Here is a 57,671-nt window from a genome sequence, read left to right on the forward strand (position 1 = left end):
GGATCTTGTGCACGTAGGACTGGTGTCCGGTGTCAAAGACGATGCTGTCCCGCGGCGAATCGAAGACCCGGTGGATGCCCATGGTCAGTTCCACCACGCCCAGGTTCGGGCCCAGGTGGCCGCCGGTCTGCGCTACGTTCGTGATCAGGAACGAACGGATCTCTTCAGCAAGCCGCTTCAGCTGTGTCAGCGAAAGCCTGCTGAGGTCCCGAGGATCCCGGATTGTTTCCAGAAGTCCCAACAGGGTGCCTCCCTTGAGTCGGTATCGGCGGCACTGCATCCACCGTCGCAATGGTTAACTCTAACGCGCAGCACGTGCTGCATGGTTCCGTACCAATGCAACAGGGCCCCGGTTCCCTCCTCCGCCCCTGCGGGCGGATCGGGGAATCGGGGCCCTGATGCTGGTGCGTGTACTGCTACTTAGCGGAGATCTGCCGCAGGACGTACTGCAGGATGCCGCCGTTGCGGTAGTAGTCGGCTTCACCCGGGGTATCGATGCGCAGGACCGCATCGAAGGTGATGGCGTCGCCGTTTTCGGGGGTGGCCGTGACCTTTACGGTCTTGGGCGTGGTCCCGTTGTTCAGTTCGGTGACACCCTCAACCGAGAAGGTCTCCGTACCGGTCAGGCCCAGCGACTCGGCATTCACGCCGGCCGGGTACTGCAGCGGAAGGACGCCCATGCCGATGAGGTTGGAGCGGTGGATCCGCTCGTAGCTCTCGGCAACTACGGCCTTGACGCCCAGCAGTGCGGTGCCCTTGGCGGCCCAGTCACGGGAGGAGCCGGAGCCGTATTCCTTGCCGGCCAGGACAACCAGCGGGGTGCCGGCAGCCTGGTAGTTCATCGCGGCATCGTAAACGGCAGCCTGCGGAGCGTCGGCCTGGCTGAAGTCGCGGGTGAAACCGCCTTCAACGCCGTCGAGCAGCTGGTTCTTGATGCGGATGTTGGCGAAGGTGCCGCGGATCATGACTTCGTGGTTGCCTCGGCGCGAGCCGTAGGAGTTGAAGTCCTTGCGGGCTACACCGTGCTCCAGCAGGTACTTGCCCGCCGGAGTGTCGGACTTGAAGGAACCGGCCGGGGAGATGTGGTCGGTGGTGACCGAGTCGCCCAGCTTCAGCAGGACGCGTGCGCCCTCGATGTCGGAGACGGGCTCCGGCTGTGCCTTCATGCCCTCGAAGTACGGAGGCTTCCGGACGTACGTGGACTCAGAATCCCACTCGAAGGTTGCACCTTCGGGGGTGGGCAGGGACTTCCAACGGTCGTCGCCTTCGAAGATGGTGTCGTAGCTGTTGGTGAACATCTCCTTGTTAATGGAGGCGTCGATGATCTCCTGGACCTCGACCGGGTTCGGCCAGATGTCCTTCAGGAAGATGTCGTTGCCGGCTTCGTCCTGGCCCAGCGGGTCATTCTCGAAGTCGAAGTCCATGGTGCCGGCCAGGGCGTAGGCGACTACCAGCGGCGGGGAGGCCAGGTAGTTCATCTTCACGTCCGGGTTGATGCGGCCTTCGAAGTTCCGGTTGCCGGAGAGCACTGCAGTGACGGCGAGGTCGGCTTCCTGGATGGCCGTGGAGATTTCATCTTCCAGCGGGCCGGAGTTGCCGATGCAGGTGGCGCAGCCGTAACCGACAACGAAGAAGCCGAGCTTCTCCAGGTACGGGATCAGGCCGGACTTTTCGTAGTAGTCGGTAACTACCTTGGAACCCGGTGCGATCGAGGTCTTGACCCACGGCTGGGCGGTAAGGCCCTTTTCGACGGCGTTGCGGGCGAGCACTGCTGCTGCCATCATCACCGACGGGTTGGACGTGTTGGTGCAGGACGTGATCGAGGCGATCGACACAGCACCGTGGTCCAGCTCGAAGCTGCGGCCGTCGGCCATGGAGACCTGAACCGCGTTCGTGGAGCGTTCGGCCGGAGCGTCGGCCTTCTCCACCAGGTCATGTTCGTGGTCTTCGATCTGGGTGGCGTTCGCGTTGAACGACGGCGCGTCCGAGGCCGGGAAGGTCTCTTCCAGGGCTTCGTCAACGGTGCCGTTTTCAGCTTCCACCGTCTCGTGGACGTAGTTCTTCAGGTCGTTGCGGAACTGCGTCTTGGCGTTGGTCAGCTCCACGCGGTCCTGCGGACGCTTCGGTCCGGCGATCGAGGACACCACGGTGGACAGGTCCAGCTCGAGGTACTCGGAGTACTTGACCTCGTTGGACGGGTCGTGCCACAGGCCCTGCTCCTTGGCGTAGGCCTCTACGAGGGCTACGTTCTCCTCGGAGCGGCCGGTCAGGCGCAGGTAGTCCAGGGTCACGTCGTCGATCGGGAAGATCGCCGCGGTGGAACCGAACTCGGGGCTCATGTTGCCGATGGTGGCGCGGTTGGCCAGCGGAACGGCTCCAACGCCCTCGCCGTAGAACTCCACGAACTTGCCGACAACACCGTGCTTGCGCAGCATTTCGGTGATGGTCAGCACTACGTCGGTGGCGGTGGCGCCGGCCGGGATTTCCCCAGTCAGCTTGAAGCCGACAACGCGCGGGATGAGCATGGAGACGGGCTGGCCGAGCATGGCTGCCTCTGCCTCGATGCCGCCGACGCCCCAGCCCAGCACGCCCAGGCCGTTGACCATGGTGGTGTGGGAGTCGGTGCCGACGCAGGTGTCCGGGTAGGCGCGCAGGACGCCGTCAACTTCGCGGGTCATGACCGTGCGGGCCAGGTATTCGATATTGACCTGGTGGACAATGCCCATTCCCGGGGGAACAACCTTGAAGTCATCAAACGCAGTCTGGCCCCACCGCAGGAACTGGTACCGCTCGCCGTTGCGCTGGTACTCGATTTCCATGTTGCGCTCGAGGGCGCCGGAGTTGCCGAAGGCATCAATCTGCACGGAGTGGTCAATGACCATTTCCGCGGGTGCCAGCGGGTTCACGCGCTTGGGGTCGCCGCCGAGATCGGCTACGGCCTCGCGCATGGTCGCAAGGTCCACAATGCAGGGGACGCCGGTGAAGTCCTGCATGATCACCCGGGCGGGGGTGAACTGGATTTCGGTGCTGGGCTCTGCTTCCGCGTCCCACTGCGCCAGGGCACGTACGTGGTCAGCAGTGATGTTGGCACCGTCTTCGGTGCGCAGCAGGTTCTCCAGCAGGACCTTGAGGCTGAACGGAAGGCTCTGGGCGCCTTCGACGGAATTCAGCCGGAAAATTTCATATTCGGAACCGTTGACGTCTAGTACGCCTTTGGAACCGAAGCTGTCCACATTAGTCATAACAGGACTCCTCTCGCCACCTTGTTATCTTTGTCCAGCTCACTACTGCCCGCCAGTTAGGTTTCCCTAACCGTTGGATAAAAGGGCCGGCAAGGGAAACCGGTGGTTCATTTCCCTGCCCACAGGCCCCCTGCCGCGGAAATGTTTCCCCCACAATGCGGAAAACTTCCTTTACGGCGCAGGACTGGACAACTGCCTCCCATCCTAGCCTTTACAGGGACGCCCGCAGGAGATATACGCCACGACTCCCCGTGACGGGCTTCGCGCCGGGCCCTGCGGACCCGGCGCGATGGCCGCTCAGGCCTTTCGCAGCACGGCGAAGGACTCCATGTGGTGGGTGTGCGGGTAGAGGTCGAAAACGCGCAGCCGGTCCAGTTCCCAGCCCGCGCTGCGGAAATACCCCAAATCGCGGGAGAACGACGCCGGGTCGCAGGAGACGTAGCCGACCACCCGTGGCGCGGCGGCGTCGATCTGGCTGACAACGGTTTTTCCGGCCCCCGCGCGGGGCGGATCCAGGAGGACGACGTCGAGGTTCCCGGCATCGCGCAGCTCCTTGTCCACGCGGCCCTGGCGGATTTGCACCTGTGGTGCGGCGAAGAGGTTCTTGCGGGCGTCCCGGCTGGTGCCCGGGGAACCCTCAATGGAGAGCACGCTGCCGGCTTCCCCGGCAGCGGCAGCCAGGGGCGCCGTGAACAGCCCGGCACCGGCGTACAGGTCCGCGACTGATTCGCCGGACTGGATCTGCAGGCCGTCCAATACGGCGGTGGCCAGGGTTTCCGGCGCGGAGCGGTGGATCTGCCAGAAACCGGCACCGGTCACCCGGTAGTCGTGCCCCAGGACCGTTTCCTGCACCCAGGTGCGGCCCTTCAAGCGCGTCAGCTCATGGCTTTCCGGGTTCCACGCGGCCACGGACACGCCGTCGGGCAGGTTCTGGGCAATGCGTGCCGGCGTCCGCGGATGGGTTCCCGGTGCGGGGATCAGCAGGACCAGCGGCTGTCCGCCGGCAGCAGGAGCGGCGACTTCCACGCGGTCCATGCCCGTGAAATCCGTCTCCCACAGCTGCAGGGCATTGATGTCCGCGGTGGCCAGCGGCATGGTCTCCACCGGGATCAGCTCATCCGAGCGGTGGGCGTGCATGGCCAGCCGGCCGCTGGGCGCCACCGAGAAACTGACACGGGTACGCCAGCCCAGTCCGTCGGTGCTTTCTTCCAGGGCCGGTTCAACCTCGGGAACCAGGTCGGTGCCGCCGAGCCGGCGCAGCTGCTCGGCGAAAATGTCCGCCTTCAGCTGCCGCTGGACCCCAAGCTCGATGTGGCCGAACTCGGCGCCGCCTACGGGCAGCTTGCCGCGTGACGCAGCACGCAGCGCGTCCGCTTCCTTCCAGAAATGTTCCCTGCGGCCGGCGGCGGGCTCCAGCACCTCAACGACGTCGGCCCGCCAGAACTTGGCGTCCGGACCGGACTCCGTGAGACGCACCCGAACCCGTTCCCCCGGCAGTCCGTGCCGGACAAAAACGACGCGCCCTTCGTGCCGGGCAACAAAGTGGCCGCCGTGGGCCGGAGCACCGATGGTGAGTTCAATGGTCATGGGGGGAGGTTTACTTCCTTGCAGGGGCTAAAACCCCATCTCACCACGAGAGCGGAGCGCTGTGCTATTTGAAGCTGAGACGGGACTAAGCTTGCGTTGAATCAATTTCCGCACGTGTGCGGGCAGGTCACTGCGAACGCACGCCGGAACCACAGACCAAACCGGACCAAACCGAACAAATCCGGACCACACCGGAACCAGACTGAAACCGAGGTAGGGCAAGTTGGCCCATTACGTGATTATGGGGTGCGGGCGCGTGGGCGTCAGCCTGGCCCATACCCTGGATGAGGCCGGCCACTCGGTCGCGATCATCGACCAGGATGAGCGCGCCTTCCGCCGCCTGCGCCAAAGCTTCTCCGGCCGCAAGGTGACCGGCGTCGGCTTCGACCGTGAAACGCTGAAGGCCGCCGGCATCGAGGAGGCCTACGCCTTTGCCGCAGTATCCAGCGGCGACAACTCGAACATCCTGGCCACCCGCGTGGCGCGGGAGACCTTCCACGTGGGCCATGTAGTGGCGCGGATCTACGATCCGGGACGTGCGGAGATCTACCAGCGGCTCGGTATTCCCACGGTTGCCGCCGTGCGCTGGAGCGCGGACCAGGTGCTGCGCCGGATCCTGCCCGAACAGAGCATTAACGGCGATTTCCGGGAGTCCTCGGGCCGGTTGATCCTGGGCGAGCTGTCCCTGCACGAGGGCTGGCTGGGCCGTTCGCTGGGCAGCATCGAAGCTGCCGCCGGTGTGCGGATTGCCTACGTGACCCGGTTCGGTGAAGGGATCCTCCCCCGCCCCGACAGCAGTTACCAGCAGGGCGATGTCCTGCACGCCATGATGTCCGTGGACCGGACGGCCGAAATCAGCAAGGTCCTGTCCAAGGAACCGATCAAGGAGTCCCTGTGAAAGTTGTGATTGCCGGCGCCGGCAGCGTGGGCTCATCCATTGCCAAGGAGCTGCTCGCCCACGGCCATGAAGTACTGCTGATTGATGAGAAGCCCGAGTGCGCCGAGCGCACCGGGCTGCGCGGGGCGCAGTGGCTGATCGGTGATGCCTGCGAGCTCACCACACTGAAGGACGCCCGCCTGGAGGAAGCCGACGTCGTGGTTTCGGCCACCGGCGACGACAAGGTGAACCTGGTGGTTTCCCTGCTGGCCAAGAGCGAATTCGGGGTGGCCCGGACAGTGGGCCGCGTCAACAACCCCAAGAATGACTGGATGTTCGATGATTCCTGGGGAGTGGACGTTGCAGTGAACACACCCCGGCTGATGACCGCCCTGGTGGAAGAGGCAGTGGAGATCGGTGACTTGGTCCGGCTCCTGACCCTGCAGACCGGGGTCTCCTCCATGGTGGAGTTCACTGTCCCCACCGGGTCGCACCTGACCGGGCGCACCCTGGGCTCCATCGACTGGCCGCTGGATTCCACCGTGGTGGCCATCCTGCGCGACGACGCGCCCATCACGCCCAGCAGCGACGACGTCGTGGAACCGGGCGACGAACTTTTCTTCATTACGACCATTGCCGCGGAGGACGAACTGCGGGCCATCCTCTCCCCCGCGGCCCTGACCGGCGCGTCAGCAGCCGGTGCAGCGGACGCGGCTCAGGACTCCGGGTCGGAGGAAGACCCCGATGGGGTCTCCGGCGCGGACGCCGCGGAGTCGGCGGGCAAAATGGCCGCAGGACGGGAAACCACCCACGCCAGCCACAGCCCAAGCGCGTAGAGGGGTACGCCCATGGCCAGGCGCATGGTGCCCAGTGCGGCCACGTTGTCGGCAAGGTAGAGCGGCAGCTGGACGGCCAGCCGGAGCGCGAAGACGGACACAATGATCCAGCTGGCCCAGGTGTAGGCCTTCATCCGCACGGGGACGGACCGCCACTCGAGGTTTTCCCCGCGGATGAAGCCGAACAGCAGCCCTGCCACCGGCCACTTCACCGCGATGGATACCAGGAACGCCAGGATATAGGCGCCGTTGAGGTAGAAACCGGGTACGAAGTACGTGGCCCCCTCGCCGCTGCGCAACGCCACGAAGGCGCAGATGGCCACCCCTGCCACGCCCGTGAGTGACTGCACCAGCGGGCGGCGCTGGATCAGGTTTGCCACCGAGAACACCGCCGCGGCAGCCACGGCGGCACCGAGAGCCGCGTTCAGCGGCGCGCTCACCGTGTAGAGCAGGGTAAAAAGGAGTCCGGGCACAATAGCTTCGGCCAGGCCGCGCACCCCGCCAACCGACCTCAGCACGTCAATCTGCCCGTCACTGCGGCGCTCAACGCCGGCACGGGCGGCGTACTGGCCAGCCAACTGGTTCAGGTCCGGCTGGTTGTCGGCACGGCCCTGCTGGTTGTCGGCACGGCCCGGCTGACTGTCCGGATCGGGTGTGCTCATGCGTCGGCCTCCGGGCGTCCAATGATTTCGTATCGCGGATTAAAGATCGTGGGCCGGCCGTCGATGACCGAAACCATGCCCTCAAAAGCGAGGTAGGTTCCAGCCTCGATCCCCGGCACCCTGCGCTGCCCCAGCCAGACCAGGCTGACCTTTGGGCGCGGTCCCGCATCGGCGGCGCGGTATTCGGCCGCTAAGTCCTCCAGCACGGCGGTAAACCGCGGAGATTCCGTGGCGGGAACCACGGTGATGGCGGAAACGTAACCGCGGCAGTAGGCGCGCCCGCGTTCCGGCAGCGAGGTGATGCTGATGCAGCGGGTGGAACCGTAAGCAGTTCCCACGCTCAGCCGATCGTCGTGATTTCGGGGCCGCGCTCGGGCGCAGCGGGCTTTCCGGTTCCTGCGTCCGGACGGGGCAGCGGAGACGCATCGCGCGGCAGGCGCAGCTGCAGCAGGTCACGCGGCGGCAGCGGCTGTTCGCCGCGCACCACGACGACGTTCCGGAAGACCTCCTCCAGCGGACCGGCCGCTTCCGGGTTCATGGCGGCCGGACCGCCGAACACGCCGCGGAGGAACCAGCGGGGTCCGTCGACACCCACAAAGCGTGCCACCCGGTACCCCTTGGATCCGTCCTGGGCCTGCGCCGGTACCTTGGCCAGAAGTTCAGTGCCGAAAGTGCCGGACAGTTCATCGACCGTTCCGCCCTGCGAACCCACGGACTTGCCGATCTGGCTGCGGATGTCATCCCACAGAGTCTCGGAACGGGGTGCGGCAAAGGCTTGGAGCTGCAGGCTGGATCCCTCGAGGTCCAGTGTCACGGCAACAACGCGCTGAGTCTTTTCCTCAACCTCGAGGCGCAGCTGCAGGCCCTGGGAGGCAGCAATCCGGAGCGCACCCAAGTCGATGTACCCCTCCTCGGAGGGGCGTTCGCTCAGGTCGTAGGGCCCCGTGCCGCCCGGCTGCCCGGCGTCGCCGGTTCCGGCATCCCCGGTCCCTTCGTCGGCCGTGCCGTTGTCAGCGGCTGTCCCGGCTGGTTCTTCTGCCTTGGTTTTCCTACGGCCAAATGCCATAACCAGGTTCCTTCTCTCTTATCTGCAAGTCTCTTGGGAAATGAAGTCTTTGAAAGCGCCCGTCCGCAGGTTCACCGGCGGAAAGCCGGAGCAGCAGCCGTACGCGTAAAACACCCTGCCGGAACGCCCGCGCTGCACGGGATACGGTTCGGCGGCTGTGCGGCCGCCCGGATCAGGCCGGTACGGCCGTGAACCCGCCCGTGGAGCCGAACCCGCCGGTGCCGCGGACGGAGTCCGGAAGCTCGTCCACGGGAACAAAGCGGGCGGTTTCCACGCGCTGGATCACCAGCTGGGCAATCCTGTCGCCGCGGCTCAGGCTAACCGGACGGGCCGGGTCCAGGTTAATCAGGGTCACGGAAATCTCGCCGCGGTAGCCGGCGTCCACCGTTCCCGGTGCGTTCACGATACTGAGCCCGTGCTTGGTGGCCAGGCCGGACCGCGGATGCACAAAGGCTGCGTAGCCGAACGGCAACGCCAGCGCGACGCCGGTGGGCACGAGCAGCCGCTCCCCCGGGGCCAGCGTGAAGTCGATCCTCGAACGAAGGTCCGCGCCGGCGTCGCCCGGATGCGCGTACGACGGCGGTTCCAGCCCGTCGTCGAGCATCTTGATCTGTACTTCCAGGGGTGTCCCTGCTCCTTGCACCAGCTTCTCCGGTTTCACTTCGGCGTACGTGTTTTCTGCCATGTCTACTGGCAGGTGTTCTGGGATGTCTTTTGGGATGTCTTCTGTCTTGCTTTCCACGGCAGCGGGGGCTGCTGCACTGCATGGAGCGGGCCGCCCGGGCCAACGCACTCACTTTAGCGCGTTTTCCTGTACGAACCCCGGGCCGGAGCCACCGGCACGGCGCAGGATGAAATGCCCCGCGAAAGGTGAAAAGCTGGGGGTATGTCATCCCCCGCTGCCAAGACCCCCAACGCCGTGCTCTACTCCGAACGGCTGTTCCCCTCGATTTGGATCTGGCTTATTGCCGCCGGCCTTGCCGCGGCCTGCATCCTGGTGTTTGTCCCCATCAGCCTTTTCGCCGGAATCACCGCCGCCGTCGTCGCTGCAATCATCATGGCGGTGCTGCTCATTGTGTCCACCCCGCTGATCCGGGTAACCCCCGAGACCCTCCAGGTGGGGCGGGCGCAGATTGAGCGCCGCTACATCGGCAAGGTGGAGGCTTTCCGCGGCGAAGACGCCACCCTGCAGCGCGGGCCGGCCCTGAACGCCACCGCCTATATGTGCATCCGCGGCTGGATCTCGCCCGTGGTTCGGATGGAAATCACCGACCCGGCAGACCGGACCCCGTACTGGCTGACCTCCACCCGCCATCCCGAAAAGCTTGTTGCTGCACTCACCGGGGACCGCTGAACCGGTTCTATCCTTCGCAGTCCACGCAGTAGAACATTCCGTTTTTCTCCAAGGCAATCTGTGACCGGTGCCGGACAAGGAAGCAGGAAGCGCAGGTGAACTCGTCAGCCTGCGCAGGCATCACCCGGACCAGCAGTTCCTCACTGGACAGATCGGCGCCGGGAAGCTCGAAGCCTTCGGCTGCTTCCGTCTCATCCTCGTCCACGACGGCCGACTGCGGGTCGGTCCGCCGGGTTTTCAGCTCTTCGATCGACTCCTCGCCGGTGTCCTCTTCGGTCTTGCGCGGGGCGTCATAATCCGTCGCCATAATGTCTTATCTCACCGTCCGGTTGAGTGGTGTTTCGCCGTTGCATGAGCCCGCGCAGGACCGGCTGTCCGGACCCGTGTCAGCGACTCGGAGATATCAACGCCACGGATACCTGTTTTGTGCCCGTAAAGCAGAGATTTTTACCTAACGGGAAGCAAAAAGCGAACCGGCCCCCGCCGGATCTCCCGGCCGCTCCTGCCCGGCACCGCTGCCGGGCGGCCGGAAATGCGCCACACCCGCGCAAAGCTTAGGTTTTCGCCGCCGGGGATGGCATTGTTTCCAGAAGGAATTGCTATCGGGTGGAGGACTTTTTGATGCAGGATCTACGGCTGGTGGGTGTCCATGAAGGTGGCGAACATCTGCTGTTAAGCGGCAAGGGCGGGGAAACCTTCCGTCTCCGAATCGACGAAGCCCTCCGCGTGGCCGCCTCTCGTCCCACGCACCGTTCCGCACCGCAGCCCGATCCCTCCTCGGGATCCGGGCCCAGCATGACCCCGCGGGACATCCAGTCCAGGATCCGGTCCGGCGCCAGCGCCGAAGAAGTGGCGGCACTTTCCGGCCACGACCTGGCCCACATCCGCCGCTACGAAGGCCCGGTCCTCGCAGAACGTGAATACGTGGCCCTGCAGGCACAGGCTGTTGAGGTCGCCGCCCCCATGTCCGCCACGCACGATGGCTACCGCAGCGCCTTCGGCGAGAATCCGGTCAACCTCGGGGACATGGTCCGCCACCGGCTGCGTTCGTTCGGTGTTGATCCCGACTCCGTGGAATGGGACGCCTGGCGCCGTCCGGACGGAACCTGGGACGTGGTGGCCCGCTTTGAGCTGACCGAAAAATCGCGCGTCGCCGTCGGGGAAGAGCCTCCGGCCCGCTGGATCTTCAGTCCCCTGCGCAAGAGCGTCACGAATACCAACCGCTGGGCCCAGGTCCTGAGCGAACTGGAACCCCTGGATACTCCCGTACCCACCCGCCGGCTGGCCGCCGTCGCAGACCGAGTCTTCGATTTTGAAGCCGAGCGCAGTCCGGAGGAACCCTCCGATGACACTGACAGCATCCTCGAAGTGCTGCGTACCCGGCGCGGACAGCGGCTAGGCAGCGACGAAGACGGCGACGACGCCCTGGCGGCGCTGCTGGCCAAAGGCAGTGTTCCTGCCGCGCATCCGCGGGACGGACGCCCGGAGGACGAGGAAGACGCCGGCCGCCGGCCCCGGACCGGGCGGCTGAGCCTTGCGCCTGCCATGGACCCGGCGGACACCGACGACACGGTTGACCCCGTTACGCTTCCCGGCGGTGTCAGCCAAACACGCGAAATCAGTGTGCTGGCCCGCCCCTTCCGCCGCCGCAACGGGCGGGACGAGGACGTCCGCGAAGAAGCCGAGCCAGCTTCCCCGGAGGCTGCTGCCGCTGAAAGCGGGGCGGAGGATTCCGAGCAGGACGCGCCGGAGGAAACTGCAGCTGCCCCGGCCGCCGAGCCGGCGGCCCGCAAAAACGCCGGCCGCGACTTCCCCTGGGACCGGCTGCCCAACGGCGGGCGGGGCCAGCGGGAACCGGAAGCCGGTAAGGATGATGCCAAGGGCGAGGGCACGGAACGCCGTGCCATCAAACCCAAGCGTTCCTCCGTCCCTTCCTGGGACGAGATCGTGTTCGGCACCAAGGGCGACTAGCCCGTTCAGTATCTTCTTTGCACCGCCGGGATCCCATCCCGGCGGTGCTCCCGCTTAACTTCCCCCGCTTGCGCCTCAGGCCAGCCGGTGCCGTCCGGTTTTCAGCTCCACTGAGCACACGTCCGCCGGTGTGTCTCCGCTTTCCGTTGCCGCCGCCTGCTGCGCCGTTACGCGGCGCATATAGTGGCGCCGGCACAGGGTCTCATAGCCCACAGCGGGTTCGGCTGCGGGGGCCGCATGCTCTCCCCCGCCGGCAGCCGAAGCCGCGGCGCCCTGCGGGGAGCCGAGCAGCTCCTCGGCGTCAAACAGCGGCATATCGTCAAACAGCGGTTCGTCCTCAAACAGCGGTTCATCCAGCGGCGCGCCAGCAGCGGGCGCGGCGGCGGTGCGGGACTCGACGTCGCCCACCACCACCTGGTCCCCCTCAGTAACCATCACACCGTCCGCAGTACGGGCGTTATGGGTGGCGCGGCGCCCGCACCAGCACAGTGCCCGGACCTGCAGGACCTCCATCCGGTCCGCCAGTTCCACCAGGCGCTGGGAGCCGGGGAACAACCGGGTCCGGAAATCGGAGGTGATACCGAATGCGAACACGTCAATGTCCATTTCGTCCACGATGTAGGCCAGCTGCTCCACCTGCTCGGCGCTGTAGAACTGTGCCTCATCGCAAATGAGGTAGTCCACGTTGTGCCCGGAATCCCGGCACTGCAGGACCTCCGCCCAGAAATCGGTGCTGTCGCGCACCTCAACGGCCGGGGTCTGCAGGCCCAGCCTGCTGGAAATCATGGATTCCCCCGCCCGGTCGTTGCGGCTGAACAGTATTCCGCCGCGCCCCCGGGCACTGTGGTTGTAGTCCATCTGCAGGGCAAGCGTCGACTTGCCGCAGTCCATGGTGCCCGAGAAAAAGACCAGCTCTGCCATAACTACTTTCTACCCAAGTGCCTTCTGCGGCCGGGACTGCTTGCGGGTGGATGGTTCAGGGGCAGCCAGGATCAGCAGCGGCACTTCGCATTCTGCGCGGGTCAGGGACCCGTGCTGGCCGTTCACCTCCAGCGCCGAGGCGGCCACCCGGCGGGTGTCGTAGAGGGCGATCGGCTCGCGCGCGGCAACCATCAGGTCCCCAATGCGCGGCAGCACGGACTCGTCCACCTCGGGACCGAAATAGCCGGCTCGCACCGCCTCGTCACGCGTGAAGATCCAGGCCCGGGTACCGTACGCGTCCTGCCATGCGGTCTTGAGCCGGTCCAGGGTTCCCTCAGCGGCATCCGGCTCCAGGTAAAGGTGCACCATGCGCGGCTCACCGGCCGTATGGCGGACGCCGTCCACCAGTTCCGGCTGCGCGCTGAAGTCGAAGCGCTGGGAGACCGGGACGTCCACCATGCCGTGGTCTGCGGTCAGCACCACCAGGGTGCCGGCCGGGACGCGGGCCACCAGGCGCTTCAGGGCGCTGTCCAGTTCCTCGAGCTGGTTGCCCCATTCGGAAGACGCAGCACCGTAACGGTGCCCGGCCTTGTCCAGTTCGTTCCAGTACAGGTACATCAGCATCCGGTCGGCGCCGGCAAGGGCGTCGACCGCGGCGGACACCCGGGCATGGACGCCCGTGGCCGGAATGAACGTACCCCCGCGCAGGGCGGCACGCGTCAGCGCGGAATCGGCGAAACGCGGCAGGCTCACCGTGGCCACGGAAACATGCTCGGCGGCCTTTTCCAAAACAGTGGGATACGGCTGCCACTGCAGCGGGTCCACCCCGGCATCCCAGGAGCCGAGCATGTTGACCACTTTGTCCTGCCCGGGATCGAGGACGTCATAACCCACCAGCCCGTGCCGGCCCGGAGGCAGTCCGGTACCGAGGGAGGCGAGGGAAGCCACGGTGGTGGTGGGGAAGGATGCGCTCAGGGTCCGTGCCTTCGGCAGGAAGCCCTTCAGGAAGGGCGCATGTCCACCGCGCTTTTTCAACAGGGACAAACCCAGCCCGTCCACCATCACCACACACACGCGGCGGGCTGCCGGAAGCTTTAGCAGGTTCTCGTAGCCGGGCACTCCCAGCACTGCGGCGGCGCTGGTCAGGACGTCGCCAACCGAACGGGTTCCGTAGGCCGGTGCTGCGGGCAGGGACTCAGGGATTGTGGAAGCTGACACCGCTGGCTTACCGCTGCGGGTGGGCGCGGTTGAAGCGGCCGCCGATACCGGGCATCCGCTGCCGGGAGTCGGCGCCGTCGAACGGGCGCGGCGCGGCGGTGGTGTCGGTATTGACCTTGCGCAGGGCACGGGCGAAGGCCTTGGCGTTCTGCACCGCCTGGGCCCCGTCCGCCTCGGCGCTGACACGCAGGACAATGTCCTCCTGCGCAATGGTGCCGGTGTAGCCGTGGTCGGCCTCGCACTGCGGGTCCGCACATCCCGCAGGTCCCATATCCAGCCGCTGGCCGCCGGACCAGGCTATGGCCAGGGTCATTTCACGGACCGGGTCGGAAGGCTTGTAGTCCTGCGGCTGGGCGTACATGTAACCCAGCACCACGGACCGGATCTGGGTGACCGGTACGGACTCGGTGGAAACCTGGGCCATCATCTGCTCGCCGGCTTCATCCAGCTGCTGGTCATCCACGTGGGTGATTACCAGCATGTCCTCGGTCAGGACCAGCACGGTGATGTGGCGGTGTACCTCGGTGCGCTCAAAGTGCGTTTCCAAGTGGATGAGGTGGGACAGCGGTTCGCGGCCGTCCAGGGCGTCATGGACCACATCGGCCAGGAGCGTCGGGTAGAAACCTGCCCGTTCCATGGAAGCATCAAGGCTGCGGCGTTCAGCGGAAAGTAACGGCGACATGCTTCCAGTTTCCCCCAGACCGCCCCCCAGCGCCTAAATGGCGCGCGGACAGGGGAAAAGTCAGTCCCGCATTGCCCGCCGCGCGCTGTCGGTGCGGCGCTGCGGATTGCCCAGCCGAATGTCGGCGCTGAGCACCGTGATGCCGTCGGCGGAGACCAGCACCGGGTTGATGTCTATCAAGGCAATCTGCGGATGTTCGTCCTTCAGGACCGCCAGCCGGGCAATAAGGTCCTCCAGTGCCGGGGTGTCGGCTTCAGGCAGGCCCTGGTAACCGAAAAGCCTGACGGAGGCGCGCGGTGCACGCACCAGCTCGGCGACGTCGCGGTCCGTCAGCGGCGGCACGCCGTGCGCCCAGTCATCGAGCAGGCCCGTGGCATCCCCGGCCAGGCCGAAGGAGATGACCGGCCCCAGCAGCGGATCCTCAATGGCACGGATCCGGCACCCCTGGCCGCTGGGGGCCATAGACTGGATTTCCATCTCGAAATCCCCGTACCGCTGCAGCGCGCCGCGCATCTGCTCAATGTTGGTCCGCAGTGCCTCGGGGCTGGAAATGTTCAGCCGCACTCCCCCAAGATCCAGGCGGTGGCGCAGATGCCCTTCCCTGGTCTTGACAGCCACGGGCCAGCCCAGCCGGTCCGCGGCGGCCACGGCTTCCTCAGGGGTGGAAAAGTTGACGGACGGCAGCACGGAGATCCCGTAGAACTGCAGCAGCCGGGCGGTATGTTCCTGGTCCAGACGGGTCAGGCGGTCCCCTTCGACCCGGCCCATCAGGGAAGTGATGAAAGCTGCGGCACCCTCGGTGTCCACCCCGGCCGGCTCCACGAAGCTGCCGTGGTCGCGGTTGGCCCACTCGGTGTACCGCACCACGGCCGCCAGTGCGCTGACCGCGGCACCGGGGCTGCTGAAGCACGGCAGACCCTCACCGGGTACGTCGGTATCGGCGGCAAGGATGCCTTCCACATGCGCCCGCGGGTCAACAATTCCGGTGAACGCCGCCACCAGCGGTTTCCCGGTCTCCTGCACGCATTCGGCCAGCACGGCAGCAATGGCATCGGTGGTGAGCCCGGGGGTGGGCAGGATGGCCACAACGCCGGCGTCGACGTCATCGTCGGAAAGGACCCCTATGACGGTCCGGCGCAGCTGCGGCAGGGCCACGCTTCTGCCGGTGTCCAGGGCAAGTTCGGCTTCCAGTGCCGTGATTTCCAGGTCCAGTCCGGTGCACGCGTCGGCCAGCACCCGGCCCAGTGCCACCGAGTTGCTGAAGACGGCCATCCTGCGGCCGCGGGGCAGCGGCTGGCTGACGGCGATCTGCGCCACGTCGATCAGCTGTTCATTGGTGCTGACCCGGATGACGCCGGACTGGCGCAGCATGGCATCCAACGCGCCGGGGGGTGCCTGGGTGGTCCGCACCGCGTGGCCGGGCGGCAGCTGGAGGCCGGTGACATCGGATTTCGCCACGATCACCGGCTTGGTGCGAGCCAGCCGGCGGGCCAGGCGGGAGAACTTACGCGGGTTGCCCACCGACTCCAGGTACATCGCCACCACCTTGGTGTCGGCGTCGTCCTCCCAATACTGCATGGCATCGTTGCCGGACACATCGGCCCGGTTGCCGGCCGAGATGGTGGAGGACAGCCCCAGCGCGCGGCGCTGCGCAGTGGCGTAAAGCAGCACCCCGATGGCCGCGGATTGGCTGAACAACCCCAATCCCCCGCGCCGCGGCAGCGCCGGAGCCATGGACGCGTTCAGTGCTACCTCGGGACGGGTGTTGATCAGGCCCAGCGATGCCGGCCCCACCACCCGCATGCCGTGCGCACGGGCCCGGCGGACAAGGGCGCGCTGCCGGGCTAGGCCTTCCGGCCCCTTGGGCCCGAACCCGGCTGTGACCACAAGCAGCGCCTTGACGCCGGCAGCCGCGCACTCGTCGGCGACCTCCAGGACCTGGTCGTACGGCACTGCGATCACGGCAAGCTGAACCGTTTCCGGAACGTCTGCGATCCGGCTGTAGGAAATCATGCCGGCCAGTTCGAAGGCCTCGGGATTGATGGCATAAACGGAGCCCTTGAAGCCGCCCTCAATGATGTGCTCCAGAAGCTGGTAACCCACCGATCCCCACTCGCGGCTGGCTCCGATAACGGCAATGGACGACGGCGAGAGCAGGTCCGCGACGCTGCGCGCCTCGGCGCGGTGCTCGCGGGCCTCCATCACCGCCAGGGATTTCTCCGTGGGGTCGATGTTGAAGTCCAGGGCAATCACGCCGTCGTCGAAATGCCGGCGCACCTCGTACCCGGCGTCGGCGAAGACACCGATCATCTTGCGGTTCTCCGGCAGCACTTCGGCCGAGAACCGGCGAATGCCGTTTTCCCGCGCGGCGGCGGCAAGGTGCTCCAACAGGATGGAACCCAGGCCGCGGCCCTGGTGGCCGTCGGAGATGTTGAAGGCAACCTCGGCCTCAGTGGGGTCGTCGAGGCGGTCATAACGGCCGATGCCGATAATTTCGTCACCAATGGTGATGACGAACGCCACCCGGTTGCGGTAGTCCACGTTGGTGAAGCGCTCAAGCTCCTTTTTGGTGAGCTTGGCCTTGTAGGTGAAGAACCTAAGATAGATGGAGCTTTGCGACTGCCGCATGTGGAAGGCCTGCAGCGCGTCTGCGTCCGCGGGGGAAACCGGCCGCAGATGGCCGGTACCGCCGTCCCGCAACACGACGTCGGCTTCCCAATATTCGGGGTAATGTCCCTGCTCCACCATAGACTCAGAGTAGTCCCCAACCACCCACCTCCTGCCACCCACCTCCTACCACTGCAAGGATTCGACACAGCATGGCCCGGCGCCAACCCGTCTCCAAGTCCGCACCCGGCGAAGTGATCGCCGAGAACATCATCGATATTGATGTCACCACCGAGATGGAAGGCTCGTTCCTCGAATACGCCTACTCGGTCATCTATTCGCGCGCCCTTCCGGATGCGCGGGACGGGCTGAAGCCCGTCCAGCGCCGCATCCTGTACATGATGTCCGACATGGGGCTGCGCCCGGACCGCGGGCATGTGAAGTCCGCCCGCGTGGTGGGCGAGGTAATGGGCAAGCTGCACCCGCACGGTGACACGGCCATTTACGACGCCATGGTGCGCATGGCGCAGGACTGGGCGCTGCGCCTGCCGCTGATCGACGGGCACGGCAACTTCGGTTCGCTCGACGACGGCCCTGCCGCCGCCCGGTACACCGAGGCCCGGCTGGCGGCCCCCGCGCTGACCATGACGGACCACCTCGATGAAGACGTAGTGGACTTTGTGCCCAACTACGACAACCAGCTGGAACAGCCCGAAGTGCTGCCCGCCGCCTTCCCGAACCTGCTGGTTAACGGCGCCACGGGCATTGCCGTGGGCATGGCCACCAATATGGCCCCGCACAACCTGGGCGAAGTCATTGCCGCCACCCGTCACCTGATCGCCAATCCCGATGCCGGGCTGGATGAACTGATGCGGTTCATTCCCGGCCCCGACCTGCCCTCCGGCGGACGGATCGTGGGCTTGGAGGGCATCCGGGATGCCTACGCCACGGGCCGCGGATCCTTCAAGACCCGCGCCAAGGTCGAAGTGGAACAGCTGACCGCCCGCCGCACCGGCCTGGTGGTGACGGAACTGCCGTACATGGTGGGCCCGGAAAAGGTCATCGAAAAAATCAAGGACGCCGTCACGTCCAAGAAGCTGCAGGGCATTTCCGACATTGTGGACCTGACGGACCGCAGCCACGGGCTGCGGCTGGTGATCGAGCTGAAAAACGGGTTCAATCCCAATGCCGTGCTGGCGCAGCTGTACAAGTTCACGCCCATGGAGGATTCCTTCGGCATCAACAACGTGACCCTGGTGGACGGCCAGCCGCGCACCCTGGGCCTGGTGGAGCTGCTGCAGGTGTACGTGGCCCACCGCATCGGCGTGGTCCGCCGCCGGACCGCTTACCGGCTGGGCCGGAAGAAGGACCGGCTGCACCTGGTCGAGGGCCTGCTGATCGCCATTGTGGACATTGACGAAGTCATCCAGATCATCCGGTCCTCGGATGAGACCGCTCAGGCCCGCCAGCGGCTGATGGCCGTGTACGACCTGACGGAGATCCAGGCCAACCACATCCTGGAACTGCGGCTGCGCCAGCTGACCAAGTACTCCCGCATTGAGTTGGAGAAGGAACAGGACGAGCTGCGCAAGGCCATCGAGGAGCTGGAAGCCATCCTGGGCTCTGAAGAGCTCCTGCGTTCCCTGGTCTCGGACGAGCTGGGCGAGGTAGCGGCCAAGTACGCCACGCCGCGGCGCACCGTGCTGCTGGAATCCGAGGCTGCCTCCCCGCTGAAGGGCGCCGCCGTCGCCGCCGCTGCTGCAGGCGCCACCGGCAAGGGGGCCAAAGCCGTCCTGCCGCTGGAAATCCCGGACGACCCCTGCTGGGCCATCCTCTCCACCTCGGGCCAGGTGGCCCGCACCTCGGACCAGGACCCGCTGGCTGAAAGCGGCCAGCGGGTGCGCCACGACGTCTTCCGCTCCGTGGTGAAGACCACGGCGCGCGGCGAGATAGGCGCGCTGACCTCCAGCGGCCGGATGATCCGCGTGCAGGTGCTGGATTTGCCGGCCCTGCCCTCCACCGCCGGGCTGCCGAACCTGGCCGGCGGGGTTCCCGCGAAGGAGTTCATGACCCTGGCCAAGGGCGAGAAACTGGTTGGCCTGGTGCCGCTGAATGAAGTAGTGGCACTGGGCACCCGCAACGGCGTGGTGAAGCGCGTGAACCCGGATTACCCGTTGAACCGGGACGATTGGGAAGCCGTCACGCTCAAGCCGAAGGACGAGGTGGTAGGTGCTGCGGTGGCCGCGAACGAGACCGATGAACTGGTCTTCATCACCCGTTCGGCGCAGCTGCTGCACTTCCCGGCGTCCGCCGTCCGTGCCCAGGGCCGCACGGCCGGCGGCGTGGCCGGCATCAAGCTGGCAGCCGACGACGCCGTGGTGTACTTCGGAGTGGTGGCCGCGGATGATCCCGATGCGGTAGTGGTGACGGTGTCCACCGCCGCCGAAACCCTGCCGGGCACACCCGGCGGCTCCGTCAAGGTGACGCCGTTCGAGGAATTCCCCGCCAAGGGCCGCGCTACTGCCGGTGTCCGGGCGCACCGTTTCCTGAAGGGCGAAGACGCTCTGGTGGTGGCCTGGGCCGGGCACGGACCAGCCAAGGCAGCTGCTGCCAACGGCGTAGCCCGGGCGCTGCCCACCGAGCACGGGCGCCGGGACGGGTCCGGGGTGCCGCTGGCCAATGCAGTGGACGCCGTCGGCCCCAGCCAAGGCTAGCCCCGGCACACAAGGCACCGCCACACCAAGCACAGCCACACAAGCACCGCGCAAACCAAGCGGCAGGCATGGTCCGTTGGACCATGCCTGCCGCTTTTTTCTGTGCCGTGCAGCCTACTGGGCGTGCTGTTTGCCGAAGCTGCGCAGCCGCAGCGAGTTACCCACCACCAGCACCGAACTGGCGGCCATCGCTGCTCCGGCAATCATCGGGTTCAACAGCCCGAAAGCCGCTACCGGGATGCCCACAGCGTTATAGAAGAAGGCCCAGAACAGGTTGGTCTTGATGGTCGCCAGCGTACGCCGGGACAGCTCGATGGCGGTGGCCACCTGGCCCAGATCGCTGCCCATCACGGTCAGGTCCGCCGCTTCCATGGCAACGTCGGTGCCCGTGCCCATGGCAATGCCGAGGTCGGCCTGCGCCAGCGCCGCGGCGTCGTTCACGCCGTCGCCGGCCATGGCCACGGTACGTCCCTGGTCCTGGAACCGCCGGACTGCCTCCACCTTGCCTTCCGGGCGGACGTCCGCGAGGACGTCTTCCGCCGGAATGCCGACCTGTTCCGCCACGTGGGCCGCCACCACGGCGTTGTCACCGGTCAGCAGCACCGGACGCAGGCCCAGGCTGCGGAACCTGGCAATGGCAGCCGCCGAGCCGTCCTTCAGGGTGTCCTGCAACGAGATGATGCCGGCCGCGTGCCCGTCCACCGCCACCAGCACCGCCGTCGAACCGGCAGCCTGCTCCTGGCGCAGTGCCGCATACGCGCCGTCGGGCAGGTCGACGCCGTTCTCATCCAGCCAGGCCGGACGTCCGGCAACAACGCTGCGGCCGTCAGCGGTGCCGCGCACCCCTCCGCCGGGAGCCGAATCGAATCCGGCGACGGAGACGGTGCCCGGGCCGGAGCGGGCGGAGGCCGCGATGGCCCGGGCAATGGGATGCTCCCCGGCATCTTCCACCGAGCCGGCCAGGCGCAGCAGCCCGTCCTGCGTCAGGTCCGCCGGGGCACTGTCCAGGAGCCGGACCCGTGCCACGGACAGCTTGCCGGTGGTGATGGTTCCGGTCTTGTCCAGCACGATGGTGTCCACGGTGCGGGTGTCTTCCAGCACCTGCGGGCCCTTGATGAGGATGCCCAGCTGGGCACCCCGCCCGGTACCGGTCAGCAGGCCCACGGGTGTGGCCAGCCCCAGGGCACAGGGGCATGCAATAACGAGCACGGCAACCGCCGCCACGAACGCTGCCTGCAGGTCACCGGCGAAGAACAGCCAGAGCAGGAAGGTCAGCATCGCAATGCCCAGCACCACCGGCACAAAAACTGCACTGATCCGGTCAGCGAGCCGCGCAATGGGCGCCTTGCCGGACTGGGCATCGCTGACCAGGCGGCCCATCTGCGCCAATGTGGTTTCGCTGCCCACACGGGTGGCCCGGACCAGCAGCCGGCCCGAAGTATTAATGGTCGCCCCGGTAACGGGGCTGTCCACGTCCACTTCCACCGGCAGGGATTCGCCGGTGATCAGGGACGCATCAACGGCGGAACGGCCGTCCACCACGACACCGTCGGCCGGGATTTTCTCCCCGGGCCGGACTACGGCAATGTCGCCCACGGCAAGCTGGTCCGCCGGGATCCGGATTTCCTCTCCGCCGCGCAGCACGGTCGCGTCCTTGGCACCTAGGCTCAGGAGCGATTTCAATGCGTCCGATGCCTTGGTCTTGGCGTTGGCCTCTAGGTAGCGGCCCAGCAGCAGGAAGGTCACCACCACCGACGCCACTTCGAAGTACAGGTGCGGGTCCGCGCCCATGCCCGGGTCTGCGGTCAGCCCCGGATCGGCCAGCAGCTCGCCCACCGAGAACAGATACGAGGCCGCGACGCCGATCGCCACGAGGGTATCCATGGTGGACGCCAGGTGCCTGGCGTTGATGGCCGCGGCCCGGTGGAAGGGCCACGCGGACCACGTCACCACAGGCAGGGCCAGCAGTGCGGCCACCCAGCCCCAGTTGGGGAAGGCCAGGGCCGGAACCATGGAAATCAGCAGGATCGGCACGCTGAGGACGGCGGCGGCAATCAGCCGCGGACGCAGCTGTGCTGCGGTCCCGCCGTGGGACATATGGTCCTCGCCTGAGCCGCCGTGGGCCAGATGGTCCTCGCCTGCGTGGCTGCCCTCCGCATGCGCACCATGCGCGGCGGAATTGCCGGCCCGGGTCTTCAACCGTGCCTGGTAACCGGCAGAGTTCACGGCGTCGAGGATCTGCTGGTCCGTCACTGAAGCCGGTGCCGTTACGCGCGCGCTTTCCAGCGGCAGGTTAACCGATGCTTCCACGCCTTCGATCTTGCCGAGCTTGCGTTCCACCCGTGCCACGCAGGAGGCGCACGTCATGCCCTGGATATCGAGCTCAACGGCCCTGGCGTTGTTGTTCACCAGTTCCTGGGTGTCCATGGTTCTTCCCTTCTGTTGCTTACTGCCGGCTGTCCGGGGCCGGATCCAGCGTTGGGCCGGGCCCGGGAACGGCTCCTAGGCCGTGGTTTCGACGACCATGTAGCCCGCTTCGGCTACCGCTTCGCCCAGTTCCGCCGGTGCCATCCTCCGGGTGGAGGTGACGGTGGCGGTGGAGACCCCGCCGGCGTTCAGGTCAACGGAGACCTCGCTGACGCCGTCGAGCGCTTTCAGTTCTTCCGTGACGGAGGCTACACAGTGGCCGCAGGTCATACCGGAGATGTTCAGTGTGGTGGTTTCCATATCCGTCTTCTTTCTTGGGTATTCTTCGGCGGACCCTAGCGCAGGAGCCGGCCGATCGCGTCGGCTGCTTCCTGCACCTTGGCCTGGACGAGTTCGGGGTTGCCGGTGCGCTCTGCTTCCTGCGCGGCATCCACCACGCAATGCGACATGTGATCCTGGACCAGCCCCAGGCTGACGGCATGCAGCGCCTTATTGATGGCGGCGACCTGCGTGAGGATGTCTATGCAGTACTTGTCTTCCTCCACCATCCGGGCGATGCCGCGGACCTGGCCCTCGACCCGCTTCAGCCGGCGCAGGTACGCAGCTTTATCGGAGGTGTATCCGTGCACTGCGGCCGGCGCCGCAACGCCTGCCGCTGCCGCCCCGGGTGTGTGCACGGCATGTCCGGTTGCTTCTGTCATGGTTCTCTCCCCTCGCTTTCCCCACCAAGGTATACCCCCAAGGGGTATAGGTCAAGTACCCCCCGGGGGTATTTGAGGGCCATTTTTCAGGCAGGCCTTCCAGTAAGGTGGGACCGTGGCACCACACAGCGAACTTTCCACGGCTACCCAGGATTACCTGAAGGTCATCTGGACCGCACAGGAATGGACGGACGAACCCCTGACGGTCTCCGCGTTGTCAGTCCACATGGGGTTTTCGCCGTCGTCCGTCTCCGAAGCGGTGAAAAAGCTTACGGCCCAGGGGCTCCTCACACATGCGCGCTACGGCTCCATTGCCCTGACCGCTGCCGGCGAGACGGCGGCCGTGGGCATGGTGCGGCGGCACCGGCTGATCGAGACGTTCCTGGTGGAGTACCTGGGCTACCGGTGGGACGAAGTCCACGACGAAGCCGAGCACCTGGAGCACGCGGTTTCGGACAAAATGGTGGACGCGTTATCCGCCCGGCTCGGCCACCCCGTCCGCGACCCCCATGGAGACCCGATTCCCGCCCGCGACGGCAGTTTCCCGGTATTGGATGCCCTGCGGCTCAGCCGCTGCGAGCCCGGGACGCGTGGCGTGGTGGCACGCGTGTCAGACAACGAACCGGAACTGCTGCGCTATATCGCCGGACTGGGACTGCACCTGGATACGGTGCTGACCGTCCTGGCGCGCCAGCCCTACGCCGGAACGCTCACCATCGAAGCGTGCGGGCGTGCCATGGAACTGGGCCTCCCCGCCGCCGAGGCGATATGGATCCAGACAACCCCGAAGCACACCCCGGCCTAGAGGGCACGGCCACGTCTTAGAGCACGGGTTTGTCGAAGACCACTTCGCGGTGCGTCGGACGGTAGCCAAGGCTTTCGTACAGGTCATGGGCGCCGGAGGGGTTCTCGGTGTCCACCCCCAGTCCGGCGTTGTCCATCCCGCCGTCGCGGAACCGGCGCATGGCTTCGCCCAGCATGGCCGGTGCCAGCTTGCGTCCGCGCCAGTTCCGTCGCACCCCAAGGAGCATGGTGTAGCCCTCTTTGTAGCCGTGGATGGACTGGCTCTCCGGGTCGAAGCTGGCCAGCTGGTATGCAGCGACTTCCCCGGTGCCGGAATCGATCACCGCGAAGCTCCAGTCCGGACGGAACTCGGGATGCCCAACGGTGAACGCCCAGCGTTCCTTGTTGCGCGGCTCGCTGCCCCAGTGGTCCTTGAACGCTTCATTATGCGCCCGGCGGATGGCGTCGGAATTCGCGGCGCTGAACGTTTGGAACTCCATGCCCGCCGGCAATTCGGCGTGCGGCAGGTCCGTGTGCAGCGGCCGGCTCATCTCGGTGAAGTACCGCACCACACGGGCGCCGGCGGACTCCAGCAGGGCAATGTGCGACGCGTTGGCTTCCTCGGCATAGGTCCGCAGCACACCGTGCTTGCGGTGCTCGCTGAGCAGCCGCTGCCGCAGGCGCGCTTCCTGCCAGCCGAACAGGGCCGCGCCGATCCCGCGGCGGCGCCACTGCGGATCCACGCCGCCGAACCCGGACCCGGTTTCGGAGCCCGGGTTCAGCGCAATCCGCCCGTAGGCGCGTGCTGCCCCGTCTTTGTCCAGGCCAATCAGCGTGTCCAGCGCCGGGTCCCCGGAGGCGGTTTCCAGTGCCTGCTCCAGGTCCCGGCGGTCCTCCACCCAGCCCGGTCTGTCCGCCTCCGCCATCCGGCGGATCAGCGCATACCAGGCATCGACGTCGTCGGCTGCGATGGAGCGCCAGCGGAGACCGGTTTCCGGCCCTGGGACTGTGGGAAGGGAGGGCGTCTGCATCCACCCACCCTAGGACACCCCATAAGCGCTAGGACAGAAGCACAGCCCCTGCGCCCAGGCCGACCTCCCGTTCGCACCAGGCGGCATCTGCAGGGTTGTGGGTCACCACCACTACGGCCTTGCCCTGCAGGCCGGACTTCAGGTCCGCCATGAGCTGTTCCCCGGCCGCCGCGTCCAGGTGGGCCGTAGGCTCGTCCAGGAGCACGACGTCGGCCTCTGCAAGCAGTGCCCGCGCCACGGCGAGGCGCTGGCGCTGGCCGCCGGAGAGGAAATGTCCGCCGGCACCGATGGGCGTGTCCAGTCCTTCGGGCAGCGTCCGGAACAGCGGTCCAAGCCCGACGGCGCGCAGTGCCTCGACCATTTCGGCTTCGCTTGGCGCCAGGGCGCGGTCACGGGCCAGCAGAAGGTTTCCGCGCAGCGTGGAGTCGAAGAGGTGGGCCTCCTGCGGGCACCACGCCATGCGCCGGGCAGCGGGCGGCAGCGACTGCGCCTGCTGCCCGTTGATGGTGTATGACCCGCTTTGCGGTGTAAGGAACCCCAGCAGGACGCCCAGGAGCGTGGACTTGCCGCTGCCGGACGGGCCGGTGACAGCCACCCACTCCCCTGCCGATACCTCCAGGTCCACCCCGGCCAGGACATCGCGTGCAGCGCCCGGGTAGCGGTAACGGATGCCGTGCAGTTCCAGGTCCTGCACCGTGCCGAACCGGGCGCGCGCGGCCGCTTCGGCTTCGGTGGTGTCCTCCTCCACGTCATCGGTGCCCAGGTCCGGCAGCACCTTGTCCCCCAGCGTCCGCCAGGCGAAGAACTGCTGGATGGACCCGTTGACCGCAACAAAGGGTTCGATCAGGGCCAGCTGGACCAGGACCACCACGGCGGCCACTGTGGCCGGAGCCTCGCGGGCGGCACTGACCATGTAGAGCGCGCTCAGGGAGCAGGCGAGGGCGGTCAGGGCGTTGGCCAGCCCCTGTGCCCAGGCACTGCGCCGGACGGCTTTGGCCGCCGCCGCTTCGAGTTGTTCCTGGCGGGCCAGCACGGGTGCCGAGCTGGAGTTGGCTTCCAGGTCCCGGGCTGCGGAAAGCAGGCGGGCCATGCCGGACATGGACCGTGCCTGCAGGTTGACCGTGGCTGCCCGTGCTGCGCGGTCGGCGAGCAGTGCCAGCAGCGGAGCAACCAGCATTCCGACGACGCACAGCGCCACCTGCACCGCGAGGCCCTCAGGGACCAGCAGCCAGGTTGCCACGCAGGCTCCAGCCGCAGTGAGCAGTCCGGTCAGCGGCGCGAAGACGACCCGCGGCGCAATGTCCCGCAACTCGTCCACGTCGCCCACGAGCCGTTCCAGTGCACCGCCGCCGCGGGCCACGCGGCGCCACCCTTCGGGCCGCTGCAGCAGGCCGTTCCACAGCCGTACGCGCAGGGTGTTCGTGGCGCGGAAAACCGCGTCATGCAGGGAGAGCCGCTCCAGGTAGCGCAGCAGGGCACGGCCAATACCGAAGAACCGCACCCCCACAATCGCCATCATCAGGTACAGGATGGGCGGCTGCTCGCTGGCACGGACAATCAGCCAGGCAGACAGTGCCGTCAGGGTGACGGCGAACATGGTGGCGGCTGTGCCCAGGACCAGTGCCAGGACAAACTGCTTGCTCCACGGCCGCAGTACCAGCATGTTCTTCCACAGCGGCTGGTGGGCCGGGGCGGCTGCGTTCTCCGCTGCTGCCGTCATCGGCGCGACGGCGGTGGGTTCCGGCGACGGATCCGCCTGCAGGTCGGCGGTTCCGGTCAGCGACTTGGGCAGTTCCTCGGGCAGTGCCTCGGGCGCAGTCTCGAAGACCGTCTCGAACACCGCACCGCTGCCGGCGGGCTGCACCACGCCTGCGGGCGCATCCACGGGGATCAGGGTGTCCGCCACGGCGGCCGTTGCGGCGTCGTGCGCCACCAGGAGGACGGTAGCCCGGCCGCGCAGCCCGGCCAGCGCTGCACGGACAGCCGAAGCGCTGCGGACATCCAGGTGCGCAGTGGGTTCATCGGCCAGCAGCACCCGGACGCCGGGGACGGCGTCAATCCGGGCGAGGGCACGGGCCACGGCCACCCGGCGCTGCTCGCCGGGGCTGAGATCGGCGGTCGCGGCGTCCAGGAGGTGTCCGGCGTCGATTGCGTCCAGTGCGTCGCGGGCTGCGGCACGGGCGGGAGCGTCGGGACGGGTGGCGTCGCCGGCCGGCAGACCCGCGTACAGGGCAATTTCCCGGGCAACGGTGTCCTCCACGAGGACGGGATGCTGGGGTATCCAGGCCAGGGTGGAACGGTCAACGCCGTCAACGGATCCGCTGAGCCGGGTGTCCCCGCCGTCGCGGCGCAGCCCGGCCAGGGCCTCAAGCACCGACGTCTTGCCGGCACCGCTGGGGCCGGTCAGGCCCGCGATGGAGCCTGCGGGTACGTTGAAGCTCAGGTTCTCCACGGCCGGATGCGGGCGTCCCTCGTAACTGATGGTCAGGTTCCGGACCTGCAGGGGCGCGTGTCCGGGCACGGCGTTACCCGGGGTTCCGGCCCCGGCGCCGCTCCCGGCAGCGGAAACCAGCGGACGGGCAGCCGGTGCGCGAAGCACGGCGTTGGTGCGGTTCAGCGCTTCCAATCCGTCTTCACTGGAGTGGTGCGCGGTACCCAGGTCACGCAGCGGTTGATAGCATTCGGGGGCCAGAATCAGGGCCAGCAGCCCCACTTCCAGCGGCATGCCGCCGTGCACCAGCCGCACGCCGATAAACACGGCCACCAGCGCCACGGAGATGGTGGCAATCAGCTCAAGGGCCAGGGAAGACATAAAAGCAACGCGCAGCGTGGCCAGCGTGGTGGTGCGGTAACGGTCGGCCACGTCCCGCAGGGCCCTGGTCTGGGCCTTGGCACGGCCAAGCCCCACCAGCACCGGCAGGCCCTTGGCCAGCTCCAGCATGTTGTCCGACAGCCGGTTCAGGGCATCCACGGCCGCGGCGGTCTTGTCCTGCGTATGCATGCCGATCAGGATCATGAACACCGGAATCAGGGGCACGGTCAGCACAACGATGAGCGCGCTGACCCAGTCCGCTGACAGGATGCGGATGCCTACCAGCAGGGGAACGACGGCGCAGGTCACCAGTGCGGGCAGGTACTTGGAGTAGTAGTTGTCCAGGCCGTCGAGACCGCGCGTGAGCAGGACGCTCAAGGCGCCGCTGCCCATGCCGGGCACCGTGCCGCCGTCGGACAGCACGCGGGCGGAAAGCTGGCGGCGCAGTTCGTCCTTGACTCCGGCCGCTGCCCGCTGGGCTACGGTGTCCTGCCCCCACACCGCCAGGGAGCGGAGCACGGCACCGGCGGCACCGAGGAGCAGCATCCGGTTCCAGTCCGGGCCGCCGCCGGCCAAGCCGGCAATTCCACCGGCCACGGCGTCGGCCAGCAGGACCAGGCCGGCCGCCTTGACGGCGGCCAGCAGGCCAAGAAGATACAGCGCCCGCCGACTGGTGGCGCTGACCGGCAGGACGGGCTTCACTGCGACTTGAAGCTGTGGGCGGCCGGGATCGCTTCAGCGCTGACCCGCTTGCGGAAGACCCAGTAGGTCCAGCCCTGGTAGAGCACCACGACCGGCAGGCCGAACAGTGCCACCCAGCTCATGACCTTCAGGGCGTACGGGGATGCGGAGGCGTTCTCCACGGTCAGGTTCCAGGCGGCGTCCAGCGTGGAGGGCAGTACCACCGGGTACATGGCGGCGAAGATGGTGGCCGCACCGGCCACGAGGAAGACGCCGAGGCTGACGAAGGTCGCCCCGTCGCGGCCGCGCCGGGCAAAGATCCAGGCGAGCAGTGCACCCACCACGGCCACTACCAGCAGGGGAAGCGTCGAGGCCTTGCCGTTCATGAACTGGACAATGATCGCCCAGGCAGCCAGCGGGAGGATGCCCAGCGGCAGCCAGTGCAGGACCACCTTGCGGGAACGTTCGCGGATCTCGCCGTCGGTCTTGAGCATCAGGAACGCGCAGGCGTGAATCAGGCAGAACGCCACAACGGCCACTCCGCCCAGCACGGCGTACGGGGTCAGCCAGGCGAAGGCCCCGCCCACCCGGTCGCCGTTCTCGTTCAGCGGCAGGCCGGTGGTGGTCAGCCCAAGCGCGGCCCCCACGCCGAAGGCGGCCACGAGCGAACCCAGGGCCATCCCCCAGTCCCACCGGTTGCGCCAGCTGTCACTGTCATGCTTGCCGCGGTACTCGATGGAGACCGCCCGGAAAATCAGGCCCATCAGCACAAAGACCAGCGGGATGTACAGCGCGGAGAACAGCGAGGCGTACCACATGGGGAACGCGGCGAACGTCATCGCGCCCACGGTGATCAGCCACACCTCGTTGCCGTCCCACACCGGGCCGATGGTGTTCAGCAGCACGCGGCGTTCCTTCTCGTCGCGGGCCATCAGCTTCATGAGCATGCCCACGCCCAGGTCGAAGCCTTCGAGGAAGAGGTAGCCGACCCACAGGAAGGCAATCACGATAAACCAGAACAACGGTAGCGACATTACAACAGAGCTCCAGGGATGCCGGCGGCCGGCAGGGTTGAAAGGAAGCCGGACAGGGTCGGGGTGGATCCGGTCCCGCAGGTGCGGGACCGGATCCGGCCGGTCCGGAAGGTCTTAGTAGGCAAAGTCGAGGACATCGGACTTCGCCTTTCCGGGCGTGCCGTCCGGGTCCATGCCCGGGGAGTTGAGGCCGCCGGTGTCGCCGTCGTCGTTGCCCAGCAGGTCCGGCATGGCAGCCGGGACGCCGCCGCGGACGAACTTGAACAGCAGCCGGACCTCAACCACCAGCAGTGCCAGGTAGACCACGGTGAACGCGATGACGGAGAAGAGCAGTTCGCCCATACTTACGCCCGGTGAGACGGCAGCCGCGGTGAACATAAAGACGCCGTCGGTGCCGGTGGGATTCGGTGCCACCACAAACGGCTGGCGTCCCATCTCGGTGAAGATCCAGCCGGCGCTGTTGGCGCCGAACGGCGCCAGGATGCCGAACACGGCCAGGCGCATCAGCCACTTCGACTCGGGCACGGTGCCCTTGCGGACCACCCAGAGGGCGAAGGCCGCAGCGACTGCTGCGATGCCGCCGAAGCCGATCATGATGCGGAATCCCCAGTAGGTGACGGCGAAGTTCGGTGTGTAGTCGATTTCCGCGCCCGAGTTGGAGCCGTAGATTTCGTTGTCCGGCAGGTGGGTGCCGTAGTCGTCCTGGTACTGGTCCAGGAGGGTGTTCACGCCCCGGATCTCGGTGTCGAAGTCGCCGTTGGCCAGGAAGGAGAGCATGCCGGGGATCTCGAGGAGCGTGTCCACGTCCTCGCAGTTTGCAGCGCCGGGGTCTCCGACGGAGAGGACGGAGAAGCCGGTACCGTCGTGGCAGGCAGCTTCAGCCGCAGCCATCTTCATGGGCTGCTGCGCGAACATGAGCTTGCCCTGCAGGTCGCCGCTGACGGCCACGCCGGCGAAGGCGACGACGGCGACGGCGGCGCCCACGCGCAGCGAGCGGAGCCAGACGGCGTGGTCGGTTTTGTCGCGGCCGATTTCGGGCCGTTCGCCAACTACTACGTTGCCCTTGCTGTCCACGGTGTCGATGCCGTCGCGGCGCCGCTTCCAGAGGTGGTACCAGGAGATGCCGAGCAGGAAGCCGCCGGCTACGGCGAAGGCACCGAAGACGGTGTGCGGGAAGGCCACCAACAGGGTGTTGTTGGTCAGGACGGCCCAGATGTCATTCATGACCGGGCGACCGTCGACCATTTCCACGCCCACGGGGTGCTGCATCCAGGAGTTGGCGGCCAGGATGAAGTAGGCCGAAAGCATCGAGGCAAGCGTGGTGATCCAGATGCTCGCCAGGTGGATTTTCTTCGGCAGACGCTTCCAGCCGAAGACCCATAGTCCCAGGAACACGGACTCGGTAAAGAAGGCGAGCAGCGATTCCAGGGCCAGCGGGGCGCCGAAGACGTCACCGACGAAACGGCTGTACTCGCTCCACGCCATGCCGAACTGGAATTCCTGCACCAGGCCGGTGGCCAGGCCGAGGATGAAGTTGATGAGGAAGAGCTTGCCCCAGAACTTGGTCATCCTGAGGTACTGCTCTTTGCCGGTACGTACCCAGGCCGTCTGCAATGCTGCGACCACGATGCCCAGGCCAATGGTCAGCGGCACCATAAGGAAGTGGTAGACGGTGGTGATGCCAAACTGCCACCGGGCGATATCCAGTGCTTCCACGCGATTTGTCCTTCAATAGTTCGACGACTTCTACAGGACGTAGAAGACTGACTTCTACACAGCGTAGAACATCGACGCAAAGATTTCTACGTGATGTAGAACCACAGGCCGAAACGCGGTACATTGGTAGGTCTGGACTGAACTATCGGCTGAGGCCGGGACTGAATAACGAGAAGGATGCACATGGCTACGCTGGGTGACCTGGAACGCGCAATGATGGACCTCCTGTGGGAGTCGCCCGAAGCAGCCACGGCCAACGAGCTGCGGGAAAAACTGGCGCAGCGCGAGGAATCCGCCGACGGCAGGGGCCTGGCAGTGACTACTGTGCTGACCGTCCTTTCGCGCTTGGAGAAAAAATCCCTGGTACGCCGCGAGCGGGACATCCGGCCGCACCGCTACCGGGCAGTGACCACGCGTGCAGAACACACCGCCGAACTGATGCACGAGGCCCTGGGTACCGCCAACGACCGTGAAGCCGTCCTGGCCCGGTTTGTCGGCTCGGTCTCCGACACCGAAGCCGAGATGCTCCGCAGGTTGCTCGGCGCCTAGGCAGCGGCACCAACAGAGTGTTCTGGGCTTCCTACGCACTGGCCGCGCTGGCGATTATCCTGGCGTGGCCCGTGCCCATTCTCCTCTCGCGGGCAAAGTGGCCCGCGCGCTCCCCCTTCACGGCCATGGTCCTGTGGCAGGCCATAGCCCTCGCCGGCGGACTGTCGATGATCGGCGCCATGCTGACCTGGGGTCTGGAACCGCTGGGCAACAACTTGCTGGACGGGCTGCAGGGCCTTTGGGCCATCCTGGTGGCCGGCGCCCCGGCGAGCGAACTCGGCTTGGTCCACGTGTTCGCCCTCAGCGCCGCATCTTTGTTGAGCGCCCATTTGGTCTTTACCCTGCTGCTGACCTGGTACCGCATTCTCCGCGGCCGGCGGCGGCACCGGGACATGCTGAACCTGCTCAGCTCCCCCTCCTCGGACGCACCGGCCACCTTGGTGATCCAGCACCCCACGCCGGTGGCCTACTGCCTGCCCGGCGGCGCACACTCGGTCACCGTCCTGTCCGACGGGCTGCTGAACATGCTCTCCGAGGATGAGCTTTCCGCCGTCCTGACCCATGAGCGGGCGCATCTGGCTCAGCACCACCACCTGCTGCTGTGGGCGTTCGCGGCCTGGCGCGCGGCGCTGCCGTGGCTGCCGACCTCACTGATGGCGCAGCGGTCGGTCAACGAACTGATCGAAATGCTCGCAGATGATGAGGCGCTGCGGAAGGTGGACCGGCTAACCCTGGTGCGTTCGGTTGCCATAGTGGGTTCCGGCAGCCCCGCACCTGGCCGGGAGACGCCGGCAGCGCCGGCGTCCAACTCTCCGGCTGCCCTGGGCGGCCCGGACTTCCAGGAACCGCTGGGCACAGCCGGCAGGCTCAGCCGGCTGCTGACGCCTCAGCCGCCGCTCCCGCGCTGGCAGCAGGTGTGCGTGCTGTGCCTCTCGGTCCTGCTGCTGGCCGTCCCGACCACACTGCTGATCGCTCCGGGCCTGCTGGACTAAGTCCCTGCCCCGACCCGGCGCACCGCTAGGCGTCGATGCGGTCCCGGTCCAGCATGGCTGCGCCGGCAATGATGAAGTCCTTGCGCGGGGCAACGTCGCTTCCCATCAGCAGTTCGAAGGCGTGCTCCGCTGCTGCAGCCTCCGAGATCCGTACCCGGCGCAGGGTACGGTGCCGGGGGTCCATGGTGGTTTCCGCCAGCTGGCCGGCATCCATTTCGCCCAGTCCCTTGTACCGCTGGATGGGCTCCTTGTACCGCTTGCCCTCCTTTTCAAGGCTTGCCAGGACCTGGTGCAGTTCCTTCTCGCTGTAGGTGTAGACCATCTCGTTGCTCTTGGAACCCGCGTTGATGACCTCCACCCGGTGCAGCGGCGGAACCGCCGCGTACACACGTCCGGCTTCGACCAGCGGACGCATGTAGCGGAAGAACAGGGTCAGCAGCAGCGTACGGATGTGCGCGCCGTCGACGTCGGCGTCCGTCATGAAAATGACTTTGCCGTACCGTGCCGCGTCCAACTGGAAGCTGCGGCCGGAGCCGGCGCCCACTACCTGGATCAGGGCGGCGCACTCGGCGTTGGAGAGCATGTCCGCCACGGACGCCTTCTGCACGTTCAGGATCTTGCCGCGGATGGGCAGCAGCGCCTGGTAGTCCGAGGACCGCGCCAGCTTGGCGGTGCCCAGGGCGCTGTCGCCCTCGACGATGAAGAGTTCGGAGCGCTCCTGGTCATCGATCCGGCAGTCCGCCAGTTTGGCGGGCATGGTGGAGGTCTCCAGCGCGTTCTTGCGGCGCTGGGTTTCCTTGTGCACGCGGGCAGAGATTCTCGACTTCATCTCCGCCACCACCTTTTCCAGCAGCTGCGCGGACTGGGTCTTGTCCGCACGCGCCGTGGAGTTCAGCCGGGCGGTGATTTCCTTCTCCACCACCTTGGTGACGATGGCGCGGACCGCGGAGGTGCCGAGGATTTCCTTTGTCTGGCCCTCGAACTGCGGTTCGGCCAGTCGGACCGTCAGCACCGCGGTCAGTCCGGCGAAGACATCGTCCTTTTCGATCTTGTCGTTGCCCGCCTTCAGCTTGCGGGCATTGGCTTCGATGACCTTGCGGAAGGTCTTGAGCAGGCCCTGCTCAAAGCCGGTCTGGTGGGTGCCGCCCTTGGGCGTGGCAATGATGTTGACGAAGGACCGGATGTTGGTTTCGTACCCGATGCCCCACCGCAGGGCAATGTCCACTTCGCACTCGCGCTCGATCTCGGTGATCCTGCTGTGCCCGCTGTCGTCCAGCACAGGCACCGATTCCTTGAACTTGCCTGTGCCGTGGAGGCGCCAGATGTCCGTCACGGCGGCGTCGGCCGCCAGGTAGTCGACAAATTCCGCAATGCCGCCGTCGTGGTGGAAGACTTCTTCCACCGGACCGTTCTCGCCCGGGGTACCGGGCAGCCGGCGCTCGTCGCGGAGGGTGATGCGCAGACCGGGCACCAGGAAGGAGGTCTGGCGGGCACGGGACTGCAGCTCGGTGTAGGAGAACTTGGCGTCCGGGGTGAAGATCTGCCGGTCCGCCCAGTACCGGATCCGCGTGCCGGTGACGCCGCGCTTGGCCTTGCCCACTACTTCCAGGGGCGAACTTTCCGGGGACGGGGTGAATTTCGCCTCCGGTGCGGGGTTCTTGCCGGTGTCGGCAAAGTGCCCGGGCTCGCCGCGGCGGAAAGCCATCTGGTAGGTCTTGCCGGCACGGTCCACCTGGACGTCCAACCGCGAGGACAGGGCGTTGACCACGCTGGCGCCGACGCCGTGCAGGCCGCCGGAGGCAGCGTAGGAGCCGCCGCCGAACTTGCCGCCGGCATGGAGCTTGGTGAATACCACTTCGACGCCGGAGAGCCCGGTTTTCGGTTCAATGTCCACCGGGATGCCGCGTCCGTCGTCATGGATCTCCACGGAGCCGTCCGGGTGCAGGATCACTTTGATGCTTTGGCCAAACCCGGCCAGTGCCTCATCCACGGAGTTGTCGATGATTTCCCAGAGGCAGTGCATAAGGCCGCGGGAATCCGTGGAACCGATGTACATACCCGGACGCTTGCGGACAGCTTCGAGCCCTTCCAAGACGGAGAGGTGCCGGGCTGTGTAGTTCGAACTTGGGGGCGCCACGTGCGATGAAACTCCTTGGTATCGGCCGCTGGCCAACAAACGGATCAATGTAGACGGATCAGTGTCAAACGGATGAATGTCCGGGAACAACCCGGACTCCTACAAGGTTAATCCCCGGCGGTGACAGAACCTGTCAGCGACTCAGCAGCAGTGAGACTGCCCACACCGCCCCGGCCAAATGGTACGCGCAGAGCGAAAGGCGGCCGAACCTGCCATGGCTGGGCCGGCAAAGATGGTTATATGAAGTATCAACACCCTTGAGGAGGCAACTCATGACAGCAGCAGTAGCAACCCGTGAGCTGAACAGCCTGGACCGCTGCGATCGTTGCGGCGCACAGGCATACGTACGTGCCGTACTGGAATCCTCCGGTGGGGAACTGCTTTTCTGCGGACACCACGCACGGGCGGTCGAGGCAAACCTTCGCCCGCTCACTTCGGAATGGCAGGATGAAACCGCTCGCCTGAACGAGAAGGCGCCGGTTCCTGCGGGGTAATTACCGGCAGAACCACCGCTGCAGCGTCCGCGCAGGTGCGGGCAGCGCGTACCAAGCTTGAAGAAGTCCCCTTCCAACCGGAAGGGGACTTCTTTTGCTATGTGCACATGTGCCCCGGGCTTAAACACAGCGGCACCCCGTCCGCCGGAGCGTAACGGAGTGCCGGCTGCCGGGACGAGCCCGCAGTGTCTTTTAGTCCAGGTAATCCCGCAGGACCTGGGACCGCGACGGGTGGCGCAGCTTGGACATGGTCTTGGATTCGATCTGGCGGATGCGTTCGCGGGTAACCCCGTACACCTTGCCGATTTCGTCCAGGGTCTTGGGCTGGCCGTCGGTCAGGCCGAAACGCATGGCAACTACGCCGGCTTCACGCTCGGAGAGCGTGTCCAGAACCGAGTGCAGCTGCTCCTGCAGGAGCGTGAAGCTCACGGCGTCGGCGGGGACAACAGCTTCGGAATCCTCAATGAGGTCACCGAACTCGGAGTCGCCGTCTTCACCCAGCGGGGTGTGCAGGGAGATCGGCTCGCGGCCGTACTTCTGCACTTCCACAACCTTTTCAGGGGTCATGTCCAGTTCCAGGGCCAGTTCTTCCGGAGCGGGCTCGCGGCCCAGATCCTGGAGCATCTGGCGCTGCACGCGGGCCAGCTTGTTGATGACCTCCACCATGTGCACCGGAATACGGATGGTGCGGGCCTGGTCGGCCATGGCACGGGTGATGGCCTGGCGGATCCACCAGGTGGCGTACGTGGAGAACTTGAAGCCCTTGGTGTAGTCGAACTTCTCGACCGCACGGATCAGGCCCAGGTTGCCTTCCTGGATCAGGTCAAGGAAGAGCATGCCGCGGCCGGTGTACCGCTTGGCCAGGGAGACCACCAGGCGGAGGTTGGCTTCGAGGAGGTGGTTCTTGGCACGCTTTCCGTCGTGGGACACCCACTGCAGCTCACGCTTGAGCTTGGGGTCCATCTGCTTCTCAGCCGGCAGAAGCTCATCGGCGGCAAGCTTTTCGTCAGCAAACAGGCCGGCTTCGATCCGCAGTGCGAGGTCAACTTCCTGCTCGGCGTTCAGCAGGGCAACCTTGCCGATCTGCTTCAGGTAGTCCTTGACCGGATCGGCAGTGGCACCGGCGGACACAACCTGCTGTGCAGGGGCATCGTCGTCGTCGGCGTCGGAGTACACAAAACCGGACCCTGTGGGTGCGGCATCGGCTGCGGGATCGGCAGCTTCGACGGCGTCAGCGTCGGGTTCGACGTCGGCGGGCTCGTCGTGCAGCTCGTCCTCGGCTTCCGACTTGGCACCCTTGGCCGGCTTTGCCGTTTTGGTGGAGGTCTTTCGACCTGCGGCCGCTGTGCCGGCCTTGGCCGGTGCCTTCTTGGCGGCAGGCTTGCGGGCCGTCTTGGCAGCGGTCTTTTCGCCGGAAGCGGGCTCCTTGACGGCCGTCACGGAGGGGGCGTCAGCTGCGGCAGTGCGCTTTTGTGCAGTGTCAGTCTCTTCGACTGCAGTTGTCTTTCTCGGCGACACAGAAAACCTTTCATACGGCGGGTTGTGGCACCGCCATTGGGGGCAACACCACTATGACCCTGTCAAGTCCGTGCTTCAATCCAAGTGATGTCAGCTCGGCATGTTCTTGGTAGAACACGCAGCGCCGGTGTTTTGTTCCGTCCGCCACATGGGCTGGCAGTTCAAAGGACACTTGATACACGAACCCGACCGGGTCTCGGTTCCCATTGTCGCACGTTTTCCGTCCTGCCACAGCACCGGTGCGGGCATCCGCAGCTACGGCACGGGGCTTGCGCATCATGCAGTCCCGTTCCGGCGCGGCCCTTCTCCATCCGCAGCCCGGACTCCCGTTCGCCGCCGTCCCCCGCTCCCGGAGCCGTCACATTTGCATGCTCCACTGCTCTCAACACTCCCCCGGCTACCCCTGCTACCCCGGTTCCCCCGGCCATGAGCCGGCCCGGGAGCGGGCCCAGTCCGGCAGGACACCGGTTCCCAGTAGTTCCCGCAGCAGCAGCGCCAGCCGGTAGCCCGGCGACTCGTCCAAAGCGTGCTGCAGGAAAACATCAGAGCGGGATCCGCGTCCGCGGGCCCATTCGATCCACGCCAAGAGACAGAGCAGCGCCGCTTTTGGGTCTCCTGCGGCCACCGGAACAAGGTCCCTGAACACCGCGTAGGTTCGGTCCAGCATGTTCCAATCCGGGACCGTCGGGCTCGTGCCCACCAGGATGTTCCGAAAATCCGCTGCTGCCGTTGGCCGTCCCTCTGCCCGGCCCGTGTCCTGCCCGGCAAAGGGCACGGGTGCAAGCGTCCCGTGGGCCCGTGTTCCCCGCAGCGGCTCGGAAGGCAAAGGCTCCGAATGCAGCGGCTCCGAAGGCAGTGCAGGCGCCGGGAATACCGGCGGCTGCGCCTGCCGGGAGGTGAGGCCGTTGGCTTCCGCCCCGGCCAGGGCAGCCTGGGCGCCGGCCGCGCCCAAAACCAGCAGCGTGTCCCGGACGGAGCGGTCCTGCAGGCTTGCCAGCAGGAAACCAGCCAGTTCCGGGTCCTCCCGCAGCCGGGTTGCGACGGCAGGGGCGGAGCCTCCGGCAGGGGCCGGGTCTCCGGAGCCCGCAAGACCCGGGTCAGCACTGCCCGGGTCTGCACTGCCCGATCCGGCGCCGTCGGTTTCGGCGGCCTTTGCCCAGAGCAGCAGTGTTCCGCGGAACTGCGCCTTTCCGTTCCATTGCCCGCCGACCAGTGCCGTGAAACGCTCCTGGGCCTCGGCCACCTGCTCGTGGTTGCCCCACGGCGGCGGAAAGGACTCCCCTACCGCGTTCTCCAAGGAGGAGGCGTACGCACTCCCGCGGTACACGAGTTCGGTGTTGAGCATGCTGTCGGCGATTTGTTGCCGAGGTGTCCCGGGCCAGGGACAGCAGTGGGGCCGGACACAGAAATAGTTGCGCCAGGTGTCCGGCCCCACCAGCCACCCGTCCTGCAGCGGGATGCCGGCGGCACCGAATTCCTTCGCCATGCGCCGGATCAGGGACCGGTATGGTGCGTGCGCGGGCTGGATCCAGGGCTCATCGGTATACATGGCCAGCAGGACCCCGTCGGCACGCGGGTCCGAAGCCATGAACCGGCAGGCATTGAGCGCATATGCGGCGCTGGTGCCGGGCTTGAGGCCCCGCGCAGGCGGCAGGTCGAGGCGCAGGGTTGCGTCGAGCCGGTTGCCGCATAGCGCGAGCAGCACCAGTGAGTTCCGTGGTTCGAAGCCCAAGGTGTGCGGAATCAGGCTGAGGATGTCTGCCGGGGCGCAGACGCGGTATGGGTTCTGCGGGGTGCCGGCGGCCGGTTCTATGCTCATGCCGCAAGGCTTCCTGCGTGCACACATCCGTAACAGCGCCTGCCCGGCGGCTGTGTACACACGGCCGGCAGGCCGCCTTCAGTCCCGCCGGTGGAGGAAGAGTGATCCGCAGCCGAATGTGCCCGGTCAGTTCCAGCGGAAAACCTTCGCGGCCACCACGGCAGATGGAACGGTCCAGCCGAGCATCACCAGGAAGGGAAAGGCCGTAACCGACCCGCCGTACCAGGCAGCGGTAAGCGCCTGGGTCATGGCACCGAGCGGGGTAAAGGCCGCTATCTGGCGGATACCCTCCGGCATCAACGGTCCGGGCGTCCACAGTCCGGCAGTGAACATACACGCCATGAAGACCAGGAACCCGATACCGTAGGCCGTCTGCGAGGTCCCGGCGAGGGCAGCGATGAGAGATCCCACCGCCATCATGGCGGCGGTTCCGAAGGCAAGGATCAGGACAACCAGCGGGATGCTGCTCGGCATCAGGCTGTCAAAAGCCACCCGGGCAAGCAGCATGGCCAGGGTCACTGCCACCGCCAGCGAAGCGGCGCTGATGATCCACTGGGAAAACAGGATCCGGTGTGCACCCACGGGCGTCACCCCCAGCCGGCGCAGCACTCCGGTCTCACGGTAACCGCTGATGGCGGAGGGATAGTTGGTCACCGCCACACTGGACAGTGCCACCGCAAGGGCCAGGGGAACCAGCAGGTCGATGGGGCGGAGGCTGGCATAGAGGGGATCGCTTCCACCCATCGGCGCCGTCGTCCCGGGCATCACGAACCCCTGCAGCAGCAGGATGGCCGAGGGAAGGATCAAAGCCATGAAAATGCTCACCGGATTGCGCAGGTAAAGCTTCGCTTCAGCGGATGTCAGGGCTCCGAGCGTGCGCATGGCCGTGCCTTCACTCTCCTGCAGGCTGTTCGATAAATGCCAGGTAAGCGTCCTCAAGGGAGCCGGCACCGCCGTCGTTCCCGCCGGACGCCGAAAGAAGTTCCTGCGGCGTCCCGACGAACCGTGTCCGGCCGGCATCGATGATGGCGAGGCGGTCGCAGAGACGCTCGACATCGTCGAGGTAGTGGGTGACCAGCAGGACCGTGATGCCGCCGTCCTTCACCCGTTGAATCAGCTGCCGGACATCGCGCCGGCCCTGCGGGTCCAGTCCCGTGGTCAGCTCGTCGAAAACCACCACATCCGGATTGCCGATCAGGGCAAGGGCAATCGAGAGGCGCTGCTTCTGTCCGCCGGACAACTTGGCGAAGGGACGCTTCCGGTGTTTGTCGAGCCCCACCGTGCGCAGCAGGTCCGTCACGTCCGCCGGAGCAGGATAAAAGGCGGCGAACAGGCGCAGCGCTTCCTCTACCCGCAGGGCAGGGGGCAGGGCCGCGGACTGGAGCTGGTAGCCCACCCGTTCCCGCACTGCCGCCCGGTCTGCGGCGGGATCCACTCCCAGGACGCTGATCTGCCCGGCGTCCGGCCGCAGCGCACCCGTAACGCACTCCACTGTGGTTGTCTTGCCGGCCCCGTTGGGTCCGAGGATTCCGAACGTTTCGCCGGCTGCTACCGAGAACGTAACGTCCTCCAAAGCGGTCACTCCGCGGAAGCCCTTGGCCAGTCCGCGGACATCCACTACTGCAGCGGCCACTGTGCCGCCCAGGGCCTGTGCACCGGTCATGCCGCTCATTGTGGACACCGGCCAGCACCGGGTCAAGGGTGCAGCGGGCAGGCCGGCACGGCGAAGCGCCGGTTAGCGCCGGCCGTCACCGCCGGCAGTCCCCCGGCGTTCTTCCCGGCGGCGCTGGCGCTCCCGGGCCAGGGCTGCGCGCAGCGGCGGCAGCGGCGAGCCGGCGTCGGCCAGCCGGGAGCGGATCTTTGCGCGCGTGCGCAGGATGCCGAGCACGCCCACGGCCATCACGGCGAACTGGACGGCCAGCGCGATCCGGAACGAGCCCAGGGCGTACAGGTCTCCGCCGGAGAACCCGTTGCTGTTCAGCACGTCCAGCACCACGCCAATCAGGTACATGCTGACCAGGGAGGCAATAAAGCCGCCGATGTTCACAATTCCGGTGGCGGTCCCGAGCCGGTGGCTGGGGTTGTAGGTCCGCGCAAAATCGAAACCGATCATTGATCCGGGGCCGCCGACGGCGAGCAGGGCGACCAGGAGCGCCAGCAGCCACAGCGGCGCCGGACCCGGATACAGCAGCACGGCGAGCCAGCCCAGGGCCATGGCGCCGGCGATCAGCAGGACCATGGTGGACCGGCGCAGGGGATGCCGTCCGACCCAGGAACCCATCCACGGGCCGCAGACAATGGCCACCACCACAAAGAAGGTCATCAGCCCCGAGGCGACCGGAGGCGCCACGCCTTCGGCGCTGACCAGGTACGGGAAGCCCCACATCATCACGAACACGGTGCCCGGGAACTGCACCGTATAGTGGGTCCACATGCCGAGCCGGGTGCCGGGCTGGGCGAAGGCTTCGGACAGGGACGTGCCGGTCTGGCGGAGCGGCAGCGGCACGGGCGCTTCACCGCCGTCGGGCCGGTTCCGCACACACGCCAAGGTGAGCACCAGCGCCAGCAGGGACAGGGAAGCGGCGGATACAAAGGCGGTGCTCCACCCGAAGCGGTGCAGCACAAAGGCAAAAGGAATGGCGCTGGCAACTTGGCCCAGCTGCCCCACGATGCCCGTGTACTGGGTGAGAACCGGGATTTTCCGGCCGGAGAACCAGGCCGGCAGCAGGCGCAGCACCGAGATAAAGGTCAGCGCGTCCCCGGCTCCCACCAGGGAGCGGCCGAGGATGCCCGCGCCTACCGACTCGGCGGCCGCAAGCTGGAATTGCCCGGCCATCATCAGGGCGGCACCGGCCGCGATCAGCATCCGGGGACCGAAGCGGTCCACCAGCACGCCCACCGGAATCTGCAGCCCGGCGTACACCAGCAGCTGCACCACGGTGAAAACGGACAGCACGGAGGCTGTGGCGGAGAACCGCTCGGTGGCTTCCAGCCCGGCGACGCCGAAGGAGGTGCGCTGGGTGACGGCCACCATGTAGGCGAAAACGCCTACTCCCCAGACGAGCCAGGCCCGTTTTCCGTTCATCGGCCGGCCCGCTTCGGGCAGGCCTGCCGCAGGCTAGGCCTGGTCCCGGTGCCCTTCGGCGTCGTTATCGCTCCGGCCCTGATCCGTGCCCTCCGTGGCATGCGGTGCATTCTCCTGATCTGCGCGTCGGTCTTCTTGGGTGTTCATCGCCCCGTCCGTGCCGGGGTGCTGGGTCTCCGGCCACAGGGCTTCGGATTCCTCTTCGGCCTGCGGGCTGGCCAGGTAGGCCTCCACAGCGGCACCGATTTCGTCGGCGTTGGCCAGTTCATCGTTGTCCTTGACCAGCAGGGAACGCGTGACGATGCTTTCGGTGTACTGGTCGTAGCGCTTCTCCAGGGTAGCCACCACGCCCTTGACCTCGGCGGAGGCCTCCACCTGCTCGGTGATCTGGCGCTCGACGTCGCGCCCGGCTTCGCGTAGCCGGTCAGTGGGCAGCACCAGCGAGGCGGCAGCGCCCAGGTACTCCAGGCCGGCGACGGCGGCGGGCGGGAACTCGGCCTCGGCGAGGTAATGCGGTACGTGGACCACCTGGCCGACGACGTCGACGCCGGCGTCGGTGAGCCGGATTTCGAGCACGTGCCCGACGGCGGCCTGTATCTGGGCAATCGGGGTCCAGGAACTGATGCCCTCCACCAGGTCGGGACGGTTCCCGTGGGTAGTGACCCCGATGGGGCGGGTGTGCGGGACGGGCATCGGAATGGAGTGGACCCAGCAGACCAGTTCCACCTCGAAGAGATCGACCAGGTGCAGCACAGCGGCGGCGAAGCGTTCCCACTGCAGGTCCGGCTCGAACCCGGTCAGGAAGAGGAACGGCTCCCCCAGCCCGTCGTACATCCGGTACAGCTCAAGCCGCGGGGGTTCATAGTCGCTTAGGTGGTCTTCGATGAAGGAGATCTGCGGCCGGCGATTCCGGTAGTCGATCAGCTGGTCGGCGTCGAAGGTAGCCACCAGGTCATAATCCAGTGCGTCGAAGAGTTCGTCACGGATCTGGCTGACCACATGACCGGCCTCGGCGAAACCGGTAAAGCCGGCCAGAAGCTTCAGTCCGTGGAGGTCCGCGGAGTCCGCCACCTCAGGATTCAAATTAAACAGGGTCAACGGATCAAGCATGTCTTACCCCTCCCGGCGGCTCGTTCCAAAGCGGTTGGCGCCGCATGCCGGCCCGCATCCTGCGGTATCAGCCCTGCTGCGCCCCTTACTCAAGGGTAAACGCACGCAGGTACCCGATTCATTCCGCGCCGCGCCCCTGCGCGCACGCCCGGACACCATGCTCCGGCGCGCAACGTTGCGCGCCGGCACACGGCAAGAGACTACGATCGGTCTGGTAACGGCAAAGCAACACAGAAACGTGAGGAAGCAGCTTCGTGAACAAAGCCAGTGAGCCCAGCCTGTCGGCAGTAGCCAAGGACGGGCGGAAAGTCTCCGCCAACGCCCTCGTAGTCGGCGTTGGCCAGACCCCCGACGGTCCCGTCCTGATCGAGAGCCCGCTTTCCCCCAAGGCCACCGCTGCCCTGGCTGCTTCGCTGCCCATGCTCGGCGTCACCGGTGCCGCCGACCAGGTCCACCGCCTGCCCGGACTGCCCGAAGTTGATGCGGACATGCTCGTCCTCACCGGCCTGGGTGCCGTGTCCCCCGGTGTCGCCATCTCGGAAGAGACCCTGCGCCGGGCTGCCGGTTCGGCTGTCCGCCAGATTGCCGGCACCGCCTCAGTAGCCCTGGCCCTTCCGGCCGGCACGGTGGCGGACGCCGCCGCCGTCGCCGAAGGCGCCCTGTTCGGCGCCTACAGCTTCACCGAGCACCGCAGCGCCGCCACCGCCGAGAAGGTCCCCGCTCCGGTTTCGGCGATCACCGTGATCACGGCCGCCGCTGATGACAAGGCACTCAAACCCGCCCTCGAGCGCGCCCGCATCCTCGGCAAGGCCGTGAACGCCACCCGCACCCTGGTCAACCAGCCGCCCAGCCACCTCTACCCGGAAACCTTCGCCGCCGCAGCCAAGGACCTGGCGAAGTCCCTGCCGGTGAAGGTCACCGTGTTCGATGAAAAGAAGCTTGAACGCGAGGGCTTCGGCGGCATCCTGGGCGTCGGCAAGGGCTCCGCCCGCCCGCCGCGCATGGTCAAGCTCGAGTACTCGCCGCTGCGCCCGAAGGCCAAGCTCGCCCTGGTGGGCAAGGGCATCACCTTTGACTCCGGCGGACTGTCCCTGAAGCCGGCCGCCGGCATGCAGGCGATGAAGTCGGACATGGGCGGCGCGGCCGTAGTGCTCAACGCCCTCCTGGCCATCGCCGAACTCGGCCTGCCGGTCAAGGTCACGTCCTGGCTGTGCATTGCCGAGAACATGCCCTCGGGCACCGCCCAGCGGCCCTCCGATGTGATGACCACCTACGGCGGCCGCACCGTTGAGGTCCTGAACACCGACGCCGAAGGCCGGCTCGTGATGGCCGACGGCCTGGTTGCCGCCAGTGAAGAAGGCCCCGACGTCATCATCGACGTCGCCACCCTCACCGGTGCGCAGATGATCGCGCTGGGCAACCGGGTCTCGGCAGTGATGGGTGAAGAAGGTGTCCGCGACGCCGTCAAGGCTGCAGCGGACCGCTCCGGCGAGCTGTTCTGGCCGATGCCCATTCCGGAGGAACTGCGTGCCAGCCTGGATTCCCAGGTGGCTGACATTGCCAACCACGGCGAGCGTTTCGGCGGCATGATGACCGCCGCCACGTTCCTGCGCGAATTCGTGGGCGAAGTCAACGGCACCAAGATCCCCTGGGCCCACCTGGACATTGCCGGCCCCGCCTTCAACGAGGGCGCTCCGTACGGGTACGTCCCGAAGGAGGGCACCGGCGTCGCCGTCCGCACCCTGGTCGCCTACGCGGAAGACGTGGTCGCCCGCGCTTCATAGCATCCGATCCGGTTCCGTGAAACGGAACTGACGTTTGTTGCTGGTGTTTCTCATTACACTTCGCCCCCTACCGCCTGTCCCCAAGTGGATGCAGGTGGTAGGGGGCGATAGGGTGAGACCTGATCACAAACGCCCAAATACTCATCGGCGCGCATGGGCGCGTCAACGATTACGCGAGGGAGCGTCCAAGTGGCCGATAAGGCAGCTGCGCAAGAGTTCGACATCCTGATCCTCGGCGGAGGCAGTGGCGGCTACGCCGCAGCTCTGCGCTCCGTGGAGCTGGGATTCTCCGTAGGTCTCATTGAAAAGGGGAAGCTGGGCGGGACCTGCCTTCACAACGGCTGCATCCCCACCAAGGCGCTCCTGCACTCCGCGGAGATCGCCGAGAACGCCAAGACGGCCTCCAAGTACGGCATCAACGCCACCTTCGACTCCATCGACATGACGGCGGTGAACTCCTACAAGGACAACATCATCGCGGGCAAGTTCCGCGGCCTGCAGGGCCTGATCAAGTCCAAGGGCATCACCGTCATTGAGGGTGAAGGCAAGCTCACCAGCGAAAAGACCATTGAGGTCAACGGCCAGACCTACACGGGCAAGAACATCATCCTGGCCACCGGTTCCTACTCCCGTTCACTGCCGGGCCTGGAAATCGGCGGCAAGGTCATCACCTCCGACCAGGCCCTGAAGATGGACACCGTGCCCAAGAGCGCGGTCATCCTTGGCGGCGGCGTCATCGGCGTCGAGTTCGCCTCCGTATGGAACTCCTTCGGCGTGGACGTCACCATCGTGGAGGGCCTGCCCTCCCTGGTCCCCAACGAAGACGCAGCCATCATCAAGCAGCTCGAACGTGCCTACAAGAAGCGTGGCATCAAGTTCAGCACCGGCATCTTCTTCGACAACGTCCAGCAGAACGACGACGGCGTCGTCGTCACGCTGGCCGACGGCACCAAGTACGAAGCGGATCTGCTGCTCGTGGCCGTGGGCCGCGGCCCGGTTACCGCCAACCTGGGCTACGAGGAAGCGGGCCTGACCATGGACCGCGGCTTCGTCATCACCAACGAGCGCCTGCACACCGGCGTCGGCAACGTCTACGCCGTGGGCGATATTGTCCCCGGCCTGCAGCTGGCCCACCGCGGCTTCCAGCAGGGCATCTTCGTGGCCGAAGAGATCGCCGGCCTGAAGCCCGTTGTCGTCGAAGACGTCAACATCCCCAAGGTCACCTACTGCGAGCCGGAAATCGCCTCCGTCGGCCTGACCGAAGCCAAGGCCAAGGACAAGTTCGGCGCCGAAAACGTCGAGGTCCAGGAATACAACCTGGCCGGCAACGGCAAGACCTCCATCCTCGGCTCCTCCGGCCTGATCAAGATGGTCCGCGAGAAGGACGGCCCCATTGTCGGCGTCCACATGATCGGCGGCCGCATCGGAGAGCAGATCGGCGAGGCCCAGCTGATCGTTAACTGGGAGGCGTACCCTGAGGATATTGCCAGCCTGATCCACGCCCACCCGACGCAGAACGAAGCGTTGGGCGAGGCAGCCATGGCCCTGGCCGGCAAGCCCCTTCACGGTTAATACCTAAGCTTCACTCCCCCGGCGCAGACGGAGCACCGGATGCGCCGGGGAATTCATCACCAGCACCAGCGGTACGGCTGGTCACAAAAGATCTAATAAGGAGAAACGGGGACAATATGTCTGAAACCGTGAACTTACCCGCCCTTGGTGAAAGCGTCACCGAAGGCACCGTCACCCGCTGGCTGAAGAACGTCGGCGACCGCGTTGAGGTCGACGAGCCCCTGCTCGAGGTGTCCACCGATAAGGTCGACACGGAGATCCCCTCCCCCGTGGCCGGTGTGATCGAGGAAATCCTCGTTGCCGAAGACGAGACCGCAGAGGTCGGCGCCGCGCTTGTGCGCATCGGCGACGGTTCCGGCTCCGATTCCCAGCAGGACGACGGCGGCAGCGCCGCCAACCAGGAAGCCCCCGCGCAGGAAGCCCCGGCTGAAGAGGCTCCTGCCCCCGCAGCCGAAGAGGTTCCCGCTGCCGACGAAGGTTCCTCCGCCGGCTCCGGCGACGGCACCGAGGTCACCCTGCCCGCACTGGGCGAGTCCGTCACCGAAGGCACCGTCACCCGCTGGCTGAAGGCCGTGGGCGACGACGTCGAGATGGACGAGCCGCTGCTTGAGGTGTCCACCGACAAGGTCGACACTGAGATTCCCTCCCCCGTGGCCGGAAAGCTGCTGGAGATCCGGGTCAATGAAGATGACACCGCTGAGGTTGGCGCCGTACTCGCCGTTATCGGTTCCGGTGCGGGCGCTCCCGCCAAGGCCGAGCCGAAGGAAGCCGAGCCGGTAGCGGCCGCTTCCAAGGACGAGCGCGAAGCGCCGGCTGTTGAGCCGGAGAAGCAGGAAGCTCCCAAGCAGGAAGCGCCGAAGCAGGAATCTCCCAAGCAGGAAGCCCCCAAGGCTGAAGCACCGAAGCAGGAATCTCCCAAGGCTGAGGCTTCCAACGACGGCGGCACCTACGTGACTCCGCTGGTGCGCAAGCTCGCCAACGAGCACGGCGTGGACCTGTCCACGCTGAAGGGTTCCGGCGTCGCCGGCCGCATCCGCAAGCAGGATGTCCTCGAAGCCGCCGAAGCAAAGAAGTCCGCCGCCCCGCAGCCCGCTGCAGGGCCGGCGTCGTCCTCCGCCGCTTCTGACAAGGCAGCCCCGGCGAAGATCAGCGACGAAAGCGCGAAGCTGCGCGGCACCACGGTCAAGGCACCGCGGATCCGTCAGACCATCGCCCGCCGCATGGTCGAATCCCTGCAGGTCTCGGCCCAGCTGACCCAGGTCCAGGAAGTGGACATGACGCGCATCGCTAAGCTGCGCGCCTCGGCCAAGAACTCCTTCCTGGAGCAGAACGGCGCCAAGCTCACCTTCCTGCCCTTCATCGCCAAGGCTGTTACCGAGGCACTGAAGCAGCACCCGAAGCTGAACGCGTCCTACGATTCCGACGCCCAGCAGATCACGTACCACGACGCCGAACACCTGGCGATTGCGGTGGATACCGAGAAGGGCCTGCTGGTTCCCGTCATCGCGGATGCCGGCGACCTGAACATTGCCGGCCTTGCCAAGCGCATCGGCGATGTCGGATCGCGCACCAAGGCCGGAAAGATCGGACCGGATGAGCTCTCCGGTGGAACCTTCACCATCACCAACATCGGTTCCGTGGGTGCCCTGTTCGACACCCCGATCATCAACCAGCCGCAGGTAGGCATCCTGGGCACCGGCGCCATCGTGAAGCGTCCCGTCGTCCTGACCGACGCCGAGGGCAACGACACCATTGCCATCCGCTCCATGATGTACCTGTCCCTGTCCTACGACCACCGCCTGGTGGACGGCGCTGACGCAGGCCGGTTCCTGCAGACGCTGAAGGCACGCCTGGAAGAGGGCAACTTCGAGGCCGACCTGGGCCTCTAGGTTCCAGCCCGAACGGCCGCAGGGCGCTCTCCCGTACGGGAGGGCGCCCTGCGTCGTTAAGGCCGCCGCAATTTCTCTACATGTTGTAGAAAAGTTACGGCGGCACTGCGTGATCGGGCCGTTGTGCTGACAGTGCGTCAGTAAACTGGAAGCATGGATATCCTTCAAAGCTTCCTTGTTTTCCTGCACATCCTCGGTGCGGCCATCATCGTTGGCCTGTGGTTCGCGCGGATCAAGAACCCGACGGTGCTGCCGGGCCAGTTCCACGGCGCACTGCTCCAGCTGGTCACCGGACTGGCCCTGGTGGCCATCGCCGAGGCGGGCGACGGCGACGTCAACCACCTGAAGATCGGCATCAAGCTCCTGATCGCCCTGGTCATTGCCGTGCTCGCGTTCATCGGCCAGCGCCGCTACAAGAAGGATGAGCCCGTCTCCGCCGGCCTGGCCAACAGCGTCGGCATCCTCACGATCGTCAACATCGCCCTCGCCACCATGTGGTAGTCCGCACACCAGCGGAAATAGGATGGGATGGCGCCGGTTTCCACCGGCCCCATCCCATCACTGCTTAAGGAGCCCCCCATGGCTACAGTCCGCTCAGCCCACACCGTTTGGAACGGCGACCTCTTCAACGGCAAGGGCGATGTAACCCTCGACAGCTCCGGTTTGGGTACCTACGACGTCACGTGGAAGGCCCGTGCCGAGGAGGCCAACGGAAAAACCAGCCCGGAGGAACTCATTGCCGCGGCCCATTCGGCCTGCTTCTCCATGGCCTTCAGCAATGCGCTGGCCGAGGCGGGCAAGACCGCCGAGCGGATCTCGACTTCCGCCGATGTTACCTTCGTCCCGGGCACCGGCATCACCGGCAGCCACCTGACGGTCACCGCCGTGGTCCCCGGTCTGACCGCCGAGCAGTTCGATGACCTCGCCGAATCCGCAAAGACCGGCTGTCCCGTCTCGCAGGCCCTGGCAGGAATCGACATCACCATGGACGCCACCCTGGAGTCCTAGGCCTCCCACATCCCAGGCATCAAGGCCCGGACCGCGATTGCTGCGGTCCGGGCTTTTCGTCTTTCGAGCCCGGTCAAACCCAATGCAGGGTTTTGCTCCGGCATCCGGGTGGACGGGGTGTTGGCCCCGCCGGGGTCCGCGTAGCGTGGTTTGCAAGCGAGCTTGGCCCGTACGCCAAGGGAGCGGTTTCGATAGCATCGCAACTGCGGCTGAAGGTAAAGAAATGAACCTCACTCCCAAAGAAATCGACAAGCTTTACATCTACCAGGTTGCTGATCTGGCCCGGAAGCGGCGCGACCGGGGAACCAAGCTGAGTGTCAGCGAAGCAACCGCCCTCATCTGCGAGGCAATCCTGGAGGGCGCCCGCGACGGACGGACCGTTGCTGAGGTGATGGAGCTCGGCAAGACCATCGTCTCCGAGTCCGAATGCATGGACGGCGTGCGTGAGCGGCTGCCTCTCCTGCAGGTCGAGGCGACCTTCGTTGACGGCAGCAAGCTGGTCTCCTGTCACGATCCCATTGGGGCGTGACTTGACCGGGCCCGCCGAGCCGCGTGCAACGGTGGTCCTGGTCGGAGGGCACGAGAGCGGCAACGGTGCGGACTTCTCCTTCCTCACCGATATGATCCCCGACGCTCTCGTCACCCCCGCCGGACGGCCGTTGCACAACGCCCTCACCCGGCTGTGCGCGCGGAACATCTCCGGCGCGGAGGCGGCACCAATCGTCGTGCTGCCAATGACTTTCGGGCGCAATCCGACTCTCGTGGCCGACACGGCGAAAACGCTCAAGTGGCTCGGTGCCCAAGGCGCCCGGGACAGCGCCGCCGCGCCGCTGGCTTTGGCGGACGCTTTCGGCACGGCCGACCACCTCACGGCGTGGCTGCGGACCGCCGCCGTCGAGGTGCGCCGGCGCACACCCCGCGCAGCCGTGTTGATAGTTGCAGATGCAGCCAACCCCTTCGACGACGCCGAACTCCACCGCATCGCGCATTTGGTGCGGACCCACGGGGCCGGCAACCCGGTGGAAACGGCTGCTGTCGAGGACACGGAGGCACTCCTGGAAGCTGTCCGGCGGATGCGGCTGCTTGGGAGTACGGAAACGGTGGTTGTACCGGCCGGGTTCCGCCGGGTGGCCGCCGTGCACGGCGAAGCTGTCCCCTTCGGCGAAGGCGCACTTGCCGACACCGGCTTCTACGGTGCCCTGCTGAGCGAACAGGCGGTTCTGCGCGTCATCCGCGAACGGGTCCATGACGCACTGCACGCCCTCGGGCACGGCCGTACCGGCATTGAGGCAGGCCTTCAGGCTGACCACAGTCACGGTTATGCCCACTCGCACGCCTTCGAGGAGGCTAACGGCCACTCCCACATCCACAGCAACGGGGCGGGCGACGGCCACACCCATCACCACCCCGCCCCGATCGGCTCGAGCTGACCGGAATCCCCCACTGAAACACCATGTGCGGCCGCGCTGCGCCGCAAGGGAAGGAATCACCATGCTGGGCAGCCCCACTTATGACCACGGAGAACAAGAGATCGAGATCAATGCCGGCAGGCCGAGCGTCAAGCTGCTGGTGAGCAACACAGGTGACCGGGCCATACAGATCGGCTCCCACTTTCACTTCTTCGAAACCAACAAGGCGCTTCTGTTTGAACGCGAACTCGCCTACGGCATGCACCTTGACGTGCCGGCAGGCACCGGTATCCGCATCGAGGCAGGCGACACCAAAGAGGTAACCCTGACGGCTTACGCCGGCAACCGCCGGGTCATCGGCTTCAACAACCTCGTAGACGGCGGGCTCGATTCTGCGGCAACGAAAATTCGGGCGATGGACCGGATGAACGAACTCAAGTTCCAGAACGGCAAACCGAATGCCAAACCCAGTGCCGGCAACACGGGCAACCCGGCGAAAACGGGTAACGCAGGAGAAGGGAAGAAGTGATGGCGAAGATCTCGCGCAAGCAGTACACCGATCTCTTTGGACCGACCACCGGGGACCGGGTCCGCCTGGCCGATACCAACCTGGTGATCGAGATTGAGAAGGACTACAACGAAGGCCACTACGGCGACGAGGTTGTCTACGGCGGCGGTAAGACCGCCCGTGACGGCATGGCTGCCGACCCGCAGGCGACCGCCGCGGAAGGCGTGCTCGACCTGGTGATCACGAACGCCATCATCCTGGATCCAGTGCTTGGCGTGGTCAAGGGCGATATCGGTGTACGCGACGGCAAGATCGCCGGCGTCGGCAAGTCCGGCAACCCGCACACCCAGGACGGGGTGGATCCGCGGCTGGTGGTTGGACCGGGCACTGAATTACTGGCCGGCGAACACTTTATTGCCACCGCCGGCGGCATCGATTCGCACGTGCACTACATCTCGCCGGAACAGGCGCTGGCGACCCTCTCCAACGGCATCACGACCATCTTCGGCGGCGGCACCGGGCCAACCGACGGCACCAACGGCGTCACCACCACCCCCGGTGTTTGGAACCTCGCCCGGATGCTCCAATCCGCCGAGGGAATGCCGGTGAACATGGGTTTCCTCGCCAAGGGCAACGGATCGCTGCCGGAGGCCCTGATGGAACAGATCGAGGCCGGGGCGGCCGGACTCAAAGTACATGAGGACTACGGCACCACCCCGGCAGCGCTCAGCAATGCACTTTCCATGGCAGATCACTACGATGTGCAGGTCTCGGTGCACACCGACAGCCTCAACGAGTCCGGTTACGTGGAGAACACCCTGGACGCGATCGACGGGCGCACCATCCACACCTTCCACACCGAAGGCGCCGGCGGCGGACACGCACCGGACATCATCAAGGTGGCCGGGCACCCCAACGTCCTCCCGTCGTCGACGAACCCGACCCTTCCCTACACCGTCAACTCGGTCGATGAGCTGCTCGACATGGTGATGGTCTGCCACCACCTTTCCCACGACATCCCGGAAGACGTCGCCTTCGCCGATTCCCGGGTGCGGGCCGAGACAATCTCCGCCGAAACCGTTTTCCACGACGAGGGCATCATTTCGATGGTTTCCTCCGACTCCCAGGCGATGGGGCGCATTGGCGAGTCGTTCATGCGCACCTTCCAGATCGCCCACCACTGCAAGGACCAGCGCGGCAAGCTGCCCGAGGACAGCCCGGACAACGACAACTTCCGGGTGCTGCGCTTCCTCGCCAAGATCACGATCAACCCGGCCATCACCCAGGGAGTGTCCGACTACATCGGCTCACTGGAAGAGGGCAAGATGGCCGATATCGTACTTTGGCCGATCCAATCCTTCGGCGCCAAACCCCGGCTCATCGTCAAAGGCGGACTGATCAACTGGGCACTCATGGGCGATCCGAACGCCTCACTGCCGACCCCTCAGCCGGTGTATTACCGGCCCATGTTCGGTGCGCAGGGCAAGGCGCTGCAGAGCACGCGGGCAACGTTTATGTCCCAGGCGGCCATCGACAAGGGTGTGCCGGAGAAGCTCGGGCTTCAGAGCCAGGTGCTCCCGGTGCACCGCTGCCGCGGCATCGGCAAGCAGCACATGGTGCGCAACAGCGCCACACCGAACATCGAGGTGGACCCGGAGACCTACAACGTGACATACAACGGCACGCTGGCCACGATCCCTCCGGCCCAGTCGCTGCCGTTGACCCAGTTGTTCTTCCTCGCCTAGGGGCACCGAATGACGGATGTACGCCAGTTGCTGACAGCCCTGCAGTTCGCGGACTCGGCTTTCCCCAGCGGCTTTTACACGATGTCACACAGTCTCGAAGGGTACAGCCAGGCCCGCCTGGTGGGCCGGGACGGCGTGCAGCAGCTGCTGGGCGAGCTGTTGGTGCACGCCGTCGGGCCTTCGGACGCAACCGCACTCGCCGCCGCGCACCGCGCGGCGGCGGACGGCGACGTCGAACTGGTCCAGGAGATCGACCAACGGCTCTTCGCCTCAAAGCTGAACGCCGAAATGCGCACCGCTTCGGTACGCAGCGGGCACCAGCTGATCGATCTGGGCGCCGAGCTGACTTCTCAGGCGCTGCTAGCCGAATACCGGGAGCGGGTGCGGGTGCGCAGCACCCCCGGGTGCCAGCCCGTCGCCGCAGCTGTGGTGTATGCGGCGAACGGGGTTGACGCCAGGGACGCTGTTGCAGCGGACCTGTTCGCCTTTTCGGCGAGCTTCGTCGGGGCCGCGCTCCGGCTTCGACTGACCGACCACCGGCAGGCGCAGGCCATCCTGCTGGAAACGTCCGGGGTGATCGAGCAGGCGACGGATGCCGCCCTTGAGCGCGATCTCGCTGACCTCGGCGGCTGCGCGCCCATGGCGGACGTGATGTCGGCCCGGCACGAAAGGGCCGAGGCGCGGCTGTTCTCCAGCTGAATGGCGCATACGGAAGAACGACATCTACACCGAAAAAGAGGAACCCATGAGCGAGAACGTTTTGAGGATCGGCATCGGCGGACCCGTTGGCAGCGGCAAGACTGCTTTGACGGAGGCGCTGGTTCCGCTGCTGATCGAGGCCGGCCGCACCCCCGGCGTCATCACAAACGACATCTACACCCAGGAGGATGCCCACCACGTGCGCCGTGAGTTGGCCGGTATCCTCGATCCCGAGCGCGTGATGGGCGTCGAGACCGGGTCTTGCCCGCATACTGCCGTCCGCGACGACCCGACCATGAACCTGGCCGTAGGGGCCGAAATGCTGGAACGGTTTCCCGAGATCGACACACTGATTTACGAATCCGGCGGCGACAATCTGACGCTGACGTTCTCGCCTGCACTGGCGGACGTGTTTGTGTTCGTGCTGGACACCGCAGAGGGCGAGAAGATGCCGCGCAAGCGGGGTCCCGGCATCACCGACAGCGACATCCTGGTCATCAACAAGATCGACATTGCACAGTATGTCCGCACGGATCTCGGGGTGATGGAGTCGGACGCGCACCGGGTGCGTGAAGACAGGCCCGTAGTTCTGACGAACTCACTCACCGGGTTCGGGGTTGACGAACTCCAGCGGGAGATCATGTCCCAGTGGGGTGCCAGAACCGAGCTGATCGGATGAGGCTGAAGGCGACGGACCCAGCAACTATGGCGGAACCGGCCGGAAACACCGCTGCCGCTGCAGCCCGGCTCGCCAGCGTGAGTGCACTGCCCCGCCCCGCGCCGGCGGGCGGCCGGGAACCGAGCAGGGGCGGCTACCGGCTCGAACCGGCGTTCTATGAGCCGGCCCGGGTGCCGGCAGAAGTGCTGCACCAAGCTCAAATCTGGCGGGGTTTGCCCGTTGGCAGCCCGGGTAAGGTGGGCATTCTGCAGCTGGGGTTCGACCGCAACCGGGGCCGCACCGAGCTGGTGCAGCACTACCAGAAGTCACCGCTGCAGATAATGCATCCGCTCTACTACAACGAGCTGCGCCCGGATATGGCCTACACCTACCTGATGTCGGCAGGCGGAGGCATCCTGCATGGAGACAGGCTGCGCACCGATCTGCGTTTCGGGCCGGGCACGTCGGCGCATGTGACCACCCAGACCCAGACACGGGTCTACCGGATGGAGCATGACTACGCCTCCGCGATTATGAACATCGCTGTCGAAGAAGGCGCCTACGCGGAGTACCTGCCCGAGGCCGTGGTCCCCTTCGCCGGTTCGCGCTTCTACCAGCAGACATCGGCGGTGGTCGACGCGTCGGCCACCCTGCTGCTCGGCGAGACCCTGTACGCCGGCAGGCTCGCCCGCGGCGAACGCCATGCCTATGACGTGTACGCCTCCGACCTCGAGGTGCGGCGTCCGGACGGCCGGCTCGTTGCCCTGGACCGGGTGAGGCTGCGCCCCGGGGCAGGAGAGCCGGGAGGGTCCGACGGCGTGAACGGGCTCGGCGTGCTCGCGAACCATGACGTGCTTGCGATGCTTTACGTCTTCACGCCCCTCGTACCGCCGGCTCAGCTCGCCGATACCATGCACCGGGCAGTCGCGGAGAGCGGCGGCGACCTGATCTTCGGGGTGAGCACGTTACCCGGTGAAGCCGGTGTGTGGATGCGGCTGGTAGGCAACGACACCGTGGCCGTGGCCGCAGCGAACACGGCCGCCGCGGCCGCCGTGCACGAGTTGCTGACCAGGAAACGGGCTCCCGTGATCCGCAAGAGCTAGAGAGGGGTGGAACGGTGCGAGACAACACGCAAACGGAAGCCGCGACGCAGGGGCGCTCCTACCGGGCGCAGGTGGTACGTGCTTTCATTCCAGTATTGCTCCTGCACATTGCAGGCTTCGGTCTGTTCTTCGTCCTGGTCGAGCCGCTGCATCTCCAGCTCGGCTCATCCGTCTTCGGTGTGGGCATTGCCGTGGTGGCCTATGTCCTCGGCGTCAGGCACGCCTTCGACGCCGACCACATCGCCGCCATAGACAACACCACCCGCAAGCTCGTTGACCTGCGCAAGCCGGCTGCCGGCGTCGGCCTGTTCTTCTCCCTCGGCCACTCCACCATCGTGTTCCTGATGGCGGCCTTGCTGGCGCTCGGGGTCAGCTGGGCCGTGGGGCTGAGCGATGACGGGAACGCCGTCCGGAACGGCCTCGGCGTGTTCGGCACGGTTATCTCCGGAGTATTCCTGCTGCTGATCGGACTCATCAACGCCGTCGCGTTTATGGGGATTCTCAAGGTCTGGCGGGCGTCGCGCGACGGAGATCTGGATGAGTTGGAACTGGAGCGGCATCTGCAGGGCCGCGGTTTCATCAGCCGCCTGATCCGGCCCATGATGCGGTCAATCGACCGGCCGGGCAAAATGTACGCGGTCGGTTTCCTGTTCGGGCTCGGCTTCGATACCGCCAGCGAGATAGCGCTGCTCGTGCTGGCCGGAACGGGTGCGGCAACCGGGCTCCCCTGGTACGCCATCCTCTGCCTGCCGCTGATTTTCGCGGCCGGCATGAGCCTGTTCGACACGCTCGACTCGGCCGCAATGGTCAAAGCCTACGGCTGGGCGAGCGTCAACGCGATCCGCAAGCTCTATTACAACCTCACCATCACCGGCCTCTCCGTGATGATCGCCGTGATGATCGGTGGCATCGAACTGGTTGGCCTGCTGAATGAGAAGCTCGGGCTGCGCGACCCGCTCACGGGGTGGGTGGCCGGCATTGACCTGGAGAACGTGGGCTACATCGTCGTAGGAACCCTCGTGCTCGTCTGGCTCGTCTCGACGGCGTACTGGAGGTTCGGCCGGGTGGAGGAACGGTGGGCCGGACCGCGACCCGCCCAAGCGCCGCCTGACGGCGCCCCGGGAAAGGACACGACGTGAGCAATGCAGGCGCGGCCGACCCGGATTCGGCTATCTCGGGTTCAGGCTGGCTGAAGGGGTGGGGACAGGGCCTGTCCCAGATCTTCTTCCAGAGCAACATCTGGACGGCGCTGCTGATCCTGGCCGCCTTCGTCGTGGCCGACTGGCGCATGGCCCTGCTCGTGCTGATTGGCTGCGCGGGAAACACAGTGGCAGGGCGCCTGCTTCGGGCCGATCCCTCGTCCGTTACCGCAGGCTTGCAGGGCTTCTGCGGCGCCCTGGCCGGTGCTGCAACGTATTCGGCCATTGGCGGCCAGTGGGCGGCGTATCCGATCGCGCTCATCGGCGGTGCGCTCTGCGCCCCGGTCACGTGGCTGGTGGTCGCACTGTTCACGAAAACGCCGCTGAGAGTCTATGGGCTGCCGTCGACGACGGCACCGTTCTGCATTGTTGCGACAGGAATACTGCTCAGCACCGAGGCGCTGCATGTGAGTTCGGGACCGTCACAAACCATCGACTCGGCTCCGCTTGCCTTCGCGCGCTCGTTGCTGACGAATGTGTCTGAGGTAGTACTGATCAACAACGTGTGGTCAGGGGCCCTGATCCTGCTGGGCCTCTTCGTAGCGGGCTGGAAAGTGGGGCTCGCCGGGTTGTTGGGCAGCGTGGTGGGCAGCCTGTGCGCCTTGGCCATGGGAGAGGCCCTCACCGAGACGGCAAACGGCCTGGCCGGCTATTCCGGTGTATTGACCGCCATTGCCCTCGCCGTCGTTTTCCTGAAGAGCAACACGGTCTCATGGGTCCTGGCCGTCATCGGAACCGTGGTGACCGCGGTGGTCACGGTGCTCATGCATGACCTGAATGCTCCCACCTACACCTGGCCGTACATCCTCACCACCTGGGTGTTCCTGGTGATTGCCCACTACATCCCCGCAGCCAAACGCCCCTAGGTATGACGGCCCACCATAGGGCCGGATCCAGGACGGGTGCTACAGGGCAGCGCCGATCCAGAGTCCAATCGCCGCGGCCGCAACGGAGAGTACGAGCATCACCACGCCGCTGATGAAGGACGCCCCGTACCGGCCCTTTTTGATCAGCTGCACAGTCTCGTAGCTCGCCGTGCTGAAGGTGGTGTAGCCGCCGAGGAACCCGGTTCCGATCACGATGCTGAAGTCGGTAGACACAAAGCGCGCGATGGTCAGGCCGGTGAGGAAGCCCAGCACGAGGGAACCTGAGACGTTGATGATCGTCGTCGCCCACGCAAACCGCGTGTTGGAGTGGGCGCGGATAAGTCCGTCCACGACGAACCGCACCGTGGCCCCAACCCCGCCGGCAAGCGCCAGCAGCAGGAAAATTCCGGGAGTCATGTAGCGTCCTCCTGCTCATCTTTGCGGTGTTGGCCGGAGCGGTTATTGACAGCAGTCGCAATGGCGATGCCCGCCCAGGTGGCGCAGGCGCCCACCAGCACCGTGCCGAGGGCGTAGATCACCGCCGGCCAGGGTAACCCGTCGCGAAAGAGCACAGCGGTGTCAGTGGCCAGCGAACTGTAGGTGGT

General features: G+C 66.3%; 49 protein-coding genes and 2 pseudogenes (2 of these 51 only partly in view). 23 read left to right on the forward strand and 28 right to left on the reverse strand.

What is annotated here, in order from left to right:
- The 3 genes from dxs to LOC57_RS10040 all read right to left on the reverse strand — a co-directional run.
- Nucleotides 1-241, reverse strand: the 5' end (the start) of a protein-coding gene (dxs, locus tag LOC57_RS10030; protein WP_229959475.1) for a 1-deoxy-D-xylulose-5-phosphate synthase. Its footprint begins 1,733 nt before the window's first position; the window shows 241 of its 1,974 coding nt (coding positions 1-241); it begins with the start codon at nucleotides 239-241; its stop codon lies beyond the left edge, outside the window.
- A gap of 175 nt (nucleotides 242-416) precedes the next feature.
- A complete protein-coding gene (locus tag LOC57_RS10035; RefSeq protein WP_227910942.1) occupies nucleotides 417-3,242 on the reverse strand; it encodes an aconitate hydratase in 2,826 nt (941 codons plus the stop codon).
- Between the two features lie 297 nt (nucleotides 3,243-3,539).
- Nucleotides 3,540-4,829: a class I SAM-dependent RNA methyltransferase gene (locus LOC57_RS10040; protein ID WP_227910941.1), complete on the reverse strand. Its 1,290-nt coding sequence runs from the start codon at nucleotides 4,827-4,829 to the stop codon at nucleotides 3,540-3,542.
- Nucleotides 4,830-5,052: 223 nt separating this feature from the next.
- Here LOC57_RS10040 and LOC57_RS10045 point away from each other — a divergent pair, with 223 nt between their 5' ends.
- Together LOC57_RS10045 and LOC57_RS10050 are read left to right on the forward strand one after the other, a co-directional pair.
- Nucleotides 5,053-5,727, forward strand: coding sequence for a potassium channel family protein (locus LOC57_RS10045; protein ID WP_227910940.1), 675 nt, complete (start codon nucleotides 5,053-5,055; stop codon nucleotides 5,725-5,727).
- Nucleotides 5,724-6,542, forward strand: coding sequence for a potassium channel family protein (locus LOC57_RS10050; protein WP_229959477.1), 819 nt, complete (start codon nucleotides 5,724-5,726; stop codon nucleotides 6,540-6,542). The genes LOC57_RS10045 and LOC57_RS10050 overlap by 4 nt, the downstream gene beginning before the upstream one ends.
- 14 nt (nucleotides 6,543-6,556) lie before the next feature.
- On the opposite strand, the pseudogene LOC57_RS10055 reads toward LOC57_RS10050, so the two are convergent.
- The 4 genes and pseudogenes from LOC57_RS10055 to dut all read right to left on the reverse strand — a co-directional run.
- A pseudogene (locus LOC57_RS10055) lies at nucleotides 6,557-7,204 on the reverse strand (DUF3159 domain-containing protein); the annotation flags it as partial.
- A complete protein-coding gene (locus LOC57_RS10060; RefSeq protein ID WP_227910938.1) occupies nucleotides 7,201-7,542 on the reverse strand; it encodes a hypothetical protein in 342 nt (113 codons plus the stop codon). The pseudogene LOC57_RS10055 and the gene LOC57_RS10060, both read right to left, overlap by 4 nt.
- A 2-nt stretch (nucleotides 7,543-7,544) precedes the next feature.
- A complete protein-coding gene (locus LOC57_RS10065) occupies nucleotides 7,545-8,270 on the reverse strand; it encodes a DUF3710 domain-containing protein (RefSeq protein ID WP_227910937.1) in 726 nt (241 codons plus the stop codon).
- Between the two features lie 172 nt (nucleotides 8,271-8,442).
- Entirely contained in the window at nucleotides 8,443-8,955 is a 513-nt protein-coding gene (dut, locus tag LOC57_RS10070; RefSeq protein ID WP_227910936.1) for a dUTP diphosphatase, read from the reverse strand.
- A gap of 201 nt (nucleotides 8,956-9,156) precedes the next feature.
- Between dut and LOC57_RS10075 the strand changes: the two genes are divergently transcribed.
- Nucleotides 9,157-9,624, forward strand: coding sequence for a DUF3093 domain-containing protein (locus tag LOC57_RS10075; RefSeq protein ID WP_227910935.1), 468 nt, complete (start codon nucleotides 9,157-9,159; stop codon nucleotides 9,622-9,624).
- A 7-nt stretch (nucleotides 9,625-9,631) separates the two neighbouring features.
- Here the strand turns inward: LOC57_RS10075 and LOC57_RS10080 are convergent, their stop codons facing one another.
- A complete protein-coding gene (locus tag LOC57_RS10080; RefSeq protein ID WP_227910934.1) occupies nucleotides 9,632-9,931 on the reverse strand; it encodes a DUF4193 domain-containing protein in 300 nt (99 codons plus the stop codon).
- Nucleotides 9,932-10,245: 314 nt separating this feature from the next.
- Between LOC57_RS10080 and sepH the strand changes: the two genes are divergently transcribed.
- Nucleotides 10,246-11,595: a septation protein SepH gene (sepH, locus tag LOC57_RS10085; protein WP_227910933.1), complete on the forward strand. Its 1,350-nt coding sequence runs from the start codon at nucleotides 10,246-10,248 to the stop codon at nucleotides 11,593-11,595.
- A gap of 75 nt (nucleotides 11,596-11,670) precedes the next feature.
- On the opposite strand, the gene LOC57_RS10090 is transcribed toward sepH, so the two are convergent.
- From LOC57_RS10090 to LOC57_RS10105, 4 genes are read right to left on the reverse strand one after another with little or no spacing between them, the layout of a single operon-like run.
- Nucleotides 11,671-12,516 carry a thymidine kinase gene (locus LOC57_RS10090; RefSeq protein ID WP_227910932.1) on the reverse strand — a complete coding sequence of 282 codons (846 nt, stop codon included), beginning with the start codon at nucleotides 12,514-12,516 and terminating at the stop codon, nucleotides 11,671-11,673.
- 9 nt (nucleotides 12,517-12,525) lie between these two features.
- Entirely contained in the window at nucleotides 12,526-13,734 is a 1,209-nt protein-coding gene (locus LOC57_RS10095; protein ID WP_229959479.1) for an alkaline phosphatase family protein, read from the reverse strand.
- A 7-nt stretch (nucleotides 13,735-13,741) separates the two neighbouring features.
- Complete coding sequence (locus LOC57_RS10100) at nucleotides 13,742-14,416, reverse strand: DUF5998 family protein (protein ID WP_227910930.1); 675 nt, start codon at nucleotides 14,414-14,416, stop codon at nucleotides 13,742-13,744.
- Between the two features lie 60 nt (nucleotides 14,417-14,476).
- A complete protein-coding gene (locus LOC57_RS10105; RefSeq protein WP_227910929.1) occupies nucleotides 14,477-17,164 on the reverse strand; it encodes a bifunctional acetate--CoA ligase family protein/GNAT family N-acetyltransferase in 2,688 nt (895 codons plus the stop codon).
- A 71-nt stretch (nucleotides 17,165-17,235) separates the two neighbouring features.
- Between LOC57_RS10105 and LOC57_RS10110 the strand changes: the two genes are divergently transcribed.
- Entirely contained in the window at nucleotides 17,236-19,737 is a 2,502-nt protein-coding gene (locus LOC57_RS10110) for a DNA gyrase/topoisomerase IV subunit A (protein WP_227910928.1), read from the forward strand.
- 114 nt (nucleotides 19,738-19,851) lie between these two features.
- On the opposite strand, the gene LOC57_RS10115 is transcribed toward LOC57_RS10110, so the two are convergent.
- The 3 genes from LOC57_RS10115 to LOC57_RS10125 all read right to left on the reverse strand — a co-directional run bounded on the left by LOC57_RS10115 (nucleotide 19,852) and on the right by LOC57_RS10125 (nucleotide 22,865).
- Nucleotides 19,852-22,164, reverse strand: a complete 2,313-nt coding sequence (locus LOC57_RS10115; RefSeq protein ID WP_229959480.1) for a heavy metal translocating P-type ATPase — start codon at nucleotides 22,162-22,164, stop codon at nucleotides 19,852-19,854.
- A 75-nt stretch (nucleotides 22,165-22,239) separates the two neighbouring features.
- Nucleotides 22,240-22,464 carry a heavy-metal-associated domain-containing protein gene (locus LOC57_RS10120; protein WP_227910926.1) on the reverse strand — a complete coding sequence of 75 codons (225 nt, stop codon included), beginning with the start codon at nucleotides 22,462-22,464 and terminating at the stop codon, nucleotides 22,240-22,242.
- Nucleotides 22,465-22,499: 35 nt separating this feature from the next.
- The gene (locus LOC57_RS10125) at nucleotides 22,500-22,865 is read right to left on the reverse strand and encodes a metal-sensitive transcriptional regulator (protein ID WP_227910925.1); all 366 of its coding nucleotides are present in this window, start codon (nucleotides 22,863-22,865) and stop codon (nucleotides 22,500-22,502) included.
- Nucleotides 22,866-22,980: 115 nt separating this feature from the next.
- On the opposite strand from LOC57_RS10125, the gene LOC57_RS10130 reads away from it, so the two are divergent.
- On the forward strand, nucleotides 22,981-23,670 hold the full coding sequence (locus LOC57_RS10130; RefSeq protein ID WP_229959482.1) for a metal-dependent transcriptional regulator: 690 nt from the start codon (nucleotides 22,981-22,983) through the stop codon (nucleotides 23,668-23,670).
- Between the two features lie 16 nt (nucleotides 23,671-23,686).
- Here the strand turns inward: LOC57_RS10130 and LOC57_RS10135 are convergent, their stop codons facing one another.
- From LOC57_RS10135 to LOC57_RS10150, 4 genes are all read right to left on the reverse strand, one after another.
- Nucleotides 23,687-24,679, reverse strand: a complete 993-nt coding sequence (locus tag LOC57_RS10135) for a GNAT family N-acetyltransferase (protein ID WP_229959484.1) — start codon at nucleotides 24,677-24,679, stop codon at nucleotides 23,687-23,689.
- A 28-nt stretch (nucleotides 24,680-24,707) separates the two neighbouring features.
- Nucleotides 24,708-28,193, reverse strand: a complete 3,486-nt coding sequence (gene cydD, locus LOC57_RS10140) for a thiol reductant ABC exporter subunit CydD (protein WP_229959486.1) — start codon at nucleotides 28,191-28,193, stop codon at nucleotides 24,708-24,710.
- Nucleotides 28,190-29,206 (reverse strand): cytochrome d ubiquinol oxidase subunit II, encoded by a 1,017-nt coding sequence (gene cydB / locus LOC57_RS10145; protein WP_227910921.1) that lies wholly within the window; start codon nucleotides 29,204-29,206, stop codon nucleotides 28,190-28,192. Before cydB ends, cydD begins: the two co-directional genes overlap by 4 nt.
- 114 nt (nucleotides 29,207-29,320) lie before the next feature.
- Nucleotides 29,321-30,922 carry a cytochrome ubiquinol oxidase subunit I gene (locus LOC57_RS10150; protein WP_227926542.1) on the reverse strand — a complete coding sequence of 534 codons (1,602 nt, stop codon included), beginning with the start codon at nucleotides 30,920-30,922 and terminating at the stop codon, nucleotides 29,321-29,323.
- A gap of 183 nt (nucleotides 30,923-31,105) precedes the next feature.
- Between LOC57_RS10150 and LOC57_RS10155 the strand changes: the two genes are divergently transcribed.
- Both LOC57_RS10155 and LOC57_RS10160 read left to right on the forward strand, forming a co-directional pair.
- Nucleotides 31,106-31,471 carry a BlaI/MecI/CopY family transcriptional regulator gene (locus LOC57_RS10155; RefSeq protein ID WP_227910919.1) on the forward strand — a complete coding sequence of 122 codons (366 nt, stop codon included), beginning with the start codon at nucleotides 31,106-31,108 and terminating at the stop codon, nucleotides 31,469-31,471.
- A gap of 17 nt (nucleotides 31,472-31,488) precedes the next feature.
- Nucleotides 31,489-32,463 (forward strand): M56 family metallopeptidase, encoded by a 975-nt coding sequence (locus LOC57_RS10160; protein ID WP_229959487.1) that lies wholly within the window; start codon nucleotides 31,489-31,491, stop codon nucleotides 32,461-32,463.
- 25 nt (nucleotides 32,464-32,488) lie between these two features.
- Here the strand turns inward: LOC57_RS10160 and LOC57_RS10165 are convergent, their stop codons facing one another.
- A complete protein-coding gene (locus LOC57_RS10165) occupies nucleotides 32,489-34,600 on the reverse strand; it encodes a DNA gyrase/topoisomerase IV subunit B (protein ID WP_227910917.1) in 2,112 nt (703 codons plus the stop codon).
- 272 nt (nucleotides 34,601-34,872) lie between these two features.
- On the opposite strand from LOC57_RS10165, the gene LOC57_RS10170 reads away from it, so the two are divergent.
- Nucleotides 34,873-35,094 carry a DUF7455 domain-containing protein gene (locus LOC57_RS10170; protein WP_229959489.1) on the forward strand — a complete coding sequence of 74 codons (222 nt, stop codon included), beginning with the start codon at nucleotides 34,873-34,875 and terminating at the stop codon, nucleotides 35,092-35,094.
- Between the two features lie 192 nt (nucleotides 35,095-35,286).
- Here the strand turns inward: LOC57_RS10170 and LOC57_RS10175 are convergent, their stop codons facing one another.
- The 6 genes and pseudogenes from LOC57_RS10175 to LOC57_RS10200 form a co-directional block, all read right to left on the reverse strand.
- Nucleotides 35,287-36,612: an RNA polymerase sigma factor gene (locus LOC57_RS10175; protein ID WP_227910915.1), complete on the reverse strand. Its 1,326-nt coding sequence runs from the start codon at nucleotides 36,610-36,612 to the stop codon at nucleotides 35,287-35,289.
- Between the two features lie 406 nt (nucleotides 36,613-37,018).
- Nucleotides 37,019-38,431: a DUF4192 family protein gene (locus LOC57_RS10180; protein WP_229959491.1), complete on the reverse strand. Its 1,413-nt coding sequence runs from the start codon at nucleotides 38,429-38,431 to the stop codon at nucleotides 37,019-37,021.
- A 126-nt stretch (nucleotides 38,432-38,557) separates the two neighbouring features.
- Nucleotides 38,558-39,313: an ABC transporter permease gene (locus LOC57_RS10185; RefSeq protein ID WP_227910913.1), complete on the reverse strand. Its 756-nt coding sequence runs from the start codon at nucleotides 39,311-39,313 to the stop codon at nucleotides 38,558-38,560.
- Between the two features lie 10 nt (nucleotides 39,314-39,323).
- The gene (locus tag LOC57_RS10190; protein ID WP_229959493.1) at nucleotides 39,324-40,094 is read right to left on the reverse strand and encodes an ABC transporter ATP-binding protein; all 771 of its coding nucleotides are present in this window, start codon (nucleotides 40,092-40,094) and stop codon (nucleotides 39,324-39,326) included.
- Between the two features lie 72 nt (nucleotides 40,095-40,166).
- Nucleotides 40,167-41,516, reverse strand: coding sequence for an MFS transporter (locus LOC57_RS10195; protein ID WP_229959495.1), 1,350 nt, complete (start codon nucleotides 41,514-41,516; stop codon nucleotides 40,167-40,169).
- 216 nt (nucleotides 41,517-41,732) lie between these two features.
- Nucleotides 41,733-42,626 (reverse strand): annotated as a pseudogene (locus tag LOC57_RS10200) (proteasome assembly chaperone family protein); the annotation flags it as partial.
- Between the two features lie 254 nt (nucleotides 42,627-42,880).
- On the opposite strand from LOC57_RS10200, the gene LOC57_RS10205 reads away from it, so the two are divergent.
- The 14 genes from LOC57_RS10205 (at nucleotide 42,881) to LOC57_RS10270 (ending at nucleotide 57,066) form a co-directional block, all read left to right on the forward strand.
- Nucleotides 42,881-44,410, forward strand: coding sequence for a leucyl aminopeptidase (locus tag LOC57_RS10205; RefSeq protein WP_229959496.1), 1,530 nt, complete (start codon nucleotides 42,881-42,883; stop codon nucleotides 44,408-44,410).
- 189 nt (nucleotides 44,411-44,599) lie between these two features.
- Nucleotides 44,600-45,982 (forward strand): dihydrolipoyl dehydrogenase, encoded by a 1,383-nt coding sequence (gene lpdA, locus LOC57_RS10210; protein WP_227926550.1) that lies wholly within the window; start codon nucleotides 44,600-44,602, stop codon nucleotides 45,980-45,982.
- 116 nt (nucleotides 45,983-46,098) lie between these two features.
- On the forward strand, nucleotides 46,099-47,871 hold the full coding sequence (gene sucB / locus LOC57_RS10215; protein WP_229959498.1) for a 2-oxoglutarate dehydrogenase, E2 component, dihydrolipoamide succinyltransferase: 1,773 nt from the start codon (nucleotides 46,099-46,101) through the stop codon (nucleotides 47,869-47,871).
- A 153-nt stretch (nucleotides 47,872-48,024) separates the two neighbouring features.
- Nucleotides 48,025-48,372 carry a hypothetical protein gene (locus LOC57_RS10220; RefSeq protein ID WP_227910907.1) on the forward strand — a complete coding sequence of 116 codons (348 nt, stop codon included), beginning with the start codon at nucleotides 48,025-48,027 and terminating at the stop codon, nucleotides 48,370-48,372.
- 78 nt (nucleotides 48,373-48,450) lie between these two features.
- A complete protein-coding gene (locus LOC57_RS10225; protein ID WP_227910906.1) occupies nucleotides 48,451-48,879 on the forward strand; it encodes an OsmC family protein in 429 nt (142 codons plus the stop codon).
- 223 nt (nucleotides 48,880-49,102) lie between these two features.
- Nucleotides 49,103-49,408, forward strand: a complete 306-nt coding sequence (locus LOC57_RS10230) for an urease subunit gamma (RefSeq protein WP_229959500.1) — start codon at nucleotides 49,103-49,105, stop codon at nucleotides 49,406-49,408.
- 1 nt (nucleotide 49,409) lies between these two features.
- Nucleotides 49,410-50,309: a hypothetical protein gene (locus LOC57_RS10235; RefSeq protein ID WP_229959502.1), complete on the forward strand. Its 900-nt coding sequence runs from the start codon at nucleotides 49,410-49,412 to the stop codon at nucleotides 50,307-50,309.
- A gap of 61 nt (nucleotides 50,310-50,370) precedes the next feature.
- Nucleotides 50,371-50,817 carry an urease subunit beta gene (locus LOC57_RS10240; RefSeq protein ID WP_227910904.1) on the forward strand — a complete coding sequence of 149 codons (447 nt, stop codon included), beginning with the start codon at nucleotides 50,371-50,373 and terminating at the stop codon, nucleotides 50,815-50,817.
- Nucleotides 50,817-52,541, forward strand: a complete 1,725-nt coding sequence (ureC, locus tag LOC57_RS10245) for an urease subunit alpha (RefSeq protein ID WP_227910903.1) — start codon at nucleotides 50,817-50,819, stop codon at nucleotides 52,539-52,541. Before LOC57_RS10240 ends, ureC begins: the two co-directional genes overlap by 1 nt.
- Nucleotides 52,542-52,550: 9 nt before the next feature.
- Nucleotides 52,551-53,240, forward strand: coding sequence for an urease accessory protein UreF (locus tag LOC57_RS10250; protein ID WP_229959504.1), 690 nt, complete (start codon nucleotides 52,551-52,553; stop codon nucleotides 53,238-53,240).
- 46 nt (nucleotides 53,241-53,286) lie between these two features.
- Complete coding sequence (ureG, locus tag LOC57_RS10255; protein WP_227910901.1) at nucleotides 53,287-53,919, forward strand: urease accessory protein UreG; 633 nt, start codon at nucleotides 53,287-53,289, stop codon at nucleotides 53,917-53,919.
- Nucleotides 53,920-53,945: 26 nt separating this feature from the next.
- On the forward strand, nucleotides 53,946-55,001 hold the full coding sequence (locus LOC57_RS10260) for an urease accessory protein UreD (RefSeq protein WP_229959506.1): 1,056 nt from the start codon (nucleotides 53,946-53,948) through the stop codon (nucleotides 54,999-55,001).
- 95 nt (nucleotides 55,002-55,096) lie between these two features.
- The gene (locus LOC57_RS10265) at nucleotides 55,097-56,140 is read left to right on the forward strand and encodes a HoxN/HupN/NixA family nickel/cobalt transporter (RefSeq protein WP_227910899.1); all 1,044 of its coding nucleotides are present in this window, start codon (nucleotides 55,097-55,099) and stop codon (nucleotides 56,138-56,140) included.
- Nucleotides 56,137-57,066 carry an urea transporter gene (locus LOC57_RS10270; RefSeq protein ID WP_229959508.1) on the forward strand — a complete coding sequence of 310 codons (930 nt, stop codon included), beginning with the start codon at nucleotides 56,137-56,139 and terminating at the stop codon, nucleotides 57,064-57,066. Before LOC57_RS10265 ends, LOC57_RS10270 begins: the two co-directional genes overlap by 4 nt.
- A 39-nt stretch (nucleotides 57,067-57,105) precedes the next feature.
- On the opposite strand, the gene crcB is transcribed toward LOC57_RS10270, so the two are convergent.
- Together crcB and LOC57_RS10280 are read right to left on the reverse strand one after the other, a co-directional pair.
- Complete coding sequence (gene crcB / locus LOC57_RS10275) at nucleotides 57,106-57,483, reverse strand: fluoride efflux transporter CrcB (protein ID WP_227910897.1); 378 nt, start codon at nucleotides 57,481-57,483, stop codon at nucleotides 57,106-57,108.
- Nucleotides 57,480-57,671, reverse strand: the 3' end of a protein-coding gene (locus LOC57_RS10280; protein ID WP_229959510.1) for a fluoride efflux transporter FluC. The gene runs 267 nt beyond the window's last position; only the last 192 of its 459 coding nucleotides appear in the window; its start codon lies off the right edge, out of view; the stop codon is at nucleotides 57,480-57,482. Before LOC57_RS10280 ends, crcB begins: the two co-directional genes overlap by 4 nt.

Origin of the sequence: Arthrobacter sp. zg-Y750 (assembly GCF_020907365.1) — a bacterium.
Taxonomy (GTDB): Bacteria; Actinomycetota; Actinomycetes; order Actinomycetales; family Micrococcaceae; genus Arthrobacter_B.

Bases quoted from the DNA above. Each gene is read 5' to 3' on its own strand.
- LOC57_RS10035 (WP_227910942.1), bottom strand. From the start codon at position 3,242: ATGACTAATGTGGACAGCTTCGGTTCCAAAGGCGTACTAGACGTCAAC.
- LOC57_RS10040 (WP_227910941.1), bottom strand. From the start codon at position 4,829: ATGACCATTGAACTCACCATCGGTGCTCCGGCCCACGGCGGCCACTTT.
- LOC57_RS10065 (WP_227910937.1), bottom strand. From the start codon at position 8,270: ATGGCATTTGGCCGTAGGAAAACCAAGGCAGAAGAACCAGCCGGGACA.
- dut (WP_227910936.1), bottom strand. From the start codon at position 8,955: ATGGCAGAAAACACGTACGCCGAAGTGAAACCGGAGAAGCTGGTGCAA.
- LOC57_RS10075 (WP_227910935.1), top strand. From the start codon at position 9,157: ATGTCATCCCCCGCTGCCAAGACCCCCAACGCCGTGCTCTACTCCGAA.
- LOC57_RS10080 (WP_227910934.1), bottom strand. From the start codon at position 9,931: ATGGCGACGGATTATGACGCCCCGCGCAAGACCGAAGAGGACACCGGC.
- sepH (WP_227910933.1), top strand. From the start codon at position 10,246: ATGCAGGATCTACGGCTGGTGGGTGTCCATGAAGGTGGCGAACATCTG.
- LOC57_RS10090 (WP_227910932.1), bottom strand. From the start codon at position 12,516: ATGGCAGAGCTGGTCTTTTTCTCGGGCACCATGGACTGCGGCAAGTCG.
- LOC57_RS10100 (WP_227910930.1), bottom strand. From the start codon at position 14,416: ATGTCGCCGTTACTTTCCGCTGAACGCCGCAGCCTTGATGCTTCCATG.
- LOC57_RS10105 (WP_227910929.1), bottom strand. From the start codon at position 17,164: ATGGTGGAGCAGGGACATTACCCCGAATATTGGGAAGCCGACGTCGTG.
- LOC57_RS10110 (WP_227910928.1), top strand. From the start codon at position 17,236: ATGGCCCGGCGCCAACCCGTCTCCAAGTCCGCACCCGGCGAAGTGATC.
- LOC57_RS10115 (WP_229959480.1), bottom strand. From the start codon at position 22,164: ATGGACACCCAGGAACTGGTGAACAACAACGCCAGGGCCGTTGAGCTC.
- LOC57_RS10120 (WP_227910926.1), bottom strand. From the start codon at position 22,464: ATGGAAACCACCACACTGAACATCTCCGGTATGACCTGCGGCCACTGT.
- LOC57_RS10125 (WP_227910925.1), bottom strand. From the start codon at position 22,865: ATGACAGAAGCAACCGGACATGCCGTGCACACACCCGGGGCGGCAGCG.
- LOC57_RS10135 (WP_229959484.1), bottom strand. From the start codon at position 24,679: ATGCAGACGCCCTCCCTTCCCACAGTCCCAGGGCCGGAAACCGGTCTC.
- cydB (WP_227910921.1), bottom strand. From the start codon at position 29,206: ATGTCGCTACCGTTGTTCTGGTTTATCGTGATTGCCTTCCTGTGGGTC.
- LOC57_RS10155 (WP_227910919.1), top strand. From the start codon at position 31,106: ATGGCTACGCTGGGTGACCTGGAACGCGCAATGATGGACCTCCTGTGG.
- LOC57_RS10170 (WP_229959489.1), top strand. From the start codon at position 34,873: ATGACAGCAGCAGTAGCAACCCGTGAGCTGAACAGCCTGGACCGCTGC.
- LOC57_RS10180 (WP_229959491.1), bottom strand. From the start codon at position 38,431: ATGAGCATAGAACCGGCCGCCGGCACCCCGCAGAACCCATACCGCGTC.
- LOC57_RS10185 (WP_227910913.1), bottom strand. From the start codon at position 39,313: ATGCGCACGCTCGGAGCCCTGACATCCGCTGAAGCGAAGCTTTACCTG.
- LOC57_RS10190 (WP_229959493.1), bottom strand. From the start codon at position 40,094: ATGACCGGTGCACAGGCCCTGGGCGGCACAGTGGCCGCTGCAGTAGTG.
- LOC57_RS10195 (WP_229959495.1), bottom strand. From the start codon at position 41,516: ATGAACGGAAAACGGGCCTGGCTCGTCTGGGGAGTAGGCGTTTTCGCC.
- sucB (WP_229959498.1), top strand. From the start codon at position 46,099: ATGTCTGAAACCGTGAACTTACCCGCCCTTGGTGAAAGCGTCACCGAA.
- LOC57_RS10220 (WP_227910907.1), top strand. From the start codon at position 48,025: ATGGATATCCTTCAAAGCTTCCTTGTTTTCCTGCACATCCTCGGTGCG.
- LOC57_RS10225 (WP_227910906.1), top strand. From the start codon at position 48,451: ATGGCTACAGTCCGCTCAGCCCACACCGTTTGGAACGGCGACCTCTTC.
- LOC57_RS10230 (WP_229959500.1), top strand. From the start codon at position 49,103: ATGAACCTCACTCCCAAAGAAATCGACAAGCTTTACATCTACCAGGTT.
- LOC57_RS10240 (WP_227910904.1), top strand. From the start codon at position 50,371: ATGCTGGGCAGCCCCACTTATGACCACGGAGAACAAGAGATCGAGATC.
- ureC (WP_227910903.1), top strand. From the start codon at position 50,817: ATGGCGAAGATCTCGCGCAAGCAGTACACCGATCTCTTTGGACCGACC.
- LOC57_RS10250 (WP_229959504.1), top strand. From the start codon at position 52,551: ATGACGGATGTACGCCAGTTGCTGACAGCCCTGCAGTTCGCGGACTCG.
- ureG (WP_227910901.1), top strand. From the start codon at position 53,287: ATGAGCGAGAACGTTTTGAGGATCGGCATCGGCGGACCCGTTGGCAGC.
- LOC57_RS10260 (WP_229959506.1), top strand. From the start codon at position 53,946: ATGGCGGAACCGGCCGGAAACACCGCTGCCGCTGCAGCCCGGCTCGCC.
- crcB (WP_227910897.1), bottom strand. From the start codon at position 57,483: ATGACTCCCGGAATTTTCCTGCTGCTGGCGCTTGCCGGCGGGGTTGGG.